Genomic DNA, 57,671 nt, shown 5'->3' with positions numbered 1-57,671 from the left:
TGGCGTCGCAGTCCGCGGGGACCACGACCCCGACGACGGAGTCCGGGTCGGTGGGGGCATTCGGTGGCATCAACAACAGCACTCCGTGGCGACCCGCCACGTCCATCGGGCGAGCGCCGACAACCTCGACGCCGGCGGGGTAGCCCAGTGCGGACAGGCACGCGTTGCGTCGTTGCGGGTCGGTCAGCGGACCCAGATCGGGCGGGACCGACAGCAGCCCTTGGATCTGGGTTTCGGAAAGACCGATCGCTCCACGCGGCGGTGTCACGGTGATCCGGCCGAAGCTGGTCAGTGTCGACGGCGCCTGGCCCGCCGGGCGCATCAGCACCACCCCGCCCACCACTGCGGCGGCCACGGCGGCGCTCGCCCCGGTGACGGCGGCGATCGCCTTCCAGCGTCGGCCGGGCGCCGCCGGGGCAGGCTCGGCCCGCAACACTTCGGAAAGCCGGTCACTCACCTCGGCAGGCACCGGGGGAGCAGTGGAGGGGTCCTGGCCGAGCTGGGCCAGATCGCGACGCACCCGATCGAGGGCCGCCAGGGTGTTCCTGGCATCCGGTCCGGCGATCGGGTCGGTGCGTACCCGTCGGCGAAGCTGTGCGGCCGTGTCATCGTCGAGCAACCCGGCCTGCAGATCGGCGAGCAGCTCAGCAGGAATCGGGCCGTCCGACGGCACTGGGGGTGTGCTGCCGTTCATCGCCTTCAAAGTACTGGAGCAGGCCTGCGAGCTTGTTCCTGGCGCGCGAGCACCGGCTCTTCACGGTGCCCTCCGCCACCCCGAGGAGCAGTGCGGTCTCGGCCACCGAATAGCCCTGCATGTCGACGGCCACCACGGCGGCGCGCTGCTCGAGCGGAAGCTGCATGAGTGCCCGCTCCACCACGATCGCGGTGGCAACCCGGGGCGCTGGGTCGCCGGCCGGGTCGCGCAGGTGCAGCAGGTGGTCGAGCTCCTGTTCGGACGAGGTGGGCTGGTGGCGTGACCGGCGGACCCGGTCCAGGCAGGCATTCACCACGATCCGGTACAGCCAGCTGCTGACCGCCGAATCGTGGCGGAACGACGCGGCCGTGCGATGGGCCGACAACAACGCATCCTGCACGGCGTCGTCGGCGTCTTCGTGGTGATGGCTGGTCAGAAACGCCAACCGGCGCAGCTGACCGTGGTGCCGGTGAACGAGTTCCTCGAACGCGTAGCGATCCCCGGCGACGTGGGCGGCCAGCAGTTCGGCATCAGTACGCGTGGCGGTGTCATGCCCCCGCAGCTGCGTCGTCGCCGGCTTCCTGGTCCCCCCGAACCTTCCCACACGCTGAACTTAAACGCTGTCCGGGAGCCGCCCGGACACTTGTTTGCCCGGAACGGCGTTACGCCAGGTCAAGAAGCCATCGCTGTTGTGGATGACGTCTCAGGAGGCCGCTTTGAGGGTGATCTCGGAGATGTCGGTGCGGCTCTTGCCGTCCACGGTGCCCAGCGTCGAGATCCACACCAGCACGTAGGAGGTGGACGACGCCTTGTTCACCGAAATGGTGTTGGAGCCGGGCTTCAGCGGGGTCGTGGGCGTCAGCTCGGTGGTGTCGGACAGGGATGACGGGTTGGCCGACTGCGACGACCGGATCTGCACCGAGGTGCCGGTGCTGGTCACGTTGAGGGTGACCGCGCCGATCGTGGTGGGCTGCGGCAGTTGCAGCATCAGGCCGACGCCGTTCTTGAAGCCGGGGAACGGGGCCGGGTCCGAATACGTGTCGGTGGACCAGGCCGTGCTGGTGTTGCCGTCGATGGCCTGCCCGGCCGTTGCCGGCGAATCGGCTTCACCTTCGGGTGAGAACACAGTTGCCCGAACGGGTTTCACCGTGCTGCCGGTGGCGGCCGACGAATTGTCCTGGGTTTGTTCGCTGTTCTCCGACGGGGCGTTCAGGCCGAGCTCGTCGCGGTTGAGGCCGCCACCGACGTCGCCGAAGATGCTGTTGAGGACGGAAGCCAGCACCAGCAGTGCCACCAGGATGATGGCAGCACCCACGCTGACCCCGATGATGACGCCCTTGCGGCGCCGGGCCTCGGCGGCTTCGTGTTCTTCGGGGGTCTCGTGCGCGCGGACGGGAGCTGCCGGGGCGGGCGTCTCCTCGACCGAACCCGCCATCAGCTCGGTCCGATCGGCGATGGCGGTGGCCTGTTGTAGCAGGTTCAAAAGGGTTGGAGCGCTTCGGATCCCGCCACCGGGCTGGACGGCACGGGCGGCCGCTGCCGAGATCTGGAACGGAATATCGCGGTCGACGGCGCGCGGTTCGACCGGCTGTCCGGCCGGGTCCAGGGCGGCGGGCTCCAGCCCGCTGCGCGATCCGGATTCCGGCAGCGGCCAGCGGTTGATCAGCAGCGCGTAGAGCGCCGCGCCGATGCCGCGGATGTCGTCGTCAGGCGTGGCGTCGGGCATGGTGGCCGGGAACGCCAGCGCCACATCACCTTCGATGCTCACTCGCACCCGGCTGGGATGGTCGATCGACAGTGCCACTCCGGCGCGGTGGGCCGCCTCGGCGGCGGCGGCCAGCGACTGGATGGCGCGAGCCCCGCCGATCGGGGACGGCGAGGTATCGGCGACCTCGGCCAGCGAGCCGCCGCGAATCCACTCCGAGACGATCAGGCCGCCCGATCCGCTGTGCGCCACGTCGAGCACCCGGGCGATACCGGGAACGTCGAGGCGGCTGAGTTTGAGGGTGCGAGAGAGGATCTCCTGCACCTGCGCGTCGGGCATGGTGGCGTCCGGGTCGACGAAGGTCAGCGCCACCTGACGGTCCAGCGCCGTGTCGAGGGCCTGCCAGAACTGCAGGTGCGGCGGACCACCGTGGGGGACCAGGAGCCGGTAGCGGCCGTCCGCGATGGTCGCCCCGGGGATGAGGTGCACATCGTCGTCCGCCGATTCCAACGCGGCATCGTGCGGCGGTGCGAACGAGATCGGCTCACGGGTCGGGTCACCGCCGTAGTCGGTGAGCGGACGCGTCGCCCCGTTCGACCGGCTCGCGGCGGGTTCGCCGGAACCGGTGCCTTCGTCCGACGGGATGGTTGCCGAACCGGCAGGCGCCACATCCGGTTGGAACTCGTCGGCGGCCGGACGCGGCAACTTCGTCGTATCCGTTGTCATCCCGGAACTCGAGGTGGCGTCCAGTGCCGCGTCGTCCGCAGATTCGTCGGTCACCGGTGATCCTTTCCACATCCCCGCTCCGGCAACGTGTGCCGGAGTCCCGCCTCCGGCGGCTGCCGGGCTTGACGGCCACCCAGTGGGAGAAGAATTCCTCTGATCAGGGTACGTGACGGGCGCTGCAGGTTGAGGCCCGACGGGCGGCGCAATTGTTTGCATGGCTACCTGTCCGGCCCCCGGTACCGGGGCGGGACGCCCTCGCCCGAGCCGGCGGCGGACCATTGCCAGCGCCGACTGCGCCTCCGGAACCCGGGCGGCGATCATCACCCCGGCGATGATCGGGACCATGATCACGCCGAGGGCGAGCAGTCGCAGCAGCGAACCCGCGGCGCCCGCGTGCTCGGTCAGTGAGTCCAGGCCCAGCAGCCGGTCGGCGGTATGGGCCACCAGGCTTGCCACCAACGACGCCGCGATGGTGACCAGAATGGTGCGGATCACCGTGTCGCGCAGTAACCGGCCGCCGCGCGGACGCAGGTTGGACTTCAGGAGCACGTAACCCATGACGGCCCCGGCGACGAAGCCCAAGCCGTTGGCCAGCCCCAGGTAGCCGGCCACCATGTTGGGGTCGTCGGTCAGGTGCGGGGCGATGATCGAGCCGATGATCTTGACGGCGGTGATCACGATGATGATGGCGATCGGCGTCCAGGGCTTCTCGCGCGCGTAGAACACCCGCAGCTGCAGCAGCACCAGCGCGTAAGGGATGAGCGTGAAGGCCGACAGGGTGATCGCCATGCCGAGGTAGCCGGCGTCGGAGGCGCTGAAGTTGCCGTACGCGAACAGTGCGCTGCCGATGGCGGGCCCGCCGACGGTCATCATCGCTACCACCGGGATGAGCGTCACCATGGTGAGCCGGGTGGCCAGGGAGTAGTCGTCGAGCACGGCCGGAATGTTGTCGGCGGCCGCGTTGCGGCTCAGGCGCGGCATCACCACGGTGAGCACCGTGACGCCGATCATCCCGAACGGCAGCATCAACACAAGCCAGGTGTAGTTGTAGATCGCGGGCCCGGTGTCGGCCGCCCCGCTGGCGATCTGATTGCCGACGATCAGGCCGATCTGGCTGATCAGCACGTACAGCACCATGGCGGCGGCCATGGTGCCGAATTTCTTGAGCCGGTCGTCGATGCCCCACAGTGGCCGCAGGCTGACTCGCTCGGCGCGGATCGCCACGAGCAGCACGGCAGCCTGCGCAACCACGCCCAGGGTGGTGCCGATTCCCAGGACCAGCAGCTTGGCCGTGCCCATGTGGGGCGGATCGATCGAGAATTCACCGGGCACCAGGACGAACACGCCCAGCGTCACGATCGCCACCACGTTGTTGACGACGGGGGCCCAGGCCGGCGGACCGAAGACGTTGCGGGTGTTGAGGATTGCCATGAAGACAGACGAGAGCCCGTAGAACAGCACCTGCGGCAACAACAGGTACGCGAACGCGGTGGTCAGCGGATTGTTGACCTTCGGATCACTGCCCAGCATCAGTCGCACCAGCAGTGGCGCGCACAGCACCGAGAGCACTGTGGTGACCAGCAGCAGCGTCGTGGCCAGGGTCACCAGCCGCCGCACGAACGCGGTGCCGCCATCGGCGTCGTCGCGTTCGGCACGGGCCAGGACCGGCACGAAGATCGCCGTGAAGGTGGCCTCCAGCACCAGTGCGGCCACCATGTTGGGCAGCTGGTTGGCCACGGAGAACGAACTGGTCAACGCTCCGCCGAGCATGGCCATGAGGAGCACGAACCGGAAGAACCCGGTGATGCGCGAGATCAGTGTCGCGAAGGCCATCCCCCACGAGCGCGAGACGACCGCGGCATCGGAAAGCTCGGCACGCCCGGCGGGCCGGATCGGGCCGGTGGCATGCGGAATCCTCGGCGGACCCGGTGGGCGGGCCGCTGGTTGGTCGGGCGAGGTCATCGGGGTCGGTCCGGACTCGTCGCAGGCGCCGGCGGGGACGGCGGGGTGGCAGGCGTCTTGTCAGCCTCGTCAGCGCCGGCGTCGTTGTTGAACGCCATCGCGACGTCGAGCGGGTCGGGATGCTCGCCCGGCGGGATGAGGTCGGCACGGTCGGGTTGGCCGCGGAAGCGGTGCCACAACCGGCGTCCGGCGAGCGCCACCAGCACGGCCCCGGCCGACAGGGTGATGAAGAACAGGACCTTGCCGTAGGCATTGGAGTGCACCGACAACCGGACTGGCTCACCGAGTGTCAGTCCCTCGGTGGTCTGCAGGCTGACGTCGACGGCGACCCGCTGGGTGAAGTGCACCTCGATCGGCACCCGCAGCGGCAGATAGCCGGGCGGCAGTTCGATCTCGCCCATGTCGGTCACGGTCATCCCGGGCGGTGCGTCGACGTGCAGCCGGACCCTGACCGGAACCGGCAGGTCGTTGCGCAGGGCCAGGGGCAGCGGACTGCGCTCGGTGGCCAGTGTGTAGGCCCCGCCGGGGTTGACGATCGTGACCGCGCCGAACATGTCGTTCACACTGCGGCCGACGGTCTGCAACCGCTGCTCGGCCAACCCTTCGCGGGCCTCCGGCGGCACCGACTGGCTCAGCGCCCGCAGCATGTCCTCCCGCAGCGGCGCGGTGTACTGCATGCCGGTCAGCCCGGTGCGCTCATCGGTGGTCAGCGCCGCGGTCAGTCCCCACAGCCGGCTGACCGCCGCCGCGATGCCGCTGCTGATGTTCTCGTCGATGGCGCTGCGCGGGTTGCCGAGGGAATCCGGCGGCGGGGGTTGCACGGGTTCGGGCGGCGCGGCGTTGCCCTCGGCGATCACCATGGGCAGAGGGCGCGGTACGGCCAGCCCGGCGTGGATCGTGGTGGCCACCGAGGTCAGGATGGCCTGCGCATCGTCGGCGTCGAGCGACCACACGAGCGGCGGCATCAGGATCTGGGTCCGGGGCTCCTCGGTGGGGGTGAGGCCCCGCCACAGCAGCGCGCCCAGCGCGTCCTGGCGCCGCGCGGTCTGCGAGTCGTGACGAACCGGGATCTCCAGCGACGGATCCAGGTAGGACGGCGCCACCGGATCGGTACCCGCACCGGCCAGGGCGGCACCGACCGCCGGGTCGAATCCGGCCGCGACGACCTCCGGCCGGTACCGCTGCGGGGTCACGTCGGCGGTCTCGGGGGCGCCGGTCGCCGAATCCTGGGCGGCGATCTGGGTGGCCGAGATGGCGACCGTCTGACCCTGGGCTGCCAGCAGGTCCAGCGCGGGGCGGGTGAGCGGACCGTCACCCAGGATGCTGGCACCCCGGACCGAGGTGACACCCAGGATCTGATCGACGATGTCGCCGGCGCCGTTGGTCGCGATCGCGCTCAAACCCGGATCGCCGACCCGTTGCAGTGCGGTCAGATCGGCCTGCGCGTAGTTGGTCGGTGCCACGCAGAGCCGCCCGGCCAGCCCGCGCAATCGGTTCAGCCAGTTGACGGCGGCTTCCTGGCCGGCGCCGGGTCGCGTCGGGGTGGCTGCCCCGGCGTCGGGACCGTCGTTGACGACGTAGCCGCCAGTCATCGCGTTGACCGTGACGAGCAGGTCCGGGTCGACGGCAAGGCACAAGGTGGCGCGCAGCTGGCCACCGGAGTCGACGGTCGGCCCGGTCGCGAAGTCGGCTGCCGACAGCAGGGTGTCGAGGCGCCCGCCGGGGGCCAGGGACGCGGCGAGGCTGTCGTCGACCAACCGCACCGGCGTGGTGCCGCCGGGGGCTCCGGGGGCCAGTCGTGGCCGGTCGGCCAGCGGCCAGAGCATGGTCATTCGCACCGGGTGGGAGGTGTCGGGCGGCACCACCGAGTTGAGGGTGTCGGCGGCCGACATCGATTCGGGTGCGTTGTCGGCGGCCTGGTCGGGCGGCACCCCGAGGACCGGCAACAGGAAGCGGGCGTCGTCGAGTTTGGCCGGGGCACCGTAATCCGGTGTCCCGTTGACGTTGATCAGGACGGGGTAGACGCCGGGTTCGCTGATGTGCAGTGACCCGGGGCCTTCGGAGCGCAAGGGATAGGAGAGGGTGAAGCCCACCGACTGGCCGCGATCCATCTCGGGTGCCACGGTGACGAAGTCGGCTACCGGCTCGAACCGGTCGACATCTCCGGTGAGGTCGGTGCGCAGCTGGCTCGATGAGGTCACCGCGCGCGCGTGCTCCATCCGGATGTCCACATCGCGCACCGGCCGGTCTCCGACGTTCAGCACGGCCCCGGTCACCGTCAGCACCGATTCACTCGTGGTGGTGACGACGTTGGGGGTGACGCGGTCGATGCGGATCTGGAGAAACGGCATCGCTCCCGGTTCACTGGCGCTCGCGCGCGGCAGCAGCACCGGCAGCGCGGCGGTGGACCACACCGAGAACAACAACACCACCGCCACAAGCACCACTGTGTGCGCCAGGAGGGAGAACCCTCGGCGCACCGCCGGGGCGGCGGTCACGGCCCCTGTCCGCATCCGTTCGTGCGCCGGCGGGGCTGGGGTTGGGGTTGGGCAGAGTCGTCGCGGCGGTGGGTGCGGGCGTGCGAGTGGGTCTGGGGACGCCGCCGGGGCGCGCTGCGGGGCAGTGGCGGCAGGGCGCCCGGCCCGTCGGTGTGCAGCTTGTCGATCAGCTCTCCGGCCACCTCGGCGAGCTTGCGCTCGTCGGCGTAGGCCAGCCGGGACGCCAGATCCCGCAGCGGGACCCAGGCGACCTCCGTCACCTCGACGTCGTCGTCGGACAGTTCGCCGCCCTGGAAGCGCAGGAGGTAGTGGTGCACGGTCTTGTGCACCCGGCGGCCCTCGGTGACGAACCAGTAGTCGATGCTGCCGAGCGCGGCCAGCACGTCGCCGCGGATACCGGTCTCTTCGGCGACCTCGCGGATCGCGGTCTGTTCGGCCGTCTCGCCGAGCTCGATGTGCCCCTTGGGCAGGGACCACAGCATCCGGCCGCGCCGGTCGACCCGGCCGATCAACGCCGCCACCTGGGTGTCCTTTGGTCCGTCGATTCCGTCGATGACCAGGCCGCCTGCCGACGTCTCGTGGACGGTGCGCAGCCGTTCCGGTGGTCGACGAGGACGCGACTTGCGTTGCTTGGACTGGTCACGCGGGGTCGGGGCGGAATTTGCGGTGCTGACGGGAGCTTCGCCCGGGCCGTCGGTGTGGCGTTCGGCATCGTTGCCCTGATCACCGGCCGGTGGCCCCGCCGCCCTTTGTGCACGACGACGGCCACGACGCCGGCTGCGGCGCCGTCGTGGTTTGGCCTGTTCGCCGTCCGACACCCAAGCGATAGTAGCTGCCATGGGGTTGGCCTCCTGCCGCACTCGCCGGTTGTGACCACACCGCGAGCATTAGGCTCATCGAACGTGTCCGACGCTGTTGTTACTGATGCCGAATTGCTGGCCGGCGCGCTGGTCGCGCTGAACCACCGCGCCGAGGTGCTGCGCGCGCTCGGTGCGGTGTTCGCCGAGGCGGGCCACGAGCTGTATCTGGTCGGCGGCAGTGTGCGCGATGCGCTGCTGGGCCGGTTGACCGGTCACAGTGATCTCGATTTCACCACTGACGCCCGCCCCGAGCAGATGCTGAAGGTCCTGCGTCCGTGGGCCGACGCGCTGTGGGAGACCGGGATCGAGTTCGGCACGGTCGGCGTGGGCAAGCGGGTGGGCGGGGTGGAGCACCGGCTCGAGATCACCACGTTCCGGGCTGACAGCTATGACCAGGTGTCAAGGAACCCGACGGTCGAATTCGGCGACAACCTGGATGACGACCTGGTGCGCCGCGACTTCACCGTGAACGCCATGGCGGTGCGCATCACGGCCGACGGTCCGGCCGAATTCCATGATCCCCTGGGCGGTCTGGCGGCCATTCAGGCCAAGGTCCTCGACACCCCGTCGGCGCCGGAGGTGTCGTTCGGGGATGATCCGCTGCGGATGCTGCGTGCGGCCCGGTTCGTGTCGCAGCTCGGGTTCGGGGTGGCGCCGCGGGTGCTCGAGGCGCTGCTGGAGATGGCTCCGCAGTTGGAACGCATCACCGTCGAGCGGGTCGCCGCCGAACTGGACAAGCTGCTGCTCGGTGCCGACCCGGTGGCCGGCGTCGATCTGATGGTGCAGACCGGGCTGGGCGAGGTTGTTTTGCCCGAGGTCGGCAAGATGCGGATGGCCATCGACGAACACCATCAGCACAAGGATGTGTACTGGCATTCGCTGACGGTGCTGCGGCAGGCGGTGGATCTCGAGGATCAGGGTCCGGATCTCGTATTACGTTGGGCTGCACTGCTTCACGACATCGGCAAGCCCGCGACCCGCAAGCACGAATCCGACGGCGGCGTGAGTTTTCACCACCACGAGGTGGTCGGCGCCAAGATGACCCGCAAGCGGATGCGCGCGCTCAAGTACTCCAAGCAGATGGTCGACGACGTGTCGCAGCTCGTTTACCTGCATCTGCGGTTCCACGGCTACGCCGACGACAAGGGGACCGGGAAGTGGACCGATTCGGCGGTGCGGCGTTACGTCACCGATGCCGGCCCGCTGCTGAGCCGGCTGCACAAACTGGTCCGCGCGGACTGCACCACCAGGAACAAGCGTCGGGCGGCGCGGTTGCAGGCCAACTACGACGATCTGGAGAACCGGATCGACGAGCTGGCGGCAAAAGAAGATCTGCAGCGGGTCCGGCCGGATCTCGACGGCAACGAGATCATGGAGATCCTCGGCATCCCCGCTGGCCCGCAGGTCGGCGAGGCCTGGAAGTACCTCAAGGAGCTCCGGCTCGACCATGGACCGCTGTCGCGTGAGCAGGCCATCGACGAATTGTTGAAATGGTGGAACGCCAGGAGCTGATCATGCGTCTGATCAGACATGGACTACTGCCTGGGTGAGCCCGACGGAACCGCGACCATCTTCACCGGTGCGCCGGATATGGATGTGGACGGGGACGGGAGCCCCGACGGCATCGGGCTCGATTTCGACGGGGACGGCCGGATCGACGACGTGATGGCCGATTTCGACGGGGACGGCATCGCCGAGCGGATGGTGCTCGACACCGATGACGACGGACAGGCCGAGACCCATTTCTCCGACGACGGTTCGGGTATCTGGGCGGTGAGGGTGGACCGGTCCGGGCAGGTGCGCTGGTTCGGTTTGGACGGGGTCGAACAGACGGGTGGGCCGGTGGTCGATTTCGATGGCGACGGCGCTATGGACGACCGGTTGATCGACGTCGACGGGGACGGCCTGGCCGATCGGGCGTTGGCCGGGAACCTGGCATACGTCGACACCGACGGGGACGGGCGCTGGGACCTGAAGTTGGCGGACACCGACGGCGACGGCCGCGCCGATTCGGTGTCCTGAGCGCCGACTCTGCGGTGAGGGCTTGGGCCACTCGCACTTTCACGCCCCGAGCGCAGAGTCGATTGCTGACGACGAGCTTCAGCCGCGCCCGGCGCCCGGAGGCCCAGCGAAGGCCTGCGCGATCGTCAACCACTTGGCGGCGTCGTCGCCGACGGCGGTCACGTCGAGTTCGGCCGGCGCTCGGCGCTGGGTGACCAGCATGCAGAAGTCTTCGGCAGATCCCGTCACGCGCTGCTGTGCGTCGGCCGGTCCCCACTCCCACAGCGAGCCGTCGGGCGCGGTCAGCTCGACCCGGAACGGCTCGGCGGGCGGGGTCAGCCCGTGGACCGTGAACGCGAAATCCCTTGTGCGCACCCCGATATGGGCGATCGAGCGCAGGCGGGCGGTGGCGGGCCGGTGCGCCCCGAGCGCGTCGGCGACGTCGAGACCGTGCGCCCAGGTCTCCATCATCCGGGCGGTGGCCATCGAGGTGGCGCTCATCGGCGGACCGAACCAGGGCAGCTTGCGACCCTCTTCCACGTTCACGAGTTCGGTGTGCAGCCGGGCTCGGGTCGCACGCCAGTCCGCGAGCAGCTGCTGGGGCGGAGTCAGCGCGAGTTCCTCGGCGCCGGCGTCGACGAACCCCGTCGGGTCCTGCATCGCTTCGGCCAAGATGGCATCGAAGCCGGCCTGGTCGGTGATCGCGATGACCGACACCCGGTCGGTCCACAACAGGTGGGCGATCTGATGGGCAATGGTCCAGCCTTCGGACGGCGTGGCGGTGGCCCAGCGCTCGGGCGGCAGATCGGCCACCAGGGCGTCGAGTACATCGCTCTCGGCAGACAAGTCGGCCACGATCGGCCCGGCGCTCACCATGGCGGTCAGCCTAGACCGGGGGATGACGCCCGCTTCGGGGATGCCACCGCGGCATGCAGACCGAGCCCGACCAGATAGGCCACAGCTCCGGCGGCCACCAGGGCAGGCGAGTGCCCGCCGGGGGGGATCACCGCGGCAGCGGCCGCGATCGCCGCGACGAACGACATCCAGAACAACGCATCCTGCACCGTGAACACGTGCCCGCGCAGCGCGTCGTCGACGTCGATCTGGATCGCCGAATCCGCGCACAACTTCACCAGCTGCCCGGCCGCGCCGAGCAGCAGACCACAAGTCAGCATCACCGGGATGTGCAGGCCGAGCGCCAAGAGCTGGATGGCCGCGGCGAAGCAGAGCGCGCCATTGGCGGTCGCATAGCGCCCGAACCGGCCGATCACCACGGGGGCGGCCACGGTGGCCAGGAACTGGCCGATACCGCCGGCCGCCAGGAACAGAAACGCGCTACCCAGGCCCAGCCCGGTCATATCGGGGTTGTCGGTGTGCCGCACGATCACCAGCACCAGCAGGGAATTGATCCCGAAGGCCATCCGATGCGCGGCCAGCCCGGCCAGGGTGCCCGCGACCGGACGCACGGTCAGCACCGTGCGCAGGCCATGCACCCAGCCGGTGGACACCGCGTAGGCCACCGAGCCGTGGATGGTGCGCTTGCTTTCGTGCGGCCCCAACACGTGCGGGCCGAAGCGCACCGACAGCCACAACGCGAGCGCCACCGGGAGCGCCACGATGAACATGACCGCCGAGGCGCCCACGTCGTCGGCGCCGACCACCGTACGCGGCACCAACATGAAGAGGGCGCCGAGGAAGGCGGCGAGCGCTCCGATCGCGGTGGCCACCGAGTTCATCGTGACGACCCGGTCGGCGGGCACCACATCGGGCAGCGACGCCGACAGACCTGACGACACGAACCGGGTGAACCCGTTGATGATCAACGCCCCGCACAGGATCGGCAGATCCCCGACACCGAACGCCAGCAGCCCACCCACCAGGAGCACCAGCAGCAGTCGGCCCAGGTTGGCACCGATCATCACCATCCGCCGGTCCCAGCGGTCCAGCAGTGCCCCGGCGAACGGACCGAGCACCGAGTACGGGAGATACAGGACGGCGAACGCACCGGCGATGGCCCACGGCTCGGCCTCCCGGTCGGGATTGAACAGAAGTCCGCCGGCCAGGCCGGCCTGGAACAGGCCATCGGCGAACTGACTGACCGCACGCAACTCCAGCAGGCGGCGGAATTCGTTCATGCCACGGAGCGCGCGCCAGAGGGCACGGAGCGCGTGAGCATGAACCACCCGATCAACAGTACAAAGCTGCGCCGAAATCCGACCGCGCCCGGGCTTGTTCGCCACGTCTTGGCTATCGCGGTGCCATGATGTAACCGTGGCGCAGTCAGAAGACCCGGAGGATTTCATCGCGCCTGCGGCGCACCGGGTACGTCCGGGCACGCTCCTGCTGGCCAATACCGATCTGCTCGAGCCGACCTTCCGGCGCAGCGTCATCTACATCGTCGAGCACAACGCCGGCGGGACCCTCGGTGTGGTGTTGAACCGCCCCAGTGAGACGGCGGTCTACAACGTGCTGCCGCAGTGGGCGAAGCTCACCCACAAACCCAAGACGATGTTCATCGGCGGCCCGGTCAAGCGGGACTCGGCGTTGTGCCTGGCGACGCTGCGGGTCGGCATGCAGGCCGACGGCGTTCCGGGACTGCGGCACGTGCAGGGCCGTGTGGTGATGGTCGACCTGGACGCCGACCCGGACACGCTGGCGCCGGTGATCGAGGGTGTGCGGATCTTCGCCGGATACTCCGGCTGGACCATCGGCCAACTCGACGGCGAGATCGAGCGTGACGATTGGATCGTGCTCTCGGCGCTGCCGTCGGATGTTCTGATCGAGCCGCGGGTCGATCTGTGGGGCCGGGTGTTGCGCCGTCAGCCGTTGCCGATGTCGTTATTAGCCACGCATCCGATCGACGTGAGCCGCAACTAGTCTCGGGACTACTTGCAGGACAGGGTGCAGCTGGCGCACGAGCCGGCGCAGTCCGCGCCCGAGCCGGCGCCCGCCTCCGCCGCCGCGACGGCCTTGGCGCTCTGCCAGCAGCCGGCGGCGACCGTGGCGACGGCCCCGATGATGCACACCATGACGACCATCAGGCCGGTGTGGGGCGCGGCAGCCAGGGCGGCGGCACCCCCGGCGGCGAGCATGACCGCGGCGGCCAGTTGCGTCGGGGCCACAGCCCTCAGGACCGAGCGCACCGGATCACCGGTACGGGGTCTGGTCAACAACCACAGCCCGAGCACACCGACGATGACGGCGGCGCTCAAACACAGCAGCGCGGCGATCAGCATGCGCCACACAATACGAGGCGCCGGTCGGTATTGCGAGGTCGGGGCGGGTTCCGGTGCCTCAGCCCTGCAGGCCCAGGAGCTGGGGCAAACCCGGCTGTGGCGCCGGGGCGGCCGGGGCGGGAGTAGCTGGCGGAGCGGGAGCCGCCGGGGCCGGCGCGCTGACCTTGAACCCGGAAACGATCGCGTCGGCGGCGTCGGCAGCCGCGGAAACACCCTGGTTGGCGGCCGAGGAGTTCACCGACAACGACACCAGGTAATGGTCGGGGCCCGCGGTGGCCAGGATGTGCCTGCGTGACGTGTTGAGCACCTGGCTGCCGGACAGGTAGCTACCTTCGATAAATGCCGACGGGAAGCCGTTGAAGTCACCCATGGCCATGTCGGTGGGGCGCCAGTTCTGCAGCTGCTGGGTGTCGACGAAGCCGTGGCTGGCCGCTTCGACCGGATCGAAATTGCCGACGAGCTTGTAGACCACGACCTGCGCGTTGGGGGTGTAGAGGTCGGTGCTGGCGCGGTCGGCGATCACCGCGAAGGCGTCGGGGACGTTGGGGTCGGGCACTTTGGTCCACCCCGACGGCAGCGGCAGGACGATGCTGAGCGCCTTGAAGTCGTGGCTGACCTGAGGCTCCATCTTCACGCCCTTGCTCTTGAAGAATTCGGCAAGGGTGCCGGAGGAGGCCGGGGTGATGGTCTGCGCCGGTGGGACAGGTGCCGCGACCGCGGGCGCGGCGTTGGCTGCCGCACCCGGGACGCCGGGGGTTGCTGCGGCAGCGGGGACCGCGGCGGCGGGGGCCGCCGGGGCGGCGGGCGCTGCGGCAGGGGCGACCGTGACGGTCTGGGTCACCGTCACCGGGCCGGGAACGCTGGGAACCGGAAGGAGGGGTTCGGCAGAGGCGGTCTGACCGGTGAAACCGACAACCCCGGCCACGCCGATGGCCGTGCCCGCTGCCAGTACCCGCCACCGGCGGGTCAACTCGATCATTGCTTGATTCCTCCCGCAAACCGTGCCCCACCTGGGGACCTCTCCACTGAGCGCCGAGACTATCCAGGGATGACCGCCCACCACCAGCAACTCAACCGACCTGGAATCAACCCCTGACAGAGCCGCGACGTAACCGATACCAACCTGTGGCCTGCGTCATCGGAAGACGGGCGGTGAGCTGCTCAAACCGTGGCCTTATACCCTGAACGGCGTGATCGAACCTGCCGCCGCCGCCCAGTCAGGGCAGTCAGAGGACACCCCGCAGCACCGTTACACCGCGGAGCTGGCGGGTCAGATCGAGCAGTCCTGGCAGCAGACCTGGGCCGAGCTTGGCACGTTCAACGTGGCCAATCCGGTGGGCTCGCTGGCACCGGCGGACGGCTCGCCGGTGCCAGCCGACAAGATGTTCGTCCAGGACATGTTCCCGTATCCATCCGGTGACGGCCTGCACGTCGGGCACCCGTTGGGTTACATCGCCACCGACGTCTACGCCCGGTACTACCGGATGACCGGGCACAACGTGCTGCACGCACTGGGCTTCGACGCGTTCGGTCTGCCTGCCGAGCAGTACGCCGTGCAGACCGGGACGCACCCACGCACCCGTACCGAGGCCAACATCGTCAACTTCCGCCGCCAGCTGGGCCGGCTGGGTCTGGGCCACGATTCGCGCCGCAGCTTCGCCACCACCGACGTCGACTTCTACAAGTGGACGCAGTGGATCTTCCTGCAGATCTACAACGCCTGGTTCGACACGGCGGCACAGAAGGCCCGACCCATCACCGAGCTGGTCGCCGAATTCGAGTCCGGGACACGTGCTCTGGACGATGGCCGGGTCTGGGCGGAGTTGTCGGCAGCCGAGCGCGCCGATGTGGTGGACGATTACCGGCTGGTGTACCACGCCGATTCGATGGTGAACTGGTGCCCGGGTCTGGGCACGGTGCTGGCCAACGAGGAAGTCACGGCCGACGGGCGTAGCGATCGCGGTAATTTCCCGGTGTTCCGGAAGCGCTTGCGGCAGTGGATGATGCGCATCACCGCCTATTCGGACCGGCTGCTCGATGATCTGGAGCTGCTGGAATGGCCGGACAAGGTCAAGGCCATGCAGCGCAACTGGATCGGCCGCTCCACGGGGGCATCGGTGGAGTTCGGCACCGCGGCCGGCGATGTCGAGGTCTTCACGACCCGCCCGGACACCCTGTTCGGCGCGACCTACCTGGTGCTGGCTCCCGAGCACGATCTGGTGGATGCGCTGACCGCCAGCGCCTGGCCCGAGAGCACCGACTCTCGGTGGACCTTCGGTGCGGCGACCCCGACGGAGGCCGTCGCCGCCTACCGCGCCGGGATCGCGGCCAAGTCGGATCTGGAGCGCCAGGAGAACAAGACCAAGACCGGTGTGTTCCTGGGTGCGTACGCCACCAATCCGGTCAACGGGCAACAGGTTCCGGTGTTCATCGCGGACTACGTGCTGGCCGGATACGGAACCGGCGCCATCATGGCGGTGCCCGGCGGTGATCAGCGTGACTGGGACTTCGCGACCGAGTTCGGCCTGCCCATCGTCGAGGTGGTCTCCGGCGGTGACATCACCGAGGCGGCCTACAACGGCGACGGAACCATGGTCAACTCCGACTATCTCAACGGGCTGTCGGTGGCCGAGGCCAAGAAGGTTGTCATCGAGCACCTGGAGGCCGACGGTCGTGGCCGGGCCCGCATCGAGTACAAGCTGCGGGACTGGCTGTTCGCCAGGCAGCGGTACTGGGGTGAGCCGTTCCCCATCGTGTACGACGCCGACGGCCGCGCCCACCCGCTGCCGGAATCGGCTCTGCCGGTCGAACTTCCGGACATCCCGGACTATGCCCCGGTCTCGTTCGACCCCGACGACGCCGACAGTGAACCGTCGCCGCCGCTGGGCAAGGCCACCGAGTGGGTACACGTCGAGCTGGATCTCGGCGACGGGCTGCAGACCTACACCCGCGACACCAACGTGATGCCGCAGTGGGCGGGCAGCTCCTGGTACGAGCTGCGCTACACCGACCCGCAGAACTCGGAAGAGCTGTGCGCCAAGGAGAACGAGGCCTACTGGATGGGCCCGCGTCCGGCCGAGCACGGACCGAACGATCCGGGCGGTGTGGACCTGTACGTCGGCGGCGTCGAGCATGCGGTGCTGCACCTGCTGTACTCGCGGTTCTGGCACAAGGTGCTGTTCGACCTCGGCTTCGTCAGTTCGAAGGAGCCCTACCGCCGCCTGGTCAACCAGGGTTACATCCAAGCCTTCGCCTACACCGATGCCAGGGGTAGCTATGTGCCTGCGGCCGAAGTCGTTGAGCGGGAAGGGAAGTTCTTCTGGCCGGGCCCCGATGGTGAAATACAGGTCAACCAGGAGTTCGGCAAGATCGGCAAGAGCCTGAAGAACTCCGTCTCACCCGACGAGATCTGCGACGAGTATGGCGCGGACACGCTTCGGGTCTACGAGATGTCGATGGGCCCGCTGGAGGCGTCGCGGCCGTGGGCCACCAAGGACGTCGTCGGCGCGCACCGCTTCCTGCAACGGGTGTGGCGTGTGGTGGTCTCCGAAGAAACCGGTGCGACCGACGTCAACGAGCACGAGGCACTCGACACCGACACGCTCAAGGTCCTGCACCGCACCATCGCCGGTGTGACCGAAGACTATGCGGCACTGCGCAACAACACCGCCGCGGCCAAGCTGATCGAGTACACCAACCACCTCACCAAGGAGGGCGTGTCGGCTCGCGCCGCGATCGAGCCGCTGGTGCTCATGGTGGCCCCGCTGGCGCCGCACCTGGCCGAGGAGTTGTGGAAGCGGTTGGGCCACGACACCTCACTGGCGCACGGTCCGTTCCCGGTGGCCGATCCGCAGTACCTGGTGGACGACACCATCGAGTTCCCGGTTCAGGTCAACGGCAAGGTCCGCGGCAAGATCACGGTTGCGGCCGATGCCGAAGCCGCGGCCATCCAGTCGGCGGCGCTGGCCGACGAGAAGGTGCAGGCGTTCCTGGATGGTGCCACCCCCAAGAAGGTGATCGTGGTCCCGGGCCGGCTGGTCAACCTCGTCGTCTAGTGCGATTTCGGTGCGTCTGGTAACGCTGACCGTTACTGGACGCACCGAAATCACCCGGGGCGGACCACGATTTCGTGGACGTGGCCGTCGGGCGGGGTGGTGACGGCGGTCGCCACCAGCCCTGCCACGGTCTCGGGTTTGAGGAACTTCGTGGCGTCGTATTCACCGACGCCGTCGCTTACTGCAGTCTCGTAGGCCACCAGATCGCGCTGCATCTCGGTGTCGGTGCGCCCGGGGAAGATCGAGGTGACCCGCAGTGACGGTTCATCGGCGCGCAGTGAGTCGGCGAATGCCCGCAGCGCGAACTTGCTGGCCGAGTACGAGGCCATACCGGTCGAAACCTTCTGCCCGGCACCGGAATTGATGAAGACCACATGCCCGCGGGCGGCGCGCAGGGCCGGCAGCAGGGCCAGCGTGAGGGCCACCGCACCGGTGACGTTCACTTCGAACGACGCCCGCCACTGCTCGGCGATCGACTCGGAAACCCGGCCGGGGTAGAGGACGCCGGCGTTGTGGACCAGTACATCGAGTTCGGCGAGTACCTCGGTGGCCGATTCGATCGAGTCCGCGTCGGTCAGATCCAGCGGCCAGGTCGGCGCGCCGAGCTGTTCGGCGAGCGCGTCGAGGCGGCGTGACGGGCGACCGGCCAGCAGCAGTGTGTGGGTGGGAGCAAGGGCGGCGGCGATGGCCGAGCCGATGCCGCCAGAGGCTCCGGTGATCAATGCAGTCGGCACGACTGCAACGTTACTGTGATGCCGAATGCCACGGGGCCGACCTGCAGACCGGGGCGCGGCGTCGCATCATGGTAGGGATGCCACCGGATCCGAGCTTCGCTCCCACCCAACTCGCCGCGCGCGCCGCCTACCTGCTGCGCGGCAACGACCTGGGTGTGATGACCACTGCCGCACCGTTGCTGTATCCGCACATGTGGAGCTGGGATGCGGCGTTCGTGGCGATCGGGCTGGCGCCGCTGAGTGTGGAGCGTGCCGTGGTCGAACTCGACACGCTGCTCTCGGCGCAGTGGCGCAACGGGATGATTCCCCACATCGTGTTCGCCAACGGCGTCGACGGCTACTTTCCGGGTCCGGCCCGGTGGGCGACCTCGGCGCTGGCCGCCAATGCGCCGCGGGTCCGGCACACCTCGGGGATCACGCAGCCGCCCGTGCATGCGATCGCGGTGCAGCGCATCCTCGACCACGCCCGCAGCCGGGGCCGGTCCACCCGGGCGGTCGCGGAGACCTTCCTCGATCGACGGTGGGCCGATCTGGTGCGGTGGCACCGCTGGCTGGCCGAGTCGCGGGATCAGGACGGCCACGGCCGCATCACGCTGTACCACGGGTGGGAGTCCGGCATGGACAACTCACCGCGCTGGGACAGCGCCTACGCCAACGTGGTTCCCGGCGCCGTGCCGGAGTATCAGCGCGAGGACAACGCGATCATCACCGACGCCACCCAGCGGCCGAGCGACCTCGAGTACGACAGGTACCTGTGGCTGCTCGAGGAGATGAAATCCGTTCGCTACGACGATGATCTGCTTCCGAAGGTGATGAGCTTCGCGGTCGAGGACGTGTTCGTCTCGGCGATCTTCTCGGTCGCCTGCCAGGTGCTCGCCGAGATCGGGGAGGACTACAAACGCCCGAACGCCGATGTCCGCGATCTCTACTCGTGGGCCGAGCGCTTCCGGGTCGGCGTCGTCGAGACCGCCGACGAACGAAGCGGTGCGGCAAGGGATTACGACGTCCGGGCAAAGAGGTGGGTGGCCACCGAGACCGTCGCGCAGTTCGCCCCGCTGCTGTGCGGCGGGCTGCCGCACGAGCGGGAACGCGCCCTGCTGCGGCTGCTGGAAGGCCCGAGGTTCTGCGGGCATCCGGATCTGAAGTACGCGCTCATCCCGTCGACGTCGCCGGTGTCGCGGGATTTCCGGTCGCGCGAGTATTGGCGTGGTCCGGTGTGGCCGGTGATGACGTGGCTGTTCTCGTGGTGTTTCGCGCGGCGCGGCTGGGCCGAGCGGGCCACGACACTGCGCAGGGAAGGGTTGCGTCAGGCCAGCGACGGCACGTTCGCCGAGTACTACGAGCCGTTCACCGGGGAAGCGCTGGGCAGCATGCAGCAGTCGTGGACCGCGGCCGCGGTGCTGGACTGGTTGGGGTAGCCCGGCTACTCGGACTTGGCGTGGGCGGCGGTGGCCTGATCGTTCTGGCCGGCCAGCCGCTCCAGCGGGGCCAGTGCGGTGGCCAGCGTCGCGAGATCGTCGGAGCTCAGGTTGGCCAACCGGGCGGCCAGATCAGCTCGCCGGGCGGCCAGCGATTCGCGGTGCTGCACGAGGCCGCGCGGGGTGACCTCGACGAGGACGGCCCGCAGGTCGGAGGGGTCCCGGGAGCGCTTGACCAGCCCGAGCTTCTCGAGCCGGCGGATCGCCACGGTGGTGGTGGGGGTGCGCACGCGCTCACGGGCAGCCAGCTCGGTCATCCGGATCGGGCCCTGGTCGAGCAGGGTGAGCAGGATCGAGAGCTGGGCCAGCGTGAGCTCCCCGGCGGTGCCCTTGTTGGTGTCGCCGCGGCGCAGCACCGAGAAAACCTTGGAGAGTACGCGTTGCAACTCTCCGGCCAGCTCAGTGACCTGCGGTTCGGGCTCTCCCATAATTCGCTAGTCTAACCTGTCTGACGCTGCCAGGTTGTCAGCTTGTTCCGTTTGAGCCAGGGGTTTCACGGCGATCTCACAGCACCTGGGACAGGAAGCGGCGCAGCCGATCTGTCTCGGCCGCTTCGAAGATCTGGTCGGGGGTGCCCGACTCGACCACCTTTCCGTGATCCATGAACACCACCGAGTCAGCGGTGGAACGGGCGAAGCCCATCTCGTGGGTGACCGCCAGGATGGTCATACCTTCGGCGGCCAGGTCGGCGATCAACTCCAGAATCCCCTTGACCAGCTCTGGGTCCAGCGCCGAGGTGGCCTCGTCGAAGAACATGACCTGCGGGGTCATGGCGAGCGCACGTGCGATGGCGACACGCTGCTGTTGGCCGCCCGACAGGGTTGCCGGACGTACATCGGCCTTGTGCCGCAGGCCAACCCGGTCCAGCTGCTCCAGCCCAACGGTACGGGCATGTTCGGGGCTGAGCCGCTTGAGCTTTCGCGGACCCAGCGTGACGTTGTCGAGAACGGTCTTGTGCGGGAACAGGTTGAACTGCTGGAACACCATGCCGATGCGTTGGCGCAGTTGGTCGGGATTGTCGGTCAGCACCGAGCGTCCGTCGAGCAGGATGTCCCCGCGGTCGGGTTCGTACAGCCGGTTGAGGGTGCGCAGCAGCGTCGATTTTCCGGACCCGGACGGGCCGATGATGGCTGTCGTCGTGCCGGCGGGCACGTCCAGGTCCACCCCGCGTAGCACCGCGTTCGGTCCGAACGACAGGTGAATGTCGTTGGCGGCCAGCGCGACCGGCTGTGGTGCCGACATCAGATCATCTCCTGGGTGGTCGCCGGGGAGAGGGGATCTTCCTCGGCCGGGGGACGGCCTTTGCGCAGGCGGTTGTCGACGAAGTTCACCAGATGGGTCAGCGGGATGGTCAGCAGCAGGTAGAAGAGCCCGGCCGCGACCAGCGGTGACAGATTGCCGGTCTGCGCGTTGAGATCTCGGCCCACCTGGAACAGTTCACGCTGGCTGGCGACCAGGCCGAGAAAGTACACCAGCGACGAGGCCTTCAGGAGCGAGATGAACTGGTTCATCAGCGCAGGCAGCACCCGCCGGATGCCCTGTGGAACGACCACCAGTCGCATCGACGAGGAGTAGCTGAAGCCCAGCGCGCGTGAGGCTTCCAGCTGTCCGGGCTCGACGCTCTGGATGCCCGAGCGGAAGATCTCTCCGACGTACGCCGCTGCCATGAGCCCGAGCGCGGCGATGCCCAGCGGGTAAGGGCTGTTGCCGGTGAGCGATCCGACCACGGGCCCGATGCCCAACCCGATCAGCAGGATGATCACCACTTCGGGCAGGCCGCGGAAGATGTCCGTGTACACCCGGGCGGGCCAGCGCAGCCATCGCGACCGCGAGATGCCTGCCACCGCCAGAACCATGCCGAGGACGAGTCCGATGATGCTGGCGCACACGGTCAGGATGAGCGTGTTGGGTAGGCCGGTGCGCAGCAGGTCGGGGATCGCCTGCTTGTAGAGGTCCCAGTCCAGGAACGAGTCCGCGAGTTGCGCGAGTGTCGATTTGGGCGCCACCGGACCCCCGGCGGCGGGTTTCTCGTTGGCGGCGGCGATCGCGGCGAAATCGGGCAGCTTGGGTTCGGGGGCGGCTTTGGAGCCCGGTTTCCAGCCGGGCGGCAGAGCCCGTGGCACCCAGTCGGAGTACAGCTGGGCCCAAGTCCCGTCGGCGATGACGGCGTCGAGTCCGGAGTTCAGCGCGTCGATCAGCGGCTGGTTCTCCTTGGCGACCGCCCACGCCACGAAATTGTCCAGGCTGAAGGTGTTTTCGATGATCTGTGCCGGGTCGCCGGGCTGCACGGTGCCTGAGGCCTGTTGTGAGGGTGCCACCCAGGCGTCGATCTGGCGGGTCTTGAGGCTGGCGTAGACGGTGTTGTAATCGGGGAACTTCACCGGCTGCAGGTGCAACGTGTCGATGACGTAGGCCTCCTGCACGGTGCCCTGCACGACGCCGATGCGCTGCCCGGCGGCGAGCTGGCCGAACCCCTTGATCGGTGAGCCGGAGGGCACCACGAGCGAGAAGTAGCCGAAGTCGTAGCCGTTGGTGAAGCCGACGGTCCGTCGCCGGGCGTCGGTCGTGGTGATCGAGCTGGACGCGACGTCGAAGCGGCGGGAGGCGGTCTGGGCCAGCAGGCCGGAGAAGTCGGTGCCGACGAAGTTGACCCGAAGGCCGAGCTTGCCTGCGATGGCGCGCAGCAACTCGTTGTCGAAACCGGTGAACTGTCCGGCCGAGTTGATGCAGATGCTGGGCGGCGCGTCCGACAGCGTGCCGACGGTCAGGACGCCGGGCGTGCCCAGTCCGAGGTTCTCGGGCCGGACCGTGTCCAGGGGTATGACGGTGGCGGTCGTGTACTTGTCGGCGCCGGGTCCGGTGGCCGCGGCGGCAAGGTTGGTGGGCAGTGCGCTCGCGCTGTCGACACCGGGTGGGGCGCACTGGTCGACGTCTGCCCCGGCCGGCGCTGCGCACACCAGCCCGAACAGCATCAGGACCGTGGTCAGCAGCGCGGCCGATCGTCTGGCGTCCATCTGATGCAACCTAGTGGGCGGGCGCCCCGTGATGAGTGATTCCGCTCAAGGGGACCGCAAGTCGCCGAACACTCCGCGCCGGGTCAGCTCGCCGATCATGATCTGGGCCATCCGGTCGGCGCGGTCGGTGCAGGCCTTGCGGGCTCGCTCGGGATCGCGGGCCTGGATCGCCGCCATCTCCTCCTCATAGCCTTCGAGAAAATCGGCCTTCGCCTTCGGGTAGCTGATCCAGAACTCCGCGGGCGCGAAGCTCTTACCGGCACGGATGGTGGCGTGCAGGCGCGGCCCGGCGTACTCGTCGTTGATCGAGTCGCGGAACACCCAACAGGCTTCCTGGAAGCTCTTGGTGTCCTTTGCTGAACGCATCATGCGCAACGTGTCATCGAGATGCGCGACGATGCGCGGAGTCGGGTTGGTGGCGCAGCGGGCGGAGGCGATGCCGTTGAGAATTCCGTACAACTCGTGGTGCTCGGCCACAGTGGCCTCGTCGAAGCGGGAGACGAATGCGCCGCGGTGATATCGCGTCGAGAGAATTCCGTCGTGCTCGAGCTGAACCACTGCTTCCTGGATCGGAACGCGGCTGAGCCCGAGGTCACGGACGATCTCGTTGCGGTCGATGCGGTCGCCGGAGCGCAGCTTGCCCGTCATCACCAAATTGATGATGTGCGTGACAACCTGGTCCTTCTCCTTGACCCCGTAATTCTTCGGCACCCTGGTTTATCTCCCCCTATGGCGATTATGTTTCGCCAGTTTCTCACGTGCCCGCCAGTTCGGAGACCTGAGTCGGTTCAGCTCAGTCGCTAAACTTTGCGAGCTCGGTCGTCGCGCCAGCGGCACAGGGCCTCGGCGCCCGTCAGGTCGTAGTCCGGACCGTTGACCCCCACGGTCAGGATGCTGACCCCCAGATCGGCCAGTGCGTCGGCCTCGGCGAGCATCGCGTCGATTCCGCCGGTCTCCTGCACCCCTGCCGAGCGCTGCACGGTCGCCGGGTCGCGGCCGGTGATGCCGCAGTGTTCGGCGAGAACCTCCGCCTTGCCCGGGTAGGTATTGCGGTCGACGAATGCGTGCCAGATGTCGGCGTGCTCGGCCACCAGACGCAGGGTCTTGCGTTCCCCCTGACCGCCGATCAGGATCGGGATCTCGCGGACGGGCGCCGGGTTGAGTTTGGCCAGTCGGGCCTCGATGCGCGGCAGGGCTACGGCCAGATCGTCCAGGCGACTGCCTGCGGTGCCGAACTCATACCCGTACTCGTCGTAATCCTTTTGTTTCCAACCACTTCCGATGCCGAGGATGAGCCGGCCGCCGGAGATGTGGTCGACGGTGCGGGCCATGTCTGCCAACAGCTCCGGATTGCGGTAGGAGTTGCAGCTGACCAGTGCGCCGATCTCGATGCGTGAGGTCTGCTCGGCCCAGGCGCCGAGCATCGTCCAGCATTCGTAGTGCGCGCCTTCGGGGTCCCCGTAGAGCGGGAAGAAGTGATCCCAGTTGAAGGCGATGTCGACGCCGATGTCCTCACAGCGGCGCACCGCGTCGCGGATGTGGCTGTAGGTGGGGGAGTGCTGCGGCTGCAGTTGCACGCCGATGCGGATGGGATGGCTCACATTGGTGAGCGTACCCACGAGGACTGCTCTTTGAACCCCGCACAGCGCTGCCTGATGTGAGGCACGGGGCGCCGGATCAGCCCAGCAGGCCGCGCAGGATTTCGACCAGCCTGGCCGGCTGATCGCCCTGCACCGAGTGGCCCGAGTCGGCGACCACGTGGGTGCGCTGGAAACCTGGTGCGCTATTTGCGAACTGCTCGGCGTCGTCGTCGTTGACGAAGAACGAGTTGGCGCCGCGGATCAGCGTGGTGGGCATGGTGATCGACGGGACGTCGTCCCACAGGCCGCTGAAGCTTGAGTAGCCGTCGTCGCTTCTAAACGTGTCGTAGCGCCACGTCCAGGTGCCGTCCTCGAGCTGTTTGGAGTTGTGGAAGACGCCGCGCCGCAAGGAATTCCGATCCCGGTTGGGGGCCGCGGCGACGGTCAGGTCGAGCATGGCCTGGAACGTCGGGAAGGTGCGGTGTTCCTGCACCAGGGCCACGGTGCCCATCTGTGCCTTGGTCATTTCGTTGTGCCGCTCTGGCGCTGACGGCGTGACGTCGACGAGTGCGAGTTCGGGTACCAGCCGGGGCTCGGTGGCCGCGATCCGTAGCGCGGTCAATCCGCCCAGCGACATTCCGACGACCAGGCGTGGATTGGGCGCATGATCTTCGAGAACCGGAATCAGGCTGGCCGCATTGAGTTTCGGGCCGTAATCGCCGTCCTCGCGCCAGGCCGAGCGGCCGTGGCCGGGCAGATCCACGGCCAGCGCGGGCTCGCCGAGTCCGAGAATCACGGTGTCCCAGGTGTGGGCGTTCTGGCCGCCGCCGTGCAGGAACACGATTCGCGGGGCTGCGGTGCCGAACTTCAGCGCGCTGATCGGCCCCTGCTCGATGCGTTCGACCGGTGGTATCGCGGTTGCGCCGATCTGTTCAGCGTTCTCGTGCAGGAGGCCGAACTCGTCGAGGTCGGTCAATGCGTCGTCGCTCACCACGCCGCCGACCTTACTTCCAAAACGACTCTGCGCCCAGGGCGTAGATGTGCGAGAAGCACACGCCCTGAGCGCAGAGTGAAAACGAAGTGGATCAGCCCTCGATGAAGGTCTCCAGCTCGATGCGCGCGACGTCGTCGGCGATCTGCTTGGGCGGGCTCTTCATCAGGTAGGCCGAGGCTGCCTCGATGGGGCCGCCGATGCCGCGGTCCTTGGCTATCTTGGCGGCACGCACCGCGTCGATGATCACACCGGCCGAGTTCGGCGAGTCCCACACCTCGAGCTTGTACTCCAGGTTCAGCGGCACGTCACCGAAGGCGCGGCCTTCCAGGCGCACGTAGGCCCACTTGCGGTCGTCGAGCCACGCGACATGGTCGGACGGGCCGATGTGGACGTTCTTGTCCTCGACCTTGCCGGCCAGCGAGCCGGTCAGGTTGGAGGTGACGGCCTGGGTCTTGGAGACCTTCTTGGACTCCAGCCGCGAGCGCTCCAGCATGTTCAGGAAGTCCATGTTGCCGCCGACGTTGAGCTGGTAGGTGCGGTCCAGGGTGACACCGCGGTCCTCGAACAGCTTGGCCATGACGCGGTGGGTGATGGTCGCGCCGACCTGGCTCTTGATGTCGTCGCCGACGATCGGGACACCGGCGTCCTCGAACTTCTTGGCCCAAACCGGGTCGGAGGCGATGAACACCGGCAGCGCGTTGACGAAGGCCACGCCGGCGTCGATGGCGCACTGGGCGTAGAACTTGTCGGCCTCTTCGGAGCCCACCGGAAGGTAGGAGACCAGGACGTCGACCTTGGCGTCCTTGAGCGCCTTGACCACGTCGACGGGCTCGAAGTCGGAGACCTCGATGGTGTCGGCGTAGTACTTGCCGATGCCGTCGAGGGTCGGGCCGCGCTGCACCGTCACGTTGGTGGGCGGCACGTCGGCGATCTTGATGGTGTTGTTCTCCGAGGCGAAGATGGCCTCGGACAGGTCGAAGCCGACCTTCTTGGCGTCCACGTCGAACGCGGCCACGAACTTGACGTCACGCACGTGGTACGGGCCGAACTTCACGTGCATCAGGCCCGGCACGGACGCGTTCTCATCGGCGTTGTGGTAGTACTGCACGCCCTGGACCAGGGATGATGCGCAGTTACCGACGCCGACGATGGCGACCCGGATTTCTCCTGCGTGCTCAGACATGGACGATCTCCTTACTCGTTCTGTGTGCTCGGCCTGGGGCCTTGTGCGGGTCTGTGCTCATATGTTTTCCGAGCGCCCCTGTGCCGTACGTTCGGCCGCGATCAACTCGTTGAGCCATTTGACTTCTCGTTCGCTGGACTCGAGGCCCAGCTGGTGCAGCTGACGGGTGTAGCGGTCGAATGAACTGCTGGCCCGCGCCACGGCTTCGCGAAGACCTTCCCGACGTTCCTCGACCTGACGACGCCGGCCCTCAAGGATCCGCATCCTGGCTTCGGCCGGGGTGCGGTTGAAGAAGGCCAGGTGGACACCGAACCCGTCGTCGGAGAAGTTCTGTGGCCCCGTGTCGGCGACCAACTCGGTGAATCGCTGCTTGCCGGCATCGGTCAGCTGATAAACCCGCCGAGCGCGACGCACCTTGGTCGGTCCCAAGGGTGCGGCGTCCTCGACGATCAGGCCGTCAGCCTGCATGCGCCGTAATGCCGGGTAGAGCGACCCATACGAGAACGCCCTGAACGCCCCCAACAGACCCGTCAATCGCTTGCGCAGCTCGTAGCCGTGCATGGGTGATTCGAGCAGAAGGCCCAGGACTGCGAGCTCCAGCATCGAAAACACCCCTTTCGACAGATCAGATGGAATTGATCGCTACGACGGATCAACACCTCGCCAAACTGTATCGCGCCGATATATTTGGTGCCAAGTAGTCACTCAGATTGGTGCGTCTGCTGGTGCGCGCGGGGACATAGGTTTTCACCGTGATCGTTCCCGACTATCTAGCCGAACACTTCGCCGATCTGGTCGACACGCATCTTGGTTCCGAGCTCGGGCCGGCCTACCTGGACTCCGGACAGCCGGCGCTGCACTTCGAGTTGGGTGGCGCGGTGCCGGGTCCTGTTATCGGGTCGAGGATCGGTGGCGAGCCAGTCCTTCCGCGAGGAATGCCCTGGCCGTCGTGGGTCGACGACGTGGCTGGAGATGAGCGGCACCTGGTGTGTATGGCGGTGCTCGAGCTCTGGCTGCTGGCTCCCTATGCCGATGTGACGGGGCTTCCGGTCGACGGCACCCTGACGTTCTTCTATGCCGACGACGCGGAGCTGCCGCCGTGGGGAGAGCCCTACCAGGCCGGAGGTTGGAAGGCGGTCTACACGCCTCCGGGAGCCGAGGTCGAGCCGGAACCGCCTGTGGGAGTGACGGTTTGGGCGCCGCGGTTGCTGATTCCGGTGCGGGCGATGAGCTATCCGGTGATCGAGGAGTCCTACTTCGACGAACACCGGCCGTTCAGTGCACTGCACCAAGCGTGGAACGAGGTCCGGTATGACGACGAACTTGCCCCGACGGGTGTGCAGATCGGGGGTATACCTGAGCCGGTCCAGTGGGACCCGCGCTTTGACGCGACCCGACACCGCGGCGTCGAACCGGGTTCCGACTGGTGCTTGTTGCTCCAACTCACAGCCGATGCACGGATCACCGAGAAACTCAGCGTGCGTCCGAGCCGTGGCTTCGATGACTGGCTGGGCGGCGATTTCACCGTCTACTTCTTGACCAGGGACCGAGATCTGCGGGACGGTGATTTTTCCCAGACTTGGCTGATCGCCCAGCGCTGACCGATCTCACCCGTTGCTGCGGTACATCCCCTTGACGGTGCCGTCGGGGTACAGGTTGATGGTTCCGCCGCCGAAATCGCTGTTGACGATGACCGCGATGTTGATGGCCTCGGGTGTCGAGGGGTCTTCGGACGGCGTGATGCGCAGCCACGTGCTCTTCACGTCGGCACGTTTGGTGTTGAGCGTGTCGGGGGCGCCCCGCATGATCCCGAGAACCCGCTCGTAATCGAATGCCCCGAGGTCGACGAGGCGATCTTTGTCGGTAGTGCGCGGATCCGGGCTCGGGTCGCCCCAACCGCCGGTGTACCGGTAATAGACCTTCCTGCGGCTGTCCTGCGGATCAGGTCGGTACAGCATGGCCGAGTCCGGATCGATGTGCAGTTCGAAGCCCGTGGTGTTGCCGAACTTCTGGCGCATCTGCTCGAAGAGTCCTTTGACTCCGTTGAGCGATTGCAGCTGTGTCGGCGGGGTCAGCACGACGGGGTCGATGCCGTCGGGCACCGCCCCCGGGTCGGGGTTGAAACTCAACGGTGACGGGGTGTTTCCGTACAGACCCCAGCCGATGCCGATACCGAGCACGACCAGGACGCCGGCCGAGGCCACCCGCAACCCCCACCCGGAACCGGCGCGTTTGCGAATGCGGGGCAGGCGGGCCTCGGTCAGCGTCGGCATCTTCACCGGTGCATTGGAGTTCTGTAGATCGTCGACCAGACGGGCCAGGTCTCCCAGGGTCGTGGCGTTGGTGGCCGCGGATACCCGCTGACGGTGTTCTTCCATGGACAACTGGCCTTCGCCGAGCGCGCTGTCGAGCACCTTGCAGGTGTCGTTGCGATCGCTGTCCTTGGCCCGGGTGGTCGAGGTCTGCCGAGTTGCCACGGAAGATGATCGTAGGAGGTGTGACGCGGTCGCGCCTCGGTGTCCAGGGGGTCGACGTACTCTGGTCATCGTGCGATTGCAGAGACAGGTGGTGGATTACGCGCTTCGGCGGCGGTCCCTGCTGGCTGAGGTCTATTCGGGGCGCACCGGCGTCTCGGAGGTCTGTGATGCCAATCCGTACCTGCTGCGCGCGGCAAAGTTTCACGGCAAGCAAAGTTCGGTGATGTGTCCGATCTGCCGTAAAGAGCAGCTCACGCTGGTGTCGTGGGTTTTCGGTGATCATCTGGGCCCGGTTTCGGGCTCAGCGCGCACCGCGGAGGAGCTGGTGATGTTGGCAACTCGTTACGACGAGTTCGCAGTCCATGTGGTTGAGGTATGCCGCACCTGCAGTTGGAATCATTTGGTCAAGTCATATGTCCTGGGCGCGCCTCGGCCGCCGAAGGCACGTGGCACTCGAGGCACGCGCAAGTCGGCGCGTACGGCCAGTGAATAACGAAGGGCGCCATAGCCGGTCAGCCAACGACATCCGTAGTGCGGCTGACCGCCTTGGCGCGCGAGAAAACCGGCCGCCGGCCCGGGAGAAGCCTCCGGTGCGGGAGAACCGCCCGCCGGCTCGTGAGAATGCGTCCACGGGACGGCCGAACGGTCCCACGGGCCGTCCCGGTCGTCCGGCGGTGCCGCCCGACGATCGGCTCACCACGGTGCTGCCGCCGGTGCGCGACGGTGGGCCTGCCCCACTCGACGTCGTCAGGGCGGCGATGGACGGCACTCCGCCGCCGAAACCGCCGCCACCCAAATCTCCGCCTCCCCCGCCGGGAGGCGGCCGCGGGACCGGGCCTTCGGGTCCGTCGGGGTCGGGCCCCAAGGCGACCCGGCAGTTCCACATCAACTGGAAGCTGGTCCGACGGCTGTCGATAGCCGCGGTGGTGGCGATGATCCTGCTTCCGCTGGTGACCTTCGGGATGGCGTACATGATCGTCGACGTCCCGCAGCCCGGTGACATCCGCACCAACCAGGTGTCGACGATCCTGGCCAGCGACGGCAGCGAGATCGCCAAGATCGTGCCGCCCGAAGGCAACCGTGTCGACGTCGGCATCGACAAGATCCCGGAGCACGTCCGCAATGCGGTGATGGCCGCCGAGGACCGCGACTTTTACACCAATCCGGGCTTCTCGTTCACCGCGCTGTTGCGTGCGATCAAGAACAACCTGGTCGGCGGTGATCTGCAGGGCGGGTCGACCATCACCCAGCAGTACGTCAAGAACGCGCTCGTCGGTGACGAGCGCTCCGGCATCGGCGGTCTGATCCGTAAGGCCAAGGAGCTGGTCATCTCGACCAAGATGGCCAGCGAATGGTCCAAAGACGCTGTGATGCAGGCGTATCTGAACATGATCTATTTCGGCCGCGGCTCGTACGGGATCGCGGCGGCGGCCAAGGCGTACTTCGACAAGCCGGTCGAGCAGCTCACCGTCGCCGAAGGTGCCCTGATGGCCGCGCTGATCCAGCGCCCCTCGACGCTGGACCCCGCGGTGGATCCGGAGGGCGCTGCCGAGCGGTGGAACTGGGTGCTCGACGGCATGGTGGACATGGGCGCGTTGTCGGCCCAGGAACGCGCCGGCCAGGTGTTTCCGCCGACCGTTCCGCCGGATCAGGCCCGTCAGGCCAACCAGACCACCGGTCCCAACGGACTGATCGAGCGGCAGGTCACCAAGGAACTGCTGGATCTGTTCGATATCAGTGAGCAGGCGCTGAACACCGAAGGTCTGCAGGTCACCACCACGATCGACCCGCAGGCCCAGCAGGCCGCCGAGAACGCGGTGTCCAAGTACATGGACGGGCAAGACTCCGACATGCGGACCGCGGTGGTGTCCATCGATCCACATGACGGCGCGGTCAAGGCCTATTACGGCGGTTCGGATGCCAATGGCTTCGACTTCGCCCAGGCAGGTCTGCCGACGGGTTCGTCGTTCAAGGTGTTCGCGCTCGTCGCCGCCCTGCAGCAGGGCATCGGCCTGGGCTATCAGGTCGACAGCGGCCCGGTCGAGGTCAACGGCATCAAGATCAGCAACGTCGAAGGTGAAGGGTGTGGCACCTGCTCGATCGCCGAGGCGCTCAAGCGGTCGCTGAACACCAGCTACTACCGGCTGATGCTGAAGCTGGAGCACGGTCCCGAGGACGTCGCCAAGGCGGCCCACGATGCCGGCGTGGCCGAGAGCTTCCCCGGCGTCGAGCACACGCTGTCGGAGGACGGCAAGGGCGGTCCGCCCAACAACGGCGTGGTGCTGGGCCAGTACCAGTCCCGGGTGATCGACATGGCCTCGGCGTACGCGACGCTCGCGAACTCCGGCGTCTACCACAAGCCGCACTTCGTCCAGAAGGTCGTGAACTCGTCGGGACAGGTGCTGTTCGACGCGTCCAGCCAGGACAACGGTGAACAGCGGATCGACAAGGCGGTGGCCGACAACGTCTCGTCGGCGATGCAGCCGATCGCGGGCTGGTCGCGCGGGCACAACCTGGCCGGCGGGCGGGCCTCGGCCGCCAAGACGGGCACCAACCAGCTCGGCGACACCGGTGACAACCGTGACGCCTGGATGGTGGGCTACACGCCGTCGCTTTCGACTGCGGTGTGGGTGGGTACCTCTGACGGTGTGAAGCCGTTGAAGACTCCGTCGGGTGGGCCGGTCTATGGATCCGGTCTGCCGTCGGACATCTGGAAATCCACGATGGACGGCGCGTTGAAGGGCACCGACAACGAGAAGTTCCCGAAGCCGACCGAGATCGGCGGCTATGCGGGTGTGCCGCAGGCCCCGCCGCCCCCGCCTGCACCGGGTACTCCGGGTGGTCCACCGATCGTGATGCCTTCGGAGACCGTGATTCAGCCGACCATCGAAGTGGCCCCGGGCATTACGATCCCGATCGGGCCTCCGACGACCGTGCCGATCGGTCCGCCGCCGGGAGCTCCCGTTGTGCCTGGCGTGCCGGGCGAGCCGGTGCCACCGCCGCCTCCGTGACGGACCGGGTAGCCCCGGCCGCGCCGGCTGGACTGGATTCGCCGGCCCCGCCGGCAGAGTTCGATTCGCCGGCCCCGCCGGCAGAAGACCGGCGGAGCGCCGACGACCGCGACCTCCCCAGCCGCAATGACCCGATGGCCGAGGCGCTGTCGCAGACGGTGGGCGGACCCGTCGGCCGACATGCGTTGATCGGCCGGTCACGCTTCATGACCCCACTGCGGGTGATGTTCATCATCGCCGTGGTGTTCCTGGCATTGGGATATACGTCCAAGGCCGCGTGCCTGCAGACGACCGGAAGCGGGACGGCCGGGCAGCGGGTGGCCAACTGGGAGAACAACCGGGCCTATTACGAGCTGTGCTATTCCGACACGGTTCCGCTCTACACCGCAGAGTTGTTGAACCAGGGCAAGTTTCCCTACAAGTCCAGTTGGGTCGAGAACGACGCCACCGGCAAGCCGCGCATGCAGTACGACGGCAGCCCGGCGATCCGCTACATGGAATACCCGGTGCTGACGGGGCTGTACCAGTACGCGTCGATGTCACTGGCCAAGACCTATACCGCGCTGACGAAGCTGGTGTCGGTCCCGCTCATCGCCGAAGTGGTGATGTTCTTCAACATTGCCGCGTTCGGTTTGGCGCTGGCCTGGTTGGCGACGATCTGGGCCACCTCACGACTGGCCGGCCGGCGGGTGTGGGATGCCGCGCTGGTGGCCGGCTCACCGATCGTGATCTTCCAGGTGTTCACCAATTTCGATGCCCTCGCCACCGCCTCCGCGGCAGGCGCGATGCTGGCATGGGCCCGCCGAAAACCGGTGTGGGCCGGGGCGCTGATCGGAATCGGTGTGGCGGCCAAGCTGTATCCGTTGCTGTTGTTCGTTCCACTCGTGCTGCTCGGGTTGCGCACCGGGCGTCTGCGCGAGGTCGGCAAAGCGGCGTTGACAGCGGTGGTGACCTGGCTGGTCATCAACCTGCCGATCATGGTGATGTTCCCGCGCGGGTGGTCAGAGTTCTTCCGGCTCAATACCCGTCGTGGTGACGACATGGATTCGCTGTACAACGTGGTGAAGTCGTTCAGCGACTGGCAGGGCTTCGATCCGGACCTGGGTTTCTGGCAGCCGCCGACGGTGTTGAACACCGTCACCGCAGTGTTGTTCGCGGCGTGCTGCATTGCGATCGGCTACATCGCGCTGACGGCGCCGCAGCGGCCACGGTTGGCGCAACTGGCGTTCCTGGTGGTCGCCACCTTCCTGCTGACCAACAAGGTGTGGAGCCCGCAGTTCTCGCTGTGGCTGGTGCCGCTGGCGGTGCTCGCTCTGCCGCACCGTCGGATCCTGTTGGCGTGGATGACCATCGATGCCCTGGTGTGGGTACCGCGCATGCTCTATCTGTACGGCGAGGCCAACAAGGGCCTCCCCGAGCAGTGGTTCACCACCACGGTGTTGCTGCGTGATCTCGCGGTGATCATGTTGTGCGCGTTGGTCGTTCGTCAGATCTATCGCCCCGACCTCGACCTCGTCCGGCACGGCGGCCGCATCGACGACCCCACCGGTGGGGTGTTCGACAAGGCGCCCGACAACCCGCCGCGCTGGCTGCCGGACTGGCTGCGACCGTCGGCTGACCGGGTGCGTATCGAACCGAAGCGGGAACCCGCGTTGGTGACGACGGGCGGCGTCAGCCGTGATACGGCGGATACCCCGGGTATTGCATCGGATAACCCTGGGATGGTGGAAACACCTGAGGCGGGGCTTCCGTAGGTACAGATGGAGGCTCGTTCGCGCGGATCCAGGCACCGGTCGACGGCAGCGTGGCCAGTACGAACGTGGCGAGCACATAAATGAGAACCAGGGTCCAGAGCAGGAAGCCGGCAGGGTGGCCATCGCGGGTAGCGTCGGTGTAGGTCGCGGCCATGCCGATGACGGGGGCCGGGGTGGCCAGCTGGGCGCCCACGATCACCATCCGGCGGCCGGTCCTCTTGGCCTTGTAGAGCTTTCTCGCGCCGGTGAGCATGAGCAGTCCGTACCCGCCGAGCACCAGAGATGCGATGGCGATCGTTATCAGCGCCTCGCCGAGGTTCCACGTGGGTCTGCTCAGATCCACGAGCGTCCCGACTATCCCCACCAGGAGGAGAACGAGGGCCACCACTGCGGCGACGCCCGCCAGGATGGCGGCGCAGGTCCCGGTGACCCGGCTGGTCGGGGCGGTCGGCCCCGGTTGTTGCGGCTGGGGTTGTCCCGAGCCGGGCTGGTGCGAGTAGATCGGCGGCTGGACTCCGAAGCCGGGCTGTTGTGAAAAGGCCGGCTGTTCCGGAAAACCCTGATCGTTGGGCCCACTGGGAAAGGTCATCGATCCCCCTGTTTCTTGAAGATTTGACCGTCGTCTTACGACGGCCTGCGCTCCGCTCAGTGGTGGTAGGGCGGATAGTACTGGGCTGCAACCGGACTGGGTTTTGCTTCGATCCATCGCGCGGTCGAAGGAACCAGCGTCAGGACGACTGTCAAGATCGGAAAGAAGAGGCCCGCGATGAGGAAGGTGTCGACTGAATCGAAATCACGACGGGGCCGGTCTGAGATGCCGAAGACGATGTCGGCGAGGGCGGTGATTGCAAACAGGATGACCAGGGCGCATCCGATGACGATCAACCGGCGGCCGTACGTCCTGCGTCGAAACAGAAAGATCGCCCCGACGACGAGCAACAGCCCGAACCCGAAGCCGATCAACGGTAACGAGTACATCCGGGCGTCGCGCTCCTCTTGCCCTGAGATGAAGATCGCGACGATCGCGGCCGATCCGAGGATGATCCCGACCAGTCCGCCCAATAACGCCAGGACGCCGGCGATCATCGCCGTGGCTCGGCTCGGGCCGCGGGGCGGCGTCGGTTGATTCCCGCCGGGGTAGCCGGGTTGCTGTGGCCATCCGGGAGGTTGTTGACCGAATCCGGGTTGGTGCGAGTAGATCGGCGGTTGGATCCCGAAACTGGGCTGTTGTGAGAAATCCGGCTGCTCCGGAAATCCAGGACCTGATGGTCCGCTGGGAAAGGTCACAGTTCCCCCTGATCTTTCGAGATTGACCGACTGCGGACCATGTTCTCAGTGCTCGTACGGTGGATAGTTCTGGGCTGCAACAGGACTCGACTTCGCTCGGATCCACCGCGCTGTCGAGGGCGCGAGGGCCATTACCAGAGCCACGGTGGGGATCGCAGCCAGGATCACGCCGGCAAGGACCGGTCCGACATCGGGGTTGGGGGTTTGTCGGTCGTGGACAACAAAGGCGCCGACGGCCACCAGGACAGCAGCGGTGCTCGAAGCGCAGCCGCCGACGAGGAGCCAGCGCCCGATCATCATGCGTCGAAACAGCAGGATCGCCCCGGCACAGAGGGTCAGACTCAAGGCGAGGCCGAAAAGCAGCCATACGAGCGCCATGTCGTCACCGTTGCCGGTCACCAGTTCGGATGTGGGTATCACGGTGAGGGCGAGGCCGAACAGTCCGAGTAGCAGCGCCAGGACTCCGGCGATGATTGCCGTGGCTCGGCTCGGGCGGCGGGGCGACGTCGGTTGATTCCCGCCGGGGTAGCCGGGTTGCTGTGGCCACCCCGGTTGCGGATAGCCGGGTTGTTGTCCGAAGACGGGTTGGTGCGAGTAGATCGGCGGTTGGATCCCGAAACTCGGCTGTTGTGAATAGCTCGGCTGTTCCGGAAACCCCTGATCGTGGGGTCCACTGGGAAAGGTCACAGGTCCCCCCGGAGTCTCGAAAGTTGACGGGCCCACTGTATCCGGCCGGCCGAGAGCAAAGTGGTACCGGCGGTAGGAGACGCTAGGTAGCTGCGACCAGTTCCTGTTTCGCCCGGATCCACGCCGCGGTCGACGGGAGCAGCGCCACCACGAGCGTGGCGACCGGGAGCACCAGACTCAAGATTGCCAGTCCGCTGATGGCGTAGGAGCCGTAGCGGGCTGTCGTGGCCAGACTGAGTCCGAGGCTGATCAGGCTGCCGAGGATGATCAGTGCGCAGCCGATGACGATGAGCCGACGGCCGGTCATCTTGCGTCGCAGCAGCGCCACCGTGCCGGCTAGGAGCAAGAGTCCGCAGGCGACGCTCAGCAGGGTGGCGAGGACCGTCATCGTCAGTGCCCCAGGGGTTCTGAGGGCCAGAGTTCGCAAGCCCGCGTCACCGGCCAGTGCGGCGAGGCCGGACAGCCCGGCGATGCCGTTGCCGAGGGTCAGCAGGGCGCCGATCCCGGCGAGGACAGCCGTGATGATCGCCGTGATCCCGTGCGCCGAAACCCTCGGCGCGGCCGTTGGTTCCACCGGTTGGGATTCGTCGAGCGGGTTCTCGGGTTGTTGACCCTCGGATTCTGAGGGAGAGGTCACTGCTGCTCCGATCGTGAGTGGTTGGCAGGTCGGTACCTGAGCGGTCAGCCCGGGTACGGCGGGTAGGGCTGGGGAGCCGGCGGATTCTGCTGGGCCCGGATCCAGGCCCCGGTCGGCGGTAGCAGGACCAGCACGAGCGTCACGATCGGGAAGATGACACCCACGAGATCAGCACCGACGCCGCGGTCGTACTCGTAGTCGGCGATGGCCGACGGTGTCCACGTGAGGTTGATCAGCGTGCTCAGGATGGACACCGCGCATCCCGCGGCCACGAGCCAGCGGCCAATCATCTTGCGTAGCAACAATGTCACCGTTCCGATCAGAAGCAGCAGCCCGGCGACGATGTTCAGCGTCGTCATGGCGATCAGCGGTGTCCACCCGCCCCAGGCGGAACCGGCTACTTCGGACGATCCGTTGATCAACACGGAAAGTCCGAAGGCCATCGCCAGGCCGCCGAAGAAGTTCGCCAGGCCGCCGAGCCCGGCCAGAACCCCCGCGATGATGCCGGTCACCCCGCTGGGGGACGCGGGTGGCGCGGGTGGCAGGCCATAGGGCTGTTGCGGGTAGCCGGGCGGGAAATAGCCGGGCTGAGGTGCAAAGGCGGGCTGTTGTTGATACCCAGGCTGCTGGGGATAACCGGACTGATCGGGAGACCCCGGACCGTAAGGCCCATTGGGATAGGTCACGGCTGCCCCCGATCCTCGAAGTTTGACGGGCTCACCCTATTCCGGATGGGGGCGGACAGAGCGGCTTTGGCGTCAACTCCAGCCCGGGTACTGCGGGTAGGTCTGGGGCGCAGCCGGATTCTGTGGGTAGGGCTGGGGCGCAACCGGATTCTGCTTCGCTCGGATCCACGCCGTGGTCGACGGAACCAAGGTCAGCACGATGGTCGCGATCGGGAAGATCAGTGACACCAGTACGAGTGGGCTGCCGGGGGCGCCGGGGTAGTCGTTCTGGAACGAGGCAGCCGCAGCGAAGCTGCCCACCCGGCCGAGAATAGCCAAGGAGCACCCGATCACGACGAGCATACGGCCGATCAACTTGCGTTGAAACAGCATTATCGAGCCGGCCAGGAGCACGAGTGCGGAGGTGCCGGTGACCACCGTTGCGACGATCTCGAGCACATGGGTTTTGGTGCTGAAGTTGCGGAGACCGGTCGACAAGATCCAGTTGAGAATCAGGAGGCTGCCTTCGGCCGCGCCCTCGAGCGCGCCCAATCCCGCCAGGACGGCGGCGATGATCCCTGTGACCCCGCTGGGTTCCCCGGATGCCTGTGCATGGGGCTGCTGTCCGGGATAGCCGGGTTGTTGGCCCAGTAGCGGTGGCGGAGGTTGTTGTGTGTAACTCGGCTGCGGAAAACCCGACTGGTCAGGGAACCCCTGACCGAAGGGCGAATTGGGAAAGGTCACAGATCCCCTCGATCCTGACGTCGATATGGTCCCGGTCATACGGATTTCGCAGATCAGGGCTATTTCCGGTAGCCTAACCCGGTTGCCGACGCAGGCGACCCTCCTGCCACGGAATTCGCCGTGGCCGTACACGACCAGAGGAGGTGATGAGGTTCTAATGCGTCCATACGAAATCATGGTCATTCTCGACCCCACACTTGACGAGCGCACCGTAGCTCCGTCGTTGGAGACGTTCCTGAACGTCATCCGCAAGGATGGCGGTTCTGTCGACAAGGTCGACATCTGGGGACGCCGCCGGCTGGCCTACGAGATTGCCAAGCACGCCGAGGGCATCTACGCCGTTGTCGACGTCAAGGCTGAACCGGCCACCGTGTCCGAGCTCGACCGTCAGCTCAACCTGAACGAGTCCGTGCTGCGGACCAAGGTGATGCGGACCGACAAGCACTAAAGGCTGTCAGTCGTCGGCGGGGCTACGTAGGCTTCGCGCAAACGGACATGCCTATCCCAGGAGGATCTCGTGGCTGGTGACACCACCATCACAGTTGTCGGAAACCTGACCGCTGACCCGGAACTGCGTTTCACTCCGTCTGGCGCAGCAGTCGCCAACTTCACCGTCGCCTCGACGCCGAGGATGTTCGATCGGCAGAGCAACGAGTGGAAGGACGGCGAGGCGCTGTTCCTGCGGTGCAACATCTGGCGTGAGGCGGCCGAGAACGTGGCCGAGAGCCTCACCCGGGGTTCGCGGGTGATCGTCACCGGCCGGCTCAAGCAGCGTTCCTTCGAAACCCGCGAGGGTGAGAAGCGCACCGTTGTCGAGGTCGAGGTCGATGAGATCGGTCCGTCCCTGCGCTACGCCACGGCCAAGGTCAACAAGGCCAGCCGTAGCGGCGGCGGTGGTGGTGGCTTCGGTGGTGGTGGCGGCGGAGGTTCGCGCCAGGCCGAGCCCAAAGACGATCCGTGGGGCAGTGCGCCGGCGTCCGGTTCCTTCAGTGGAGCTGACGACGAGCCGCCGTTCTGATCAACAACGAAATTTTTGCAAGGAAGAGATAACCAATGGCCAAGTCGAATACCAAGCGGCGGCCGGCACCGGAAAAGCCGGTCAAGACCCGCAAGTGCGTGTTCTGCTCCAAGAAGGGCAAGGGGCAGATCATCGATTACAAGGACACCGCGCTGCTGCGCACCTACATCAGCGAGCGCGGCAAGATCCGTGCCCGCCGGGTGACCGGCAACTGCGTCCAGCACCAGCGTGACGTTGCCGTCGCGGTGAAGAATGCCCGCGAGGTGGCTCTGCTGCCGTTCGGCTCGTCGACGCGGTAGGGGGCAGAACAATGAAGCTGATTCTCACCGCTGAGGTGGAGCACCTGGGCGTCGCAGGCGATGTCGTCGAGGTCAAGGACGGCTACGGCCGTAACTACCTGCTGCCCCGTGGGCTGGGCATCGTGGCCTCCCGCGGCGCCGAGCGCCAGGCCGACGAGATCCGCCGGGCCCGCGAGGCCAAGTCGATCCGCGGCGTCGAGCATGCCAACGAGCTCAAGACCGCGCTCGAGGGTCTGGGCGAGGTGTCGCTGCCGGTTCACGCCGCTGCCGATACCGGCAAGCTGTTCGGTTCGGTCACTGCCGCTGATGTCGTGGCCGTGATCAAGAAGGCCGGCGGCCCGAACCTGGACAAGCGCACCGTGCAGCTGCCCAAGGCGCATATCAAGTCGGTCGGCACGCATCCGGTTACCGTCCGGCTGCACACCGGGGTGGAAGCCAAGGTGTCGCTGAACGTCGTAGCGGAATAATCCGTAGCGGAGTAATTCCGCCGGCACTCAATCGCCCGGGTGGGGACCTGCAGAGGTTTCCACCCGGGCGTTTGCTGTATGTCTGGCGAACTCGTTGCGGGAAACTCTGGACAGCGAAGCTAACTCGGTGTTAACCCGCCGGGTCCCGGGGCGCAACACAACACGCCCGGGACGGCAACCCGGCACGACACGCCGAAGAACTTCCCATACACAAACACTGACAACCCCTATGGCACTCTGACCTGGGAAAATAAAAGATCGCTCGGGAATGATCCACAGGTTCTCCCCAGAGGCTCAACACCGCGACCGAGACCTATCCCCACACCATCCACAGGTTCATCAACAGGGGTGGCTTTCGGGGGTGCCAGCAACCGTCTACCGTGATGCGTCGCAGCGCCGTCACGAGCTTGTCGGAGCCCTGTTTTACAGTTGCAGTACCGATTCGAATAAACGTTCGAGCTTGTCGTGAGGCAGGTCTCGGAAGGGGGTGGGGAGTCCGTGGCGGTGGTGGACGACCTGGGGCATCCAGATTCGGAGATGGATGGCCCTCCGCCTGGGGAGGACTTCGGCCGGCAGCCGCCGCAGGACATGGCGGCCGAGCAGGCGGTCCTGGGCGGCATGCTGTTGAGCAAGGACGCGATCGCGGACGTCCTCGAGCGCTTGCGTCCCGGTGACTTCTACCGGCCGGCACACCAGAACGTCTACGACGCGATCCTGGACCTCTACGGCCGAGGGGAGCCCGCCGACGCGGTCACCGTGGCGGCCGAGCTGGATCGGCGTAGCCTGCTGCGCCGCATCGGCGGGGCGCCATATCTGCACACGCTGATCTCCACCGTGCCCACTGCGGCCAATGCCGGTTTCTATGCCGGCATCGTGGCCGAGAAGGCCCTGCTGCGCCGGTTGGTGGAGGCCGGTACCCGGGTGGTCCAGTACGGCTACGCCGGAGCCGACGGCGCCGACGTCACCGATGTGGTCGACCGGGCACAGGCCGAGATCTACGACGTCACCGAGCGACGCGCCTCGGAAGACTTCGTCGCGCTCGAAGATCTGCTGCAGCCCACGATGGACGAGATCGACGCGATCGCCTCGCAGGGCGGAATCTCGCGTGGCGTGCCGACCGGGTTCACCGAATTCGACGAGATCACCAACGGCCTGCACCCCGGGCAGATGGTCATCATTGCGGCCCGACCTGGTGTCGGGAAGGCACTCGCGCTCGATACCCCGCTTCCGACGCCTAACGGGTGGGCCACGATGGGTGACATCGCCGTGGGCGACTATCTCATCGGCGCTGACGGTGAGCCCACGCGTGTGGTCGCGGCCACTGAGGTCATGCTGGGCCGGCCGTGCTTCGAGGTTGAATTCTCCGACGGCACAGTGATTGTCGCGGATGCCCAGCATCAATGGCCGACGGGCGACGGCATTCGCACCACCACTCGGCTGCGCCCGGGTCTGCACACCATTGCTGCACCCACCTCGGGTGGGGGAGCTGCAGTGCTGACGCCGGTCTGTCAGGTGGCGGCGGTGCGCCGGCTGCCCAGCGTGCCGGTGCGGTGCGTCGAGGTCGACAACGCCGCACATCTGTACCTGGCGGGCCCCGCCATGGTGCCGACGCACAACTCCACCCTTGGCCTGGATTTCATGCGGTCGTGCTCGATCAAGCACCGGATGGCCAGCGTCATCTTCTCGCTGGAAATGAGCAAGTCCGAGATCGTGATGCGACTGCTCTCGGCCGAGGCGAAGATCAAACTGGCCGATATGCGTTCGGGCCGGATGAGCGATGACGACTGGACCAAGCTGGCCCGCCGGATGAGCGAGATCAGTGAGGCGCCGCTCTACATCGACGACTCGCCGAACCTGACCATGATGGAGATCCGGGCCAAGGGGCGGCGGCTCGCACAGAAGGCGGATCTGAAGCTCGTCGTCGTCGACTACATGCAGCTGATGAGCTCGGGCAAGAAGTACGAGTCACGCCAGCAGGAAGTGTCGGACTTCTCTCGAAGCCTCAAACTTATGGCCAAGGAACTCGAAGTGCCGGTGATCGCGATCAGCCAGCTGAACCGTGGTCCCGAGCAGCGTACCGATAAGCGTCCGCAGGTCTCTGACCTTCGTGAGTCGGGTTGCATGACGGCGAACACCCGAATCCTGCGCGCCGACAACGGCGCGGAGGTGACGTTCGGTGAGCTGATGGCGAGGGGTGAGCGTCCGTTGGTCTGGTCGCTCGACGAACACAAGCGCATGGTGGCGCGCCCGATGACCAACGTGTTCTACAGCGGTCACAAAGAAGTCTTCAAGGTTCGTCTGGCGTCCGGGCGTGAGGTAGAAGCGACCGCCAACCACCCCTTCCATACGCTCGATGGATGGGTTCCGTTGGGGGAGCTGAAGGTTGGTGACCGGGTTGCAGCGCCGAGGTGGGTGCCCGAGCCAGTTGGCACCGTCCGAATGGACGAGTCCGAGATTGTTCTTCTGGCGCACATGATCGGTGATGGTTCGTGTGTGAAGCGTCAGCCGATTCGCTACGCCAGCATCGATGAACAGAATCTACTTGCAGTCACCAAGGCGGCCAAGCACTTCGGAGTGACCGCGGTACGCGACGACTATCCGGCAGCACGTGTAACGACCCTGCGGCTGCCCGCGCCATACCGGTTGACCCACGGCAAGCGTAATCCGATCGCCGCATGGCTGGACAAGCATGGACTGTTCGGCAAGCGCAGCTACGAGAAGTTCGTGCCGCAAGAGATCTTCGCGCTGCCGAATGACCAGATCGCGCTGTTCTTGCGCCATCTCTGGGCAACGGACGGGTCCGTGCGGTGGGATTCGAAGTTCGGACAGGGCCGCGTGTACTACGCATCGACAAGCCGGCAACTCGTCGACGACGTAGCGCTATTGCTGCTTCGCCTAGGCATTTTCGGCCGGATCTACAAGGCTCGAAAGTCCGGATATCGGGATATCTGGCATCTGTATGTACCGGGCGCCGAGAACCAGATTCGCTTCTTGCAGGGTGTGGATGCCCACGGAGACAAGTTCTTCGCGGCAAGAGAGGTGCTGACGAATCTGGAGAAGATCCAGGGGAAGGCGTCGTCGGACACCGTTCCCAAGGAGGTCTGGGAGAGAGTTCAGCGAACCCTTGCGCGTAACGGGATGGGCCATCGTGAGTTCGCAGCGGCTATGGAGACAAAGTTCTGTGGGTCGACACTCTGGAAGCATGGTGTTGGCCGTCAGCGTCTGCATCGAGTCGCAGCTCTGTTGAATGACCACGAGTTGCACGACCTTGCGACAAGCGATGTGCATTGGGATTCCATCGTAGAGATTGTCACCATCGGTGAGCAGGATGTCTATGACGGAACCGTCAGCGGCACACACAATTTCGTCGCTAATTTAGTTAGCCTACATAATTCGCTCGAACAAGATGCGGATATGGTCCTGCTTCTGCACCGTCCCGACGCGATCGACCGGGAAGACCCGCGCGGTGGTGAAGCCGACATCATCCTGGGCAAACACCGTAACGGTCCGACCGCGAATATCACTGTGGCGCACCAGCTGCACTTCTCACGGTTCACGAATATGGCGCGCTAGGTCGACAACAGTTGTAGGTTTTCACGGAACGTGGCGGAATCTCACGACTGATGGCGGGGCGATGGCGGATCCGCCAAGTTCGTGAGACCCGCGGCTATCGCCGAATCGGCTCGCGGTTTCGGCGACCTGAATCAGAGTGGGACGGGATTGTCCCGTTGCACATCGCGCACTTCGCATCGAGCATCTTGAGACGCGCGGTGTGAGACCGGAAATGAGACGCGGGGCAGATTGGGCATGCGTTCAGGGCCAAGACCACATCATGGCCGCGAGCGACGTCAGTGACGGGTGCTTTGCCTGAATGGCAAATTTACTTGGCAGGGTGCTGTGCCATCGCGAGTCTGAGTGAATGACATCTGAAGCCTCTACCGACCCGTTCTCAGTTGCTGAACGCGTTGCGCGGTACGCAGAGGAGCCGCCGCGGCGAGTTCCCGGATACGATGCGCTGCATCAGATGGCATCGGTGCTCCTAGGCGAGAATGCACCAAACGTCGCCCGGATTTTGGTGGTGGGCGCGGGCGGCGGGAAGGAATCGGCAATGCTCGCCGAAGCCCACCCTAAGTGGACAATCGACGGCGTCGACCCGTCAGGTGAAATGCTCGCTCTGGCTGGACGTACGGTCGGCGAGAACCTCGATCGGGTGCACCTCATAGAGGGCGTCATCGACGACATTCCCCCCGACACGCTTTACGACGGGGCGATCAGCATTCTGACGATGCACTTCCTCGACCACAACGAGCGCCTGCGCACCATGACCGAGATTCATCGGCGGCTGCGGCCCGGGGCGCCAGTAGTCGTTGCCCATTACAGTGTTCCGCAGGTCGGCCGCGACAAATGGATGAGGCGACACATCGAGTTCTGCGTCGCCAGTGGCGTGGCTCGCGACGATGCCGAGGAAGGCCGGCGCGCCGTCGAAGAGCAGGTGCCAATCCTGACCCCCGCGCAGGACGAGGCCATCTTGCGCCAGGCCGGATTTGACGACGTCTCTCTCTCTTCTACGCGGCCTTCACGTTCCGCGGTTGGGTAGCTCGTGCCTGAGGTACAGCGGCAAGCAGCACCACCTTGGGGCCGCAACAGCAGCGCCCGAACCTGGGGAATTCGTTAGGTTGGCTGCATGTTCACGCGTTCGGCTACATGCAGTCTGCGAGCGTGGTCGGGTCAGCCCGTGTGGAGTCTGCTGATTCGCAATCAGCACCGGTTACCGGCTCGAAAATGAGGCGGCTCGTGAGACGGGGCCGCTTAGATGTGCCCGCCGGGGAACATCGTCTTGACGGCCTGAGTGATGGTGTTGCGAGCGGCCGCGGCGTCGCCCGGTTCCAGGGAGCTGATCGCCATCACATAGCGGGCGTCGAGGCCGATCGCTCCGGTGGAGACGTGCAACTGGTTGGCGCCGCTCCAGCAACAGAACCAGCCCTGCTTGACGGCGACCGCCTCGGCGAAGAGCCCCTCGGGGATGCCGAAGCGTTGCGGGTATCCGTCGGTGCCCGTGGGCGTGGATTGGGCGAGGTTGGTGATGATCACGCTGGTCTGTTCGGGAGGCAGCCCGCCAGTGCCGTCCAGCAGCATGTCGTAATAGCGGACCAGGTCACTTGCAGTGCTCTGCGTGACGTCCCAGTGTCCGTTGTAGGGCGCGGTGGTGCCCGACAACCCGTATCGCGCCACGATGCGCGAGATGATCGCGTTTCCGCCGCTGCGGTCCCAGAAGGTCTGGGCCGCGCCGTCATCGGAGGAGCGGAGCATGATGTCGAGCGACTTGCGGTCCGCGGCGGACAGTTTCGTCTCGCCCTTGGATTCCTGCAGCAGCAGGTCGTCGGCGATGAACAGCTTCACCACCGAGGCGATCGGGAAGGGTTGGCTGGCGCCATTGGAGACGATTTGACCGGTGTCGCGGTCCATCACGACGACCTCGATGTCGGCCCCGGACTTGGCTGCGTCGGCGGTGGCCTGGCGGGTGCGGGCGTCGAGTCCGTCCCACGGCGACAGGGGCTGGGCATCGAGCTCATCCAACGGACTCAGCGGGACCTGCGGGGCGATGACCGGCGCCTGGGCGACGTCCTGTGCAGCGGGCATGCACCAAGCTGGTGCCGCAGAACCATTGACGAGCAGCGCCACGCCGACGATCGTCATGCACGTCATCGCAGGCTTCGACAGCCGCCTCCGCATAAGCCCTCCAAATGATGATTAGCCAGGGCAGCTGGGATGGACTCTGCGCCCGCCGGTCCTCCCAGCTTAATCGGCCACCCCGATGATCGGGGAGGCGGCGACCAGCCTCACCGGCGCACCCATCCTGGCGCGGGTCACCGAAACGCGCGCGAAGAGGAACTCAGGGCCAGGAATGAGCAAGCCTAGGATCCAAGCTGTCGGGAGGGGACAGATGAAAATGGGTCCGAGAACAGGGTTCGTCTTCGGCATGGCCGCTGCTGTCGTGGGCAGTGTCCTGGTGGCGTGTTCGCCGGGGTCGGCGCCGACCGCGCTGATCAAGGACGTCCCGGTGCAGTCGGGTGAGCAGACCACGCTTCCGTTCAGTGGGTTTGACTACCGGGAGATGGGCGTCGATGGGAAGAACGTTCTCTATCTGGGTGGTACCGGCGGGTTCGCGACCTTGACCCCGGGGGCTGCCCAGCCGACGCCTATGAAGCGCAGCGGCAATCCGCCTGTGTCGACGTTCGGGGTTGCGCCGGACGGCCGGTTGTCCTTCGTCACTCTCGATGGCGCTGTCGAGACGATCCCACCCGGATCCACCACCTCAGAGCCCCTGCCTTTCGACAAGCTCACAAAGTATGGCCAGATGGCGGTGGGCCACGACGGCTCGGTTTACCTCGCCGACAACCAGCGCGACAAGCTGTTGAAGCTCACTCCTGGCGCGAGCGCCCCGACCGAGCTTCCCGTCGAGATCCCCAACGGGTTGGGGCACTTGGTGATCGACGCCGACGACAACCTGTACTCAGCCGAAGACGGCAAGATCGTGAAGATCGCGAAGGACGCGAAGAAGGCCGAGCCGGTAGCCGAGGCGCCGGACACCGTCGCCGGCCTGGCGGTGGACGCCGCAGGCAATCTGTATGCCACGGACCGGAAGGCAGGAACAGTGTCCCGGATGCCGGCCGGCGGGGGTGACTGGGTCCAACTCCCGTTCAGCGGGCTCAAAAGCCCATCCGCCGTCACTGTCGACGGCGACGGCAACGTCTACGTCATGAACACGAACCTCCGCGAGACCGCTGCGAGAGACACCATCGTCAAGCTCGCTGCCAAGTAGCCCCGCGCAGATTTCGGGTGGCGTGAGCAGTCCCACCACTCGACATCTCCCATGCCAGTTCGTAGCCTGTCCGAGACGTCCAAGCCGGGCCACGACGGTCCTCGCAGCGAAAGATCGTGACAAATCCGTATGACCTGGGTGCGCCATTCACTGCGGCGAGTGCTGTGCGGTTCAGCCGTGGCCGCCCTGGTGGTGGCGACGTCGATGGGCGATGTGAAGGCTGAGCCCGGGGCTGATGCCCTGTCGAAGCTCCACGAGTTGTCCCGACAGGCGGTGAAGGGTCGCGAGGCCGTCACCGCCGCTCAACGCGATGTCGACGCCAAGCTGGCTGCCCAGACTGCGGCCGAAGACCGCCACCGCGCGGATCTGGAGGCCCTTGCGGCCGCGAACGTCCAGCTTGAGCCCTATCAGGCCGCGGTCAACCGGGTGGCGGCAATGACCTACATGAGTGGCGGCGACGGTCAGATGGCGGCGGTGCTGACCGCGGGTTCGCCGCGGCAACTGATCGACAAGCTGTCGTTGCAACGGGTCGTGGCCGCGAAGGCGGCCGATGACATGAAGGCTTTCAAGTCGACGCAGGAGCGCGCGGCCGCCGCTGCCCAGGCTTCAGAGACCTCGGCTGCTGACGCCCGCGCCGCCGTCGAGCAAGCCTCCGCCGTGCGCGCAGACCTTCAGGCCAAATGGAGTGAACTGCAGCGTCAGATCGCCGCCGCGGAGGCGCAGTACGGAGCGCTGGCACCGCACCAGCAAGCAATCGTCGACAACGCGGGTGCCCCCGCAGATATCCCGGAGGGGTTGCCGGTCGGTGTCGCCTCCGAGGTCGGGTTACAGCCCAACACCGTCCTGGCCGCCCGGGCCGTCAGCGCACGGTTTCCCCAGATCGCCGACATCGACGGGGTCCGGCCGGACTCGAAGCCGTGGCATCCCAGCGGTCTGGCGATCGACATCATGATTCCCAACCCCGGAAGCCCCGAGGGCATCGCGCTCGGAGACGAGATTCTCGCGTTCGCGATGAGCAATGCAGCCCGATTCGGGTTGCAGGACGTGATCTGGCGTGGCACCTACTACACACCGAGCGGTCCGCAGTCATCGGGCTACGGCCACTACGACCACGTGCACATCACCACGACGCCGCGCCACTGACCGCGAGACCGCGCCTTCCGGCCGGAGCTATCCCTCGAGCAGACTGCGTTTGATGATCTTGCCCGTGGTCGTCCGCGGCAACTTGTCAAGGAAGGTGACGTCGCGCGGAATCGAGAAGCGGCTCAGGCGGTTTCGGATGTAGTTCTTGACCATTTCCTGGTCGAGCGAGGCGCCGTCGGCAACGACGACGAACGCGGCGAGGCGTTGGCCGAACACCGGATCGGGAACGCCGATCACCGCGACTTCGGAGACCTGCGGCAACAGTGCGAGTGCTTCTTCGACGGGCCGCGGAAACACGTTCTCGCCGCCGGAGATGATCATCTCGTCGTCGCGTCCGGCGACGAAGAGGCGCCCGCTGGCGTCGAGGTATCCGACATCGCCGGTGTCCATCAGTTGGTCTTTGATGGCAGGTGACGCTGCGTTGGTGTAGCCGTCGAACAGCATGTCGTTGCCGACGAAGATGCGACCGACGGCGCCGACGGGCACGGGGTCGCCCGCCTGATCGAGGATGGCGATGCGGGTACCGAGCGGTGGCCGACCGGCGGTTGTCGGGGCGGCGCGCAGGTCGGTCGGGTCGGCGATCGTCGCCCAGGACACTTCGGTCGAGCCGTAGAAGTTGTACAGGATGTCGCCGAAGGTATCCATGAACTTGATGACGGAGGCTCCGGGGATCGGTGACCCACTGCTGGCCACCACCCTCAGCGACGACGTGTCGTATCGATTGATCACGGAGACCGGCAATTCAAGAATCCGCTGGAGCATGACGGGAACGGCAATCAGCACCGTGCATCGGTGCTGCGCAATGGTTTTCAGACACTCCTCGGCGTCGAACCGTTCCATCAGCACCACCGTCGCACGTAGCGCGGCGCTCAGCTGTAGCGCGGCCAGACCCCAGGCATGAAACAGGGGCGCGGACACCAGCATCACTTCGTCGCGACGCAGGGGCATCCGTGACAGCATCGCGGCGATCGTGCCGAAGCCCTGCGGCGTGGGCCGGCGCGCGCCCTTCGGTGTGCCCGTCGTACCGGAGGTGAGAACGACCAGCTTGCCCGGCTGCTTCGGAGGGGCCAGCGGCCCGTTGTTGGTACCGGCCGAGATCAAGTCGTCGATCGAACGGCGCTGCGGTGCAGCGGATGCGGCGCGCGTGGCGATGCGGGGTATCTCGGCGGGGAGATAGCGCACCTGCGGTTCGAACTCCTCGTCGACGAACAGCGCGTCGACGGCATGGCGGCGGATGATCTCTTCGATCGGGTGCGCGGCCAGGCCGGTGTTGAGCAACACCAGGTCGGCGCCCAGCTTGCTGGCCGCCACCATGCACTCCACCATCGCGGAGTGATTGCGCGCCAGGATCGCGAGCTTGCTGTTCGCGGTGAAGCCGACGGTGGTGAGACCCGAGGCGATGGAGGTGGTGCGCTCGGCCACTTCCGCGTAGGTCGATTGCCCGAGGTCGTCGATCAACGCGGTGTTGCGGGGTGATCGGGCGGCGGCGGAGGTGAGGCCGCCGGCCAGGGTGAATCCCCACTTGGACAGGGAGTTGAGCTGCCGCAGTCCGCGATCGGGCCGGGATGCCCGGACGACGCCACTGACGACCATGGTCTTGGCGACGCTGAGCTGCAGGGAGCGCATGTCGCCCATGTTGACCAGTAGCGATGATTGCTTACCGGCCAGAAAGTCGGCAATTCGCTGCAGGCCGTCCCGGACCCAGCTCTCGACGACGCTGTCGTCGATCTTGGCGAGGTCCGGGTGGAGCTGGCCGATAGAGAAGGCGGTCACTGCGATCCGGGTGTCGTTCGCTCCTGGGGTCAGCCGAATCGACACGCAACTGTCGGGCATCTGGGTGGCGTTGAGGAGCATCTCCCTGCCGGAGCGGCGAATGATCAGGTGCATCTCGTGAACAACGACCGTGCCGCGGGGGGTGGAGAACCGGAGCTCGAACTGTTGCGCGTGGTCAGAGATCTGCTCGCACGACCCGAGTCCGCGAAAGAATCGCGGATACCGGTCGGGTGATTGCAGGATCTCCCAGATATCCGGACATGGGTGACCCAGCATTACGTCGAAATCGATCACGTCACGTCGCACGGGTGGTCCTGCCAGTCGATCGTCTGTTCGCTCGGCCGCCAACTGAGTGAACACATTGTGGTTCATCGGCCCGCGGTTACGGAGCAGTTCTGGCCCCAACGTCGCAACACTCAGCCGATGCAACAGGGGATACGCTTCGTTGCGTGACGCCATCCGCTTCACGACGCGAAGTCCTCAGATATGCCGCAGTGCTGGCTCCTGCCCTGGCTGTCCCGGGTGCGTTGGCTGCGTCAGCCGGCACACCGACGGCCTCCGCCGACGGTCTGCAGCTCGTCGATTTCGCCGACCGGCTGGTCCAGCCCGAACAGCTGAAGTCCGCGGGATTCGGCGGCGCGTTGGTCTATGTGTCCGAGTTGCGGCCGGGCGCCACGTTCGATTTCAAGCCCGTCACCCGTGACTACGCCGATCGCCTCCGGGCGGCCGGCCTGCAGATCGTCAGCTGCTACCAGTTCGGCAAGCCCGGGTGGCCGACGCCCTCGGACTTCACCCGTGGGTACGACGGGGGCGTGGCCGACGCGCAGACAGCACTGGGGCTTCATACCGCGGCCGGCGGTCCGGCGTCGGCACCGATCTTCTTCAGCGTCGACGAGGACATCGACGCGGCAACGTGGAAACGTTTGGCAGTCCAATGGTTTCGGGGAATCAACTCCGTGCTGGGGGTGGCGCGAACCGGAATCTACGGCGGTCGCAGGCAATGTGGATGGGCGATCGCCGACGGTGTGGTCGGCGCCTCCAGCACTCCCGGCTACCGGTGGGCCTGGCAGACGAAGGCATGGTCGCGGGGTGAGCGCGAGCCGGCTGCGGTGCTGTTCCAGCGGGAGGTCGTGACCGCCTCCGACCCGGGTTTCGTGATCGACGGTATCCATGTCGACGTGAATGACGTTCTCGCAGCCGATTACGGGCAGTGGGATCTCGCCAGATGATGCACCAGGAGGAATCACTGTCATGACCAACACCGACATGCTGAACGCTGCCGCCGCTACCGGAACGGCGATGGAGCAGGCGGTCGCGATCTTCATGCTGCATCCGGAGAACTTCGCGGCCAGTATCGCCGCGGGCTACGAGAACCCGTTGGCGGGGTATGTCGCGGGCCGCGGCGGGGTCCTGGGTGACGCGTCCGGTGCCACCGTCAGCGCTGTTTTCGCGGTGTTCGAGCCGACCGGGCTTTCCGCGATGTGGGATGAGGGCGTCGCGGTGCGCGGTGCCGACGGTGCGGCACAACAGTATTGGCAGCAGGCTGCGGAGTTCGGCCGCAAATACCTGGCTGCCGCCCAGGGGCTGGATCGCATCTCCGAACTGGGGGAGAAGCTCATCGCCGCGACGCCGATCGCAGGCCTGCCCCTGTTCGCAGGGTGGCGCGCGATGCCGTTGGCCGACGATGCCCCGGCGCGGGCACTGCAGGTGATGTTCGTGCTCCGTGAACTGCGCGCGGGCGTGCACTTCAACGCGCTGACGATCTCGGGTATCGCTCCGGTGGAAGCACACATGCTCAACAAGGGGCCGCAGTACACCGCGATGTTCGGGTGGCCCGAACCATTCGCCGATGGTGAAGACAAGAAGGACCGGTACGCCGAGATCGAGCAGGCGACCAACCGGCGGATGGTCGAGATCTTCGAAACTGCCCTCGATCCGGCCGAGGCCGAGGAACTCGCCCGGTTGAGCACCGAAGCGTTGGCCACCTTCAAGGCCGGCGTCCCGGGCTGAACCGCAGTGGAGCAGCAGCCTGAGCGAGCGAGAAAGCGTGGTGTGTGGACCAAACTGGCGGTCGTGGCCGCAGTTCTGGTGGTCGTGATGGGCGCCCTCGGCGTCGCCATGGTGATGACCTTCGCTCCGACGTACGAGATCCCTTCGGAGGCAATGGAACCAACACTGAAAGGCTGCAGCGTGTGTGAGAACGACCATGTCGTCGTCGACAAACTCAGCTATCGGTTCGGGACACCACAGCCTGGCGACGTCATCGTGTTCACGGCTCCGACGGCGTGGTACATACCTGGTGCCACAGGTGAGAACGACTTGGTCAAGCCGGTCATCGCAGTCGGTGGGCAGACGGTCGAGTGCCGTGCGGACGTGGGCTTGACGGTGAACGGCAAACTGCTCACGGAGCCTTACCTGGATCCGGCCACGATGGAGGCAGACCCGAAGGCATTTCCATGCCTGGGTAACGAGTTCGGTCCGGTCGATGTCCCCGATGGCCGACTGTGGGTGATGGGAGACAACCGCACCCATTCGGCCGACTCTCGCACGTACTGTCGTAGTGCCGTGCCCGATATCGCCAGTGGCCTGATGTGCACGGGCGATCCCTCCGCGGGGACCGTGTCGGTCGCCGATGTCATCGGCAAGGTGCGGGCCATCGCGTTTCCGTCGGCGCGGCGTGGCCTACTTGCCGAGGTGAATCCACAGGCGACCAACCCGTGAATGACGGACTGCGGCCATGCGGTTGAGCCGAGACGAGCGAGAGCGGGTGTTCGCGGCGGTGGCCGACGAGCGCCGCTCGATCGCCACCCTGGTCGAGGGACTCGACGCCGACCAGTTGGCGACGCCGAGTCTGTGCGCGGGCTGGGATGTCAAGACGGTTGCGGCCCATCTGATCAGCGATTTCACCGACGGGTTCTGGGGGTTCCTGGCCAGCGGTGTCCGCAATGGCAGCATCGACCGCGGCATCGACGCACTGGCCCGCCGGCGCGCGCAGGCATCAGCTGTCGAGATCGCCGAGATGCTGCGCCGTGGCGCCGACTTTCGGCTCAGCCCGCCCATCACCGGCCCGTTGTCGGGCCTGACCGATATGTTGGTGCACGGTGCCGATATGCGCATCCCGCTGGGGCTTCCGCATCAGCCCGACCCTCAGCACGTCGCACGGGTTCTCGATTTCCTCACCAGCCGAACACAATTCGGGTTCTTCCCGCACCGACGCCTACGTGGCCTCGCGCTACACGACGAGGACACCGGACGCACGTGGGGTGAGGGCCGGGTCATTGCCGGCCCCGGCGTCGCGCTGATGCTGGCGGTGTGCGGACGTACCGTCGCGATCGACGGACTGTCAGGCCCTGGAACTTCCGTCCTGGTGTCGCGCCTGCGGTAGGGGCTGAGTCCTCAACCACGCATTTCGTCGCATTTTCGTCCGGCAGCCGAGCTTTGCTCCTTAAGCTGACCACGACCACCAAATCCTGTGGCCATTCGAAAACTTCGAAAGGCCGGACGATGACAGCTGCCAATAGGTTTCCGACACGTGTACCGAGGTCACGTGTTCGATGGCCTTGGGAAATGGGTCAGGTCAACTGGTGGCCGAAGGTTGCATTGGTCAACTTCGGGAGGCAGCGATGCTGACAAAGATATTCCGGAAGGTCTGGCTACCGATCGCCATCGTGGTTGCCCTGTCCGTTGGCGTTCTCACGGTGTCGCACCTGCGGACCATCTTCGGCGCGCATCCGGTGCTGGTGACGCCCATCGGCGCTGACACCGCGGAGAAGTTCAATCCCAAGGTAGTCACGTATGAGGTTTACGGCTCGGGCAGTACGGCGGTGATCAACTACAAGGATCTCGACGGGATTCCGCAGCGCACCGGAACCGTGGGGCTGCCCTGGAGTTTGACGTTGACGACCACGGCTCCCTCGTCGTCACCGAACATCCTGGCCCAGACCGACGGCGACAGCATCGGTTGCCGGATCACCGTCGATGACGTCGTCAAGGACGAGAGGACGGCTACCGGAGTGAACGCACAAACCTTCTGCCTGGTGAAGGCAGCATGAGCGCGCCCGTGGACGACGCCCCGACCGCTCCCGTCCCGAGCCCTGCTCACCAGTCGCGCCCGGTCATCCCGCGGCTCATCCGGATTTTCGCTCTCCCGATCATCGTGATCTGGATCGCCTTGATCGCAATACTCAACACCGTCGTGCCCCAACTTGAGGAAGTGGGCAAGATGCGGTCGGTGTCGATGAGTCCCAACGATGCACCGTCGATGATCGCCATCAAACGTATCGGCACGAAATTCGAGGAGTACCGCAGCAGCAGCTCTGTGATGATCGTGCTCGAGGGGCAGGAAAAGTTGGGTGCGGACGCACACGCCTACTACGACAAGATGATCCGTGACCTACGCGCCGATACCAAACACGTAGAGCACGTGCAGGACCTGTGGGGTGACTCTTTCACGGCAGCGGGAGCCCAGAGCGTCGACGGCAAGGCCGCGTATGTCCAGGTCTACCTCGCGGGCGATCAAGGCGAGGCATTGGCCAATGAATCGGTGGACGCCGTTCGTCAGATCGCCGAGGAGAGCCCGGCACCGCCGGGGATCAAGGCGTACGTGACGGGTGCGGCGGCGACGAGTTCGGATCAGAACCGGATCGGCGACCAGAGCATGCGGATGATCGAGATGGTCACCTTCGGGGTCATCGTCGTCATGCTGTTGGTGATCTACCGCTCCGTGACCACCACGCTCCTCCTGTGCGTACTGCTCATCGCCGGACTGACGGGTGCCAGTGGTCTGGTCGCATTCCTGGGCTACTACAACGTCTTTGGCCTGACAACATTCGCGACCAACATGGTGGTGACCCTGGCCATCGCTGCGGTAACCGACTACGGGATCTTCCTGGTCGGTCGATATCACGAGGCGCGGCGGGCCGGCGAGGATCGAGAATCGGCGTACTACACCATGTTTGAAGGTACTGCCCACGTTGTGCTGGCCTCCGGCCTGACCATCGCGGGTGCCACCTTCTGCCTGCACTTCACCCGGTTGCCCTACTTCCAGACGATGGGCTACCCCTTGGCCGTCGGTATGGCGTTCGTTGTGGCGACAGCCCTGACGTTCGGAACCGCGCTGATCTCGATAGCCAGTCGCTGGGGCCGGTTCCTGGAGCCGCGCGGGAAGTCGAAGGCCAGAGGATGGCGCCGGGTCGGCACTGCGGCCGTGCGCTGGCCTGGCCCACTGCTGGTGTTCGCGGTGTCGGCGTGCCTGCTCGGGCTGCTAGCGCTGCCCGGTTACCACACCATTTACAACGATCGGAGATATCTGCCCCCTGATGTGTCGGCGAATGTCGGTTACGCGGCCGCGACCAGACACTTCTCCGAGGCCAGGATGAATCCGGACGTGATGATGATCGAGACCGACCACGATCTGCGGAATCCGGCGGACTTCCTGGTGATCAACAAGATCGCCAAGGCGCTGGCACAGGTACCGGGTATCGCTCAGATACAGACCATCACCCGCCCCGATGGCAAACCCATTGAGCACTCGACGATTCCGTACTCACTCAGCCAGAGCGGCACCGGCCAGATCATGGGCAACGACTACCAACAGGGCGTCATCGACAACATCCTGGCCCAGGCCGGCGAGATGCAGACCTCCATCGACACCATGCAGAAGATGCAGTCCATCACCCAGCAGATGGCTGCGGTCACCCACAGCATGGTGCAGAAGACGAAGAAGACGTCGACGGATACCAATGAGGTTCGCGACCACATTGCCGACTTTGATGACTTCTTCCGGCCGATCCGAAACTACTTCTACTGGGAACCGCACTGTTTCGACATCCCCATCTGTTGGTCGCTGCGGTCGATATTCGACACTCTCGACGGAATCAACACATTGTCTGACGACATTCAGGATCTAGTACCCGACCTGGAGCGCCTGGACGCCCTGATGCCGCAGTTGGTCGCATTGATGCCGTCGATGATCCAGTCGATGAAGAACCAGAAGCAGATGATGCTCAACCAGTATCAGGTTCAGAAGACGCAGCAGGACCAGACCATGGCGCAGCAGAAGGACAGCACCGCGATGGGAGAGGCGTTCGACAAAGCCCAGAACGATGATTCGTTCTACATTCCCCCGGAAGCCTTCGAAACCGACGACTTTCAGCGCGGCATGAAGCTGATGATGTCGCCGGATGGAAAGGCCGTGCGGTTCACCATCATTCATCAGGGCGACCCGCTGACACCCGAAGGCACGGCCCGTTCCGAGCTGCTCAAGAACGCTGCGGCCGCGGCCATCAGGGGAACACCGTGGGAGGGATCCTCTGTGTATCTCGGCGGTACCGCGGCGATGTTCAAGGACATGCAGCAGGGGGCCGACTACGACCTGTTGATCGCGGCAACCGCTGCGCTGATGTTGATCCTCATCATCATGATGATCCTCACCCGGGCCCTGGTGGCCGCGGCGGTCATTGTCGGCACGGTGGTGGTCAGCTTGGCCACCGCCTTCGGGCTGTCGGTGGTGATATGGCAGCACATTGTCGGGATACCGCTGCACTGGATGGTGCTACCGATGTCGGTCATCGTGCTGGTGGCCGTCGGCGCGGATTACAACCTGTTGCTGGTGTCGAGAATGAAAGAGGAGATCCACGCCGGGTTGAAGACCGGCACCATCCGCGCCATGGGTGGCAGTGGCCCGGTGGTCACCGCCGCAGGACTGGTGTTTGCGTTCACCATGGCGTCGATGGCGGTGAGCAAGCTGATCGTCATCGGCCAGGTCGGCACGACTATCGGCCTCGGCCTGCTCTTCGACACATTCGTGATCCGGGCATTGATGACACCTTCCATCGCCACCCTGCTCGGGCGGTGGTTCTGGTGGCCGCAGCGGGTGCGCCCCCGCCCGCCGCGTTCGCCATGGCCCAAGCCCATCCAGCGCGAACCGGCGGAGGTGGCGACCTGAAGCCGGAAGCGCGGACTTTCGGCGTCGGCGGGTCAGCTGAAGCGGATGTTCAGCGTCGCCAGGCCGAAGATCTTCTTGCCCTCGGACTTCGCCGCGACCAGGACGACGCCGGTGCGGGTCTCGGGGTCCAGGGACTTGATCTTTCCGCTGAACTCGATATCGCAACCCTCCTTGGCCGACACGATCGCCGGCTGGGACAACCGCACGGCGTAGCGGGTGACCGCACCGGGGTCGCCCGACCATGCGGAGACGAAACCGGCACCCAGCCCCATGGTGAGCATGCCGTGGGCGATCACGTCGGGCAGTCCGGCCAGCTTGGCGATGTCCTCGTCCCAGTGAATCGGGTTGGCATCGCCGGCCACGCCGGCATAGTTCACCAGGTCGCCGCGGGACAGCCGGGTGTGGTGCACCCCGAGTTCGTCGCCGACCTTGAGGTCGTCGAAGGACAGTGTTCCGGGCGTGCGGGTGAGGCCGCCGTCGGAGATCCGCACGTCACCTTCGGGGCGCACGGTCTTCTGGTAGTCATCGGATCCGCCGATTCCGGAGAAGTCGACGTCGTGCATCATCGCGTTCTGGACGGCGGTCATCGTCGCCGGATTGATGTCGTCGGCGGTGACGCCGACGACGGTGGTGTGCAGGGTGTGGACCCGCTCGCCGGCGGTGTCGGTGAAGGTGTTGGTGACGGTGATCATGTCGCGGCCCGCGATCCTGCGGACGGACGTCAACTCGACGTCGACATGCAGTTCGTCCCCAGCCACGATCGGGCGGTGCTGCTCGAAGACCTCTTCGGTCTGCAGGTAGGTGTCATAACCGACGACGATCGACTCGAACATGCGCCGGTTGCAGGCCATGGCCGGGGTCGAGGTGAAGGTCAGCGGCGCGACCAGCCCGGAGTACCCCAGCTTCGCCGCGGCGTCGACGTCCCAGTGTGCGGGGTGATAGTCCTGCACGGCACGGGCGTACTCGCGTACCTTCTCGCGGCCGACCAAATAGAGGCCGTCGGCCTCGTAGTAGTGGCCGACTCGGGCTTCGAGCGCCGATGCTTCTGGTGCTGCGGTCATGAATTTGCTCAACTTTTCTATCGGCTTGTTCGCTGAAGCCGACGAAACACACTAACGTCTGGCGACTGCCGAGCTCCACATAAGCCCGGCGCTAGACATCCCAGGACCGCAAGTTGTCAAGCGGCCTCGGTGTCCCGGGTGGTGTGACGGTGTGCCCAG

General features: G+C 66.3%; 51 protein-coding genes (1 of these 51 running past the window's edge). 23 read left to right on the top strand and 28 right to left on the bottom strand.

The features are described from left to right. From AC4LGL_RS18075 to AC4LGL_RS18055, 5 genes are all read right to left on the bottom strand, one after another. Positions 1–694, bottom strand: partial view of an RsmA family anti-sigma factor gene (locus tag AC4LGL_RS18075; protein WP_491839977.1) — the 5' portion only. The gene continues 56 nt to the left of window position 1, outside the view; only the first 694 of its 750 coding nucleotides appear in the window; it begins with the start codon at positions 692–694; its stop codon lies off the left edge, out of view. Further along, on the bottom strand, positions 645–1,298 hold the full coding sequence (gene sigM, locus AC4LGL_RS18070) for an RNA polymerase sigma factor SigM (protein ID WP_491839976.1): 654 nt from the start codon (positions 1,296–1,298) through the stop codon (positions 645–647). Before sigM ends, AC4LGL_RS18075 begins: the two co-directional genes overlap by 50 nt. 99 nt (positions 1,299–1,397) lie before the next feature. Further along, positions 1,398–5,087, bottom strand: coding sequence for a murein biosynthesis integral membrane protein MurJ (gene murJ, locus AC4LGL_RS18065; RefSeq protein ID WP_491839975.1), 3,690 nt, complete (start codon positions 5,085–5,087; stop codon positions 1,398–1,400). Continuing rightward, a complete protein-coding gene (locus tag AC4LGL_RS18060) occupies positions 5,084–7,585 on the bottom strand; it encodes a DUF6049 family protein (protein ID WP_491839974.1) in 2,502 nt (833 codons plus the stop codon). Before AC4LGL_RS18060 ends, murJ begins: the two co-directional genes overlap by 4 nt. Continuing rightward, positions 7,582–8,403, bottom strand: coding sequence for an NUDIX hydrolase (locus AC4LGL_RS18055; protein ID WP_491839973.1), 822 nt, complete (start codon positions 8,401–8,403; stop codon positions 7,582–7,584). Before AC4LGL_RS18055 ends, AC4LGL_RS18060 begins: the two co-directional genes overlap by 4 nt. Before the next feature lie 84 nt (positions 8,404–8,487). Here AC4LGL_RS18055 and AC4LGL_RS18050 point away from each other — a divergent pair, with 84 nt between their 5' ends. Continuing rightward, complete coding sequence (locus tag AC4LGL_RS18050; RefSeq protein WP_491839972.1) at positions 8,488–9,957, top strand: CCA tRNA nucleotidyltransferase; 1,470 nt, start codon at positions 8,488–8,490, stop codon at positions 9,955–9,957. An 18-nt stretch (positions 9,958–9,975) separates the two neighbouring features. Beyond that, complete coding sequence (locus AC4LGL_RS18045) at positions 9,976–10,467, top strand: pullulanase (protein ID WP_491839971.1); 492 nt, start codon at positions 9,976–9,978, stop codon at positions 10,465–10,467. Between the two features lie 78 nt (positions 10,468–10,545). On the opposite strand, the gene AC4LGL_RS18040 is transcribed toward AC4LGL_RS18045, so the two are convergent. Together AC4LGL_RS18040 and AC4LGL_RS18035 are read right to left on the bottom strand one after the other, a co-directional pair. After that, positions 10,546–11,322, bottom strand: a complete 777-nt coding sequence (locus AC4LGL_RS18040) for a TIGR03084 family metal-binding protein (protein ID WP_491839970.1) — start codon at positions 11,320–11,322, stop codon at positions 10,546–10,548. 5 nt (positions 11,323–11,327) lie between these two features. Beyond that, complete coding sequence (locus AC4LGL_RS18035) at positions 11,328–12,629, bottom strand: MFS transporter (RefSeq protein ID WP_491839969.1); 1,302 nt, start codon at positions 12,627–12,629, stop codon at positions 11,328–11,330. An 88-nt stretch (positions 12,630–12,717) separates the two neighbouring features. On the opposite strand from AC4LGL_RS18035, the gene AC4LGL_RS18030 reads away from it, so the two are divergent. Further along, positions 12,718–13,323: a YqgE/AlgH family protein gene (locus AC4LGL_RS18030; RefSeq protein WP_491839968.1), complete on the top strand. Its 606-nt coding sequence runs from the start codon at positions 12,718–12,720 to the stop codon at positions 13,321–13,323. An 8-nt stretch (positions 13,324–13,331) separates the two neighbouring features. Here the strand turns inward: AC4LGL_RS18030 and AC4LGL_RS18025 are convergent, their stop codons facing one another. Together AC4LGL_RS18025 and AC4LGL_RS18020 are read right to left on the bottom strand one after the other, a co-directional pair. Next, positions 13,332–13,682 carry a hypothetical protein gene (locus AC4LGL_RS18025; RefSeq protein WP_055119179.1) on the bottom strand — a complete coding sequence of 117 codons (351 nt, stop codon included), beginning with the start codon at positions 13,680–13,682 and terminating at the stop codon, positions 13,332–13,334. A gap of 58 nt (positions 13,683–13,740) precedes the next feature. Further along, a complete protein-coding gene (locus AC4LGL_RS18020; RefSeq protein WP_491839967.1) occupies positions 13,741–14,661 on the bottom strand; it encodes an LpqN/LpqT family lipoprotein in 921 nt (306 codons plus the stop codon). A gap of 214 nt (positions 14,662–14,875) precedes the next feature. Between AC4LGL_RS18020 and leuS the strand changes: the two genes are divergently transcribed. After that, a complete protein-coding gene (leuS, locus tag AC4LGL_RS18015) occupies positions 14,876–17,737 on the top strand; it encodes a leucine--tRNA ligase (protein WP_491840034.1) in 2,862 nt (953 codons plus the stop codon). A 50-nt stretch (positions 17,738–17,787) separates the two neighbouring features. On the opposite strand, the gene AC4LGL_RS18010 is transcribed toward leuS, so the two are convergent. Next, the gene (locus AC4LGL_RS18010) at positions 17,788–18,471 is read right to left on the bottom strand and encodes an SDR family oxidoreductase (RefSeq protein ID WP_491839966.1); all 684 of its coding nucleotides are present in this window, start codon (positions 18,469–18,471) and stop codon (positions 17,788–17,790) included. Positions 18,472–18,548: 77 nt separating this feature from the next. Here AC4LGL_RS18010 and ggh point away from each other — a divergent pair, with 77 nt between their 5' ends. After that, on the top strand, positions 18,549–19,889 hold the full coding sequence (gene ggh, locus AC4LGL_RS18005) for a glucosylglycerate hydrolase (RefSeq protein ID WP_491839965.1): 1,341 nt from the start codon (positions 18,549–18,551) through the stop codon (positions 19,887–19,889). A gap of 5 nt (positions 19,890–19,894) precedes the next feature. On the opposite strand, the gene AC4LGL_RS18000 is transcribed toward ggh, so the two are convergent. From AC4LGL_RS18000 to AC4LGL_RS17965, 8 genes are all read right to left on the bottom strand, one after another. Then, entirely contained in the window at positions 19,895–20,377 is a 483-nt protein-coding gene (locus AC4LGL_RS18000) for a MarR family winged helix-turn-helix transcriptional regulator (RefSeq protein ID WP_064880265.1), read from the bottom strand. Between the two features lie 76 nt (positions 20,378–20,453). After that, positions 20,454–21,191, bottom strand: a complete 738-nt coding sequence (locus AC4LGL_RS17995) for an amino acid ABC transporter ATP-binding protein (protein ID WP_491839964.1) — start codon at positions 21,189–21,191, stop codon at positions 20,454–20,456. After that, positions 21,191–22,963 (bottom strand): ABC transporter substrate-binding protein/permease, encoded by a 1,773-nt coding sequence (locus AC4LGL_RS17990; protein ID WP_491839963.1) that lies wholly within the window; start codon positions 22,961–22,963, stop codon positions 21,191–21,193. The genes AC4LGL_RS17995 and AC4LGL_RS17990 overlap by 1 nt, the downstream gene beginning before the upstream one ends. Before the next feature lie 45 nt (positions 22,964–23,008). Next, positions 23,009–23,674 (bottom strand): GntR family transcriptional regulator, encoded by a 666-nt coding sequence (locus tag AC4LGL_RS17985; RefSeq protein WP_135358692.1) that lies wholly within the window; start codon positions 23,672–23,674, stop codon positions 23,009–23,011. An 89-nt stretch (positions 23,675–23,763) separates the two neighbouring features. After that, positions 23,764–24,564: an LLM class F420-dependent oxidoreductase gene (locus AC4LGL_RS17980; RefSeq protein WP_491839962.1), complete on the bottom strand. Its 801-nt coding sequence runs from the start codon at positions 24,562–24,564 to the stop codon at positions 23,764–23,766. Between the two features lie 76 nt (positions 24,565–24,640). Further along, positions 24,641–25,537 carry an Rv0045c family esterase gene (locus AC4LGL_RS17975; protein WP_491839961.1) on the bottom strand — a complete coding sequence of 299 codons (897 nt, stop codon included), beginning with the start codon at positions 25,535–25,537 and terminating at the stop codon, positions 24,641–24,643. Positions 25,538–25,628: 91 nt separating this feature from the next. Beyond that, positions 25,629–26,720 (bottom strand): inositol-3-phosphate synthase, encoded by a 1,092-nt coding sequence (locus AC4LGL_RS17970; protein WP_491839960.1) that lies wholly within the window; start codon positions 26,718–26,720, stop codon positions 25,629–25,631. A gap of 57 nt (positions 26,721–26,777) precedes the next feature. After that, positions 26,778–27,323, bottom strand: coding sequence for a PadR family transcriptional regulator (locus tag AC4LGL_RS17965; protein ID WP_055120968.1), 546 nt, complete (start codon positions 27,321–27,323; stop codon positions 26,778–26,780). 149 nt (positions 27,324–27,472) lie between these two features. Here AC4LGL_RS17965 and AC4LGL_RS17960 point away from each other — a divergent pair, with 149 nt between their 5' ends. Then, complete coding sequence (locus tag AC4LGL_RS17960) at positions 27,473–28,321, top strand: DUF1963 domain-containing protein (protein WP_491839959.1); 849 nt, start codon at positions 27,473–27,475, stop codon at positions 28,319–28,321. A gap of 6 nt (positions 28,322–28,327) precedes the next feature. On the opposite strand, the gene AC4LGL_RS17955 is transcribed toward AC4LGL_RS17960, so the two are convergent. Next, positions 28,328–29,197, bottom strand: a complete 870-nt coding sequence (locus tag AC4LGL_RS17955; RefSeq protein WP_491839958.1) for a DUF1707 SHOCT-like domain-containing protein — start codon at positions 29,195–29,197, stop codon at positions 28,328–28,330. A 70-nt stretch (positions 29,198–29,267) separates the two neighbouring features. Here AC4LGL_RS17955 and AC4LGL_RS17950 point away from each other — a divergent pair, with 70 nt between their 5' ends. The 3 genes from AC4LGL_RS17950 (at position 29,268) to AC4LGL_RS17940 (ending at position 33,962) form a co-directional block, all read left to right on the top strand. Beyond that, the gene (locus tag AC4LGL_RS17950; protein ID WP_036443617.1) at positions 29,268–29,690 is read left to right on the top strand and encodes a DUF5318 domain-containing protein; all 423 of its coding nucleotides are present in this window, start codon (positions 29,268–29,270) and stop codon (positions 29,688–29,690) included. Between the two features lie 181 nt (positions 29,691–29,871). Beyond that, positions 29,872–32,208: a transglycosylase domain-containing protein gene (locus AC4LGL_RS17945; protein WP_491840033.1), complete on the top strand. Its 2,337-nt coding sequence runs from the start codon at positions 29,872–29,874 to the stop codon at positions 32,206–32,208. Between the two features lie 32 nt (positions 32,209–32,240). Then, a complete protein-coding gene (locus AC4LGL_RS17940) occupies positions 32,241–33,962 on the top strand; it encodes a glycosyltransferase family 87 protein (protein WP_491840032.1) in 1,722 nt (573 codons plus the stop codon). On the opposite strand, the gene AC4LGL_RS17935 is transcribed toward AC4LGL_RS17940, so the two are convergent. The 6 genes from AC4LGL_RS17935 to AC4LGL_RS17910 all read right to left on the bottom strand — a co-directional run bounded on the left by AC4LGL_RS17935 (position 33,880) and on the right by AC4LGL_RS17910 (position 37,982). After that, the gene (locus AC4LGL_RS17935) at positions 33,880–34,551 is read right to left on the bottom strand and encodes a hypothetical protein (RefSeq protein ID WP_491839957.1); all 672 of its coding nucleotides are present in this window, start codon (positions 34,549–34,551) and stop codon (positions 33,880–33,882) included. The two genes, AC4LGL_RS17940 and AC4LGL_RS17935, sit on opposite strands and share 83 nt — an antisense overlap. 56 nt (positions 34,552–34,607) lie before the next feature. Then, positions 34,608–35,048 (bottom strand): hypothetical protein, encoded by a 441-nt coding sequence (locus AC4LGL_RS17930; RefSeq protein ID WP_491839956.1) that lies wholly within the window; start codon positions 35,046–35,048, stop codon positions 34,608–34,610. Between the two features lie 246 nt (positions 35,049–35,294). Further along, entirely contained in the window at positions 35,295–35,936 is a 642-nt protein-coding gene (locus AC4LGL_RS17925) for a hypothetical protein (protein WP_491839955.1), read from the bottom strand. 82 nt (positions 35,937–36,018) lie between these two features. Beyond that, complete coding sequence (locus AC4LGL_RS17920) at positions 36,019–36,573, bottom strand: hypothetical protein (protein ID WP_491839954.1); 555 nt, start codon at positions 36,571–36,573, stop codon at positions 36,019–36,021. A 44-nt stretch (positions 36,574–36,617) separates the two neighbouring features. After that, on the bottom strand, positions 36,618–37,259 hold the full coding sequence (locus AC4LGL_RS17915) for a hypothetical protein (RefSeq protein ID WP_491839953.1): 642 nt from the start codon (positions 37,257–37,259) through the stop codon (positions 36,618–36,620). Positions 37,260–37,331: 72 nt separating this feature from the next. Then, positions 37,332–37,982: a hypothetical protein gene (locus AC4LGL_RS17910; RefSeq protein WP_491839952.1), complete on the bottom strand. Its 651-nt coding sequence runs from the start codon at positions 37,980–37,982 to the stop codon at positions 37,332–37,334. A gap of 157 nt (positions 37,983–38,139) precedes the next feature. Between AC4LGL_RS17910 and rpsF the strand changes: the two genes are divergently transcribed. The 6 genes from rpsF to AC4LGL_RS17880 all read left to right on the top strand — a co-directional run bounded on the left by rpsF (position 38,140) and on the right by AC4LGL_RS17880 (position 44,363). After that, complete coding sequence (gene rpsF / locus AC4LGL_RS17905) at positions 38,140–38,430, top strand: 30S ribosomal protein S6 (RefSeq protein WP_018603055.1); 291 nt, start codon at positions 38,140–38,142, stop codon at positions 38,428–38,430. A gap of 69 nt (positions 38,431–38,499) precedes the next feature. Continuing rightward, the gene (locus AC4LGL_RS17900; RefSeq protein ID WP_064932225.1) at positions 38,500–39,000 is read left to right on the top strand and encodes a single-stranded DNA-binding protein; all 501 of its coding nucleotides are present in this window, start codon (positions 38,500–38,502) and stop codon (positions 38,998–39,000) included. Positions 39,001–39,035: 35 nt separating this feature from the next. Further along, a complete protein-coding gene (gene rpsR, locus AC4LGL_RS17895) occupies positions 39,036–39,299 on the top strand; it encodes a 30S ribosomal protein S18 (RefSeq protein WP_055119147.1) in 264 nt (87 codons plus the stop codon). 11 nt (positions 39,300–39,310) lie between these two features. Then, on the top strand, positions 39,311–39,766 hold the full coding sequence (gene rplI, locus AC4LGL_RS17890; protein WP_491839951.1) for a 50S ribosomal protein L9: 456 nt from the start codon (positions 39,311–39,313) through the stop codon (positions 39,764–39,766). A gap of 498 nt (positions 39,767–40,264) precedes the next feature. After that, the gene (locus AC4LGL_RS17885) at positions 40,265–43,339 is read left to right on the top strand and encodes a replicative DNA helicase (RefSeq protein WP_491839950.1); all 3,075 of its coding nucleotides are present in this window, start codon (positions 40,265–40,267) and stop codon (positions 43,337–43,339) included. A gap of 346 nt (positions 43,340–43,685) precedes the next feature. Beyond that, positions 43,686–44,363 carry a class I SAM-dependent methyltransferase gene (locus AC4LGL_RS17880; protein ID WP_491839949.1) on the top strand — a complete coding sequence of 226 codons (678 nt, stop codon included), beginning with the start codon at positions 43,686–43,688 and terminating at the stop codon, positions 44,361–44,363. 212 nt (positions 44,364–44,575) lie between these two features. Here AC4LGL_RS17880 and AC4LGL_RS17875 read toward each other — a convergent pair whose 3' ends face one another. Then, positions 44,576–45,499: a serine hydrolase gene (locus tag AC4LGL_RS17875; RefSeq protein ID WP_491839948.1), complete on the bottom strand. Its 924-nt coding sequence runs from the start codon at positions 45,497–45,499 to the stop codon at positions 44,576–44,578. A 217-nt stretch (positions 45,500–45,716) separates the two neighbouring features. Here AC4LGL_RS17875 and AC4LGL_RS17870 point away from each other — a divergent pair, with 217 nt between their 5' ends. Both AC4LGL_RS17870 and AC4LGL_RS17865 read left to right on the top strand, forming a co-directional pair. Continuing rightward, positions 45,717–46,589 carry an NHL repeat-containing protein gene (locus AC4LGL_RS17870; RefSeq protein WP_491839947.1) on the top strand — a complete coding sequence of 291 codons (873 nt, stop codon included), beginning with the start codon at positions 45,717–45,719 and terminating at the stop codon, positions 46,587–46,589. 129 nt (positions 46,590–46,718) lie between these two features. After that, entirely contained in the window at positions 46,719–47,732 is a 1,014-nt protein-coding gene (locus tag AC4LGL_RS17865) for a coiled-coil domain-containing protein (protein ID WP_491839946.1), read from the top strand. A 27-nt stretch (positions 47,733–47,759) separates the two neighbouring features. Here AC4LGL_RS17865 and AC4LGL_RS17860 read toward each other — a convergent pair whose 3' ends face one another. After that, positions 47,760–49,811: an AMP-binding protein gene (locus AC4LGL_RS17860; protein WP_491839945.1), complete on the bottom strand. Its 2,052-nt coding sequence runs from the start codon at positions 49,809–49,811 to the stop codon at positions 47,760–47,762. A gap of 143 nt (positions 49,812–49,954) precedes the next feature. Here AC4LGL_RS17860 and AC4LGL_RS17855 point away from each other — a divergent pair, with 143 nt between their 5' ends. The 6 genes from AC4LGL_RS17855 (at position 49,955) to AC4LGL_RS17830 (ending at position 56,451) form a co-directional block, all read left to right on the top strand. Further along, positions 49,955–50,734, top strand: a complete 780-nt coding sequence (locus tag AC4LGL_RS17855; protein ID WP_491839944.1) for a DUF1906 domain-containing protein — start codon at positions 49,955–49,957, stop codon at positions 50,732–50,734. A 22-nt stretch (positions 50,735–50,756) separates the two neighbouring features. Continuing rightward, positions 50,757–51,515 carry an SCO6745 family protein gene (locus AC4LGL_RS17850; RefSeq protein WP_491839943.1) on the top strand — a complete coding sequence of 253 codons (759 nt, stop codon included), beginning with the start codon at positions 50,757–50,759 and terminating at the stop codon, positions 51,513–51,515. 63 nt (positions 51,516–51,578) lie between these two features. Continuing rightward, on the top strand, positions 51,579–52,226 hold the full coding sequence (lepB, locus tag AC4LGL_RS17845) for a signal peptidase I (protein ID WP_491839942.1): 648 nt from the start codon (positions 51,579–51,581) through the stop codon (positions 52,224–52,226). A 16-nt stretch (positions 52,227–52,242) separates the two neighbouring features. Then, complete coding sequence (locus AC4LGL_RS17840; protein ID WP_491839941.1) at positions 52,243–52,890, top strand: maleylpyruvate isomerase family mycothiol-dependent enzyme; 648 nt, start codon at positions 52,243–52,245, stop codon at positions 52,888–52,890. Positions 52,891–53,131: 241 nt separating this feature from the next. Further along, a complete protein-coding gene (locus tag AC4LGL_RS17835) occupies positions 53,132–53,557 on the top strand; it encodes an MmpS family transport accessory protein (protein WP_088305576.1) in 426 nt (141 codons plus the stop codon). Next, positions 53,554–56,451, top strand: a complete 2,898-nt coding sequence (locus AC4LGL_RS17830; protein WP_491839940.1) for an MMPL/RND family transporter — start codon at positions 53,554–53,556, stop codon at positions 56,449–56,451. The genes AC4LGL_RS17835 and AC4LGL_RS17830 overlap by 4 nt, the downstream gene beginning before the upstream one ends. Before the next feature lie 32 nt (positions 56,452–56,483). Here the strand turns inward: AC4LGL_RS17830 and AC4LGL_RS17825 are convergent, their stop codons facing one another. After that, positions 56,484–57,512 (bottom strand): fused (3R)-hydroxyacyl-ACP dehydratase subunits HadA/HadB, encoded by a 1,029-nt coding sequence (locus AC4LGL_RS17825; RefSeq protein WP_491839939.1) that lies wholly within the window; start codon positions 57,510–57,512, stop codon positions 56,484–56,486. Positions 57,513–57,671 lie beyond the last annotated feature (159 nt).

Source organism: Mycolicibacterium arcueilense, from assembly GCF_058536225.1.
The sequence above is the reverse complement of the archived record's forward strand: the minus strand, read 5'-3'. Positions and strand labels throughout refer to the sequence as shown.

Coding starts and splice junctions, on each gene's coding strand:
- rpsR (WP_055119147.1), top strand. CDS start 39,036: ATGGCCAAGTCGAATACCAAGCGGCGGCCGGCACCGGAAAAGCCGGTC.
- AC4LGL_RS18000 (WP_064880265.1), bottom strand. CDS start 20,377: ATGGGAGAGCCCGAACCGCAGGTCACTGAGCTGGCCGGAGAGTTGCAA.
- AC4LGL_RS18020 (WP_491839967.1), bottom strand. CDS start 14,661: ATGATCGAGTTGACCCGCCGGTGGCGGGTACTGGCAGCGGGCACGGCC.
- AC4LGL_RS17965 (WP_055120968.1), bottom strand. CDS start 27,323: ATGCTGGAGCTCGCAGTCCTGGGCCTTCTGCTCGAATCACCCATGCAC.
- AC4LGL_RS17880 (WP_491839949.1), top strand. CDS start 43,686: ATGACATCTGAAGCCTCTACCGACCCGTTCTCAGTTGCTGAACGCGTT.
- AC4LGL_RS17930 (WP_491839956.1), bottom strand. CDS start 35,048: ATGATCGCCGGCGTCCTGGCGTTATTGGGCGGACTGGTCGGGATCATC.
- ggh (WP_491839965.1), top strand. CDS start 18,549: ATGCCACCGGATCCGAGCTTCGCTCCCACCCAACTCGCCGCGCGCGCC.
- AC4LGL_RS17875 (WP_491839948.1), bottom strand. CDS start 45,499: ATGCGGAGGCGGCTGTCGAAGCCTGCGATGACGTGCATGACGATCGTC.
- rpsF (WP_018603055.1), top strand. CDS start 38,140: ATGCGTCCATACGAAATCATGGTCATTCTCGACCCCACACTTGACGAG.
- AC4LGL_RS17865 (WP_491839946.1), top strand. CDS start 46,719: ATGACCTGGGTGCGCCATTCACTGCGGCGAGTGCTGTGCGGTTCAGCC.
- AC4LGL_RS17990 (WP_491839963.1), bottom strand. CDS start 22,963: ATGGACGCCAGACGATCGGCCGCGCTGCTGACCACGGTCCTGATGCTG.
- AC4LGL_RS18025 (WP_055119179.1), bottom strand. CDS start 13,682: ATGCTGATCGCCGCGCTGCTGTGTTTGAGCGCCGCCGTCATCGTCGGT.
- murJ (WP_491839975.1), bottom strand. CDS start 5,087: ATGACCTCGCCCGACCAACCAGCGGCCCGCCCACCGGGTCCGCCGAGG.
- AC4LGL_RS17870 (WP_491839947.1), top strand. CDS start 45,717: ATGGGTCCGAGAACAGGGTTCGTCTTCGGCATGGCCGCTGCTGTCGTG.
- AC4LGL_RS17830 (WP_491839940.1), top strand. CDS start 53,554: ATGAGCGCGCCCGTGGACGACGCCCCGACCGCTCCCGTCCCGAGCCCT.
- AC4LGL_RS17995 (WP_491839964.1), bottom strand. CDS start 21,191: ATGTCGGCACCACAGCCGGTCGCGCTGGCCGCCAACGACATTCACCTG.
- AC4LGL_RS17970 (WP_491839960.1), bottom strand. CDS start 26,720: ATGTCTGAGCACGCAGGAGAAATCCGGGTCGCCATCGTCGGCGTCGGT.
- AC4LGL_RS18040 (WP_491839970.1), bottom strand. CDS start 11,322: ATGGTGAGCGCCGGGCCGATCGTGGCCGACTTGTCTGCCGAGAGCGAT.
- AC4LGL_RS17850 (WP_491839943.1), top strand. CDS start 50,757: ATGACCAACACCGACATGCTGAACGCTGCCGCCGCTACCGGAACGGCG.
- AC4LGL_RS18045 (WP_491839971.1), top strand. CDS start 9,976: ATGGACTACTGCCTGGGTGAGCCCGACGGAACCGCGACCATCTTCACC.
- AC4LGL_RS17825 (WP_491839939.1), bottom strand. CDS start 57,512: ATGACCGCAGCACCAGAAGCATCGGCGCTCGAAGCCCGAGTCGGCCAC.
- AC4LGL_RS17935 (WP_491839957.1), bottom strand. CDS start 34,551: ATGACCTTTCCCAGTGGGCCCAACGATCAGGGTTTTCCGGAACAGCCG.
- rplI (WP_491839951.1), top strand. CDS start 39,311: ATGAAGCTGATTCTCACCGCTGAGGTGGAGCACCTGGGCGTCGCAGGC.
- AC4LGL_RS17840 (WP_491839941.1), top strand. CDS start 52,243: ATGCGGTTGAGCCGAGACGAGCGAGAGCGGGTGTTCGCGGCGGTGGCC.